The organism is Nocardioides lacusdianchii, from assembly GCF_020102855.1.
In the GTDB taxonomy this organism is placed as follows: Bacteria; Actinomycetota; Actinomycetes; order Propionibacteriales; family Nocardioidaceae; genus Nocardioides; species Nocardioides lacusdianchii.
On sequence record NZ_JADHZD010000019.1, the window covers coordinates 1 to 56282 of the forward strand.

The following is a 56282-nucleotide window of genomic DNA, read 5'->3' on the forward strand; positions in this document are numbered from 1 at the left end:
TTGCATCTACGAGATGCCCTTCGTGCTTGGTGAAATCGGTCCCTAGAGAAGACAGATTTTCCCACCACGTAAGGGCATTCTCACTTCACGACGCGCTCACCCCACCAAGCCCATCGGTGGATCGAGGCTTAGGGGGCAGGTCGAAAAGGACGCGGCACTCGTTCAAGCCGGCTACGCCATCGAGTGGAACTTCTACGCAGGGCCGACAGGGTTCGACATCGATCCAAGGCTCGTGGACGCGTTAGCGGATGCGCAGATCCCGTACGTCGTGCACCTGCCCGCCTGACTCGCGATCCGCCCACCCACCTGTGGAGCGCGTCGCCTGACCGGCGCGGAGGGGTCGGGGCCCCGACCTACGCTGGACCCATGACGGCCACCACCGATCCCGCGACGGCCGACGAGGTCTACACCGCCGACGTCGAGCCCCGCCGGCGCGACCGTCTCGGACGTGTCGCCGCGGGAGCGCTCGACCTGTGGTGCGCGATGTCCGGGGGACGCTTCGACCTCACCAACGAAGGTGTCGTCGTCGTCCGGCGGCGCCGCGACGGCGGGCTCGAGCTCCGCGTTCCGGCCGGTGGACCCGAGGCCGCCGCCGTCCTCCTCGAAGTGATGAGGGGCCAGCTGGAGACGCTGACGCCCGAGGAGTTCCGCGACGGCTGGGGTATCGCCTGAGGCCTCAGCTCGTCGCGAGGTTGTGGTTGCCGATCTCCGGGTAGTGGCGGCGGATGTTCACCTTGCGCTCGAGCTCGCCGATGATCGCGGGCGCGAAGTTGACGTCGTAGAGCGCCTGCGCGCTGCCGAGGCCGCCGGGGCTGAAGACGTTGATCTCCATGAGCTTGTCGCCGACGATGTCGAGGCCGACGAGGAACATGCCGTCGCTGACGAGCTTGGGGCGCACGACCTCGACCATCTCGAGCATCGCGTCGGTGACGGTGACCTTCTCCGCCTTGCCGCCGGCCGACATGTTGGACCGGATGTCCTTGGTCTTGTTGGTGCGGCGGAAGGCGGCGTACTCCCCCTGGTGCATCAGCGGCTGGCCGTTCATCACGAACATGCGCACGTCCCCGTTGACCGCCTCGGGGAGGTACTCCTGCGCCACGACGTAACCGTCGCGCGAGATGGCCTCGATGATCTGGGTGAGGTTCGGTGCCTCCTTGCGGTCGACGAGGAAGACGCCGGCGCCGCCGGAGCCCTGGAGCGGCTTGAGGACCGCCTTGCCGCCGAGGTCGGAGATGAACTCCTCGATCATGTCCTCGTCGCGCGAGATCAGCGTGCGGGGGCGCACGACCTCGGGGAAGTGCTGGAAGTAGGCCTTGGACAGCGCGTTGGCGAGGCTGGTCGGGTCGTTGACCACGAGCACGCCGCTGGAGGCGATGAGCTGGCCGAAGGCGACGCCGGCGTTGTTGCGCCACGGGTCCGACTCGGCGTCGTCGGCCGGGTCGTTGCGCAGCATCACCACGTCGAACTCCTCGAGGCCGAGCAGCTGCTCGACCTCGGGCTTCTGGATGTCGGAGAGGTGGCGCTCGAGGGAGCGGTAGGACTTCGCGTCACCGGCGCGGGCCTTGGTGCTCAGGGAGCCGTCGGGCAGGTAGGCGAAGTCGCCGATGCCCATGTACCACGCCTCGTGGCCCATCTCCTTGGCCGCCATGGCGAGCCGGTTGGTGGTGTACTCCGCCTTCTCGGTCTCGATGTCGTTGACGACGAATCCGATCTTCATGAGTGTCCTTCCAGGAGCGTGCTGAGGTCCTCGGTCCCGGCCGCGCGGGCCAGGTTGGCGTTGGTCGCCGGGTCGTGCAGGTAGCGCGGCAGCACCCGGGGCGGGCGCAGCAGGCCGCGGTCCTCCAGGTCGCCGATGAGCGGCAGGTCGCGCAGCGAGAACTTGCCCAGCCAGAGCTGGTCGAGCGAGCCGTCGGAGCCGAGGTGCTCGAGCAGCTCGACGAGGCCGCGCAGGTAGATCGCGTCCTTGGTCATCCCGCCGGAGCGGTAGACCCGCATCACGGTGGTCCACGCGCTGCTCTCGGGGAAGCCGTCGGCGACCAGGGCCTCGTGGGCCTCGGCGAAGCTCGCGCCGCCGATCATCCGGTGGACGGTCACGACACGGCTGGCGAGCTGGCGCAGCCGGAAGGCGGTCAGGCCGCCGCAGGCGATCTCGGCGAGGACCGCGAGGCCCTCCTGCGTCTCGTCGTAGCCGGCCAGCCCGACGCCGAGCACCTTGATCGGCTGGTGGCTGCCGTTGGCCTGGGTCACGAGGTGGGTGCCGACCTCGTGGTGGAGCAGCGCCTGGGCCCGGGCGCGCTGCACCTTGGTCTCGGGCCCGATGAGCAGGGTGTCGCCGGAGACCATGACGCCGTTGACGTCGGTGCGGATCTCGGCATGCATGTCGAGGTCGGGGTCCTCGGCGCGGTAGTGGGCGATCTCGTCCTCGGCCAGGGCGAGGAACTCCTCGGCGTCGAGGGCCTCGTCGCCCGCCTCGGTGCGGGTGATGCTCGCCAGCAGCGTCTCGGCCTGCGTGCGCAGCGCCGGCGACACCCCGCCGTAGAGCTCCACGCTCAGCGGCAGGAAGTCGGCGGTGTCGCGCGCCTCGAGCATGTCGAGCTGGAGCTCCATCTCGCGGTGCTTGGCCCGCAGCAGCTGGCCCAGCACCGGGTCCTCGACCTCGCCGACGTCGATCGCGTCGAGCTCGGCGCGTACGACGTCGGGGTCGGTGTCGAGCTCGCGGTAGGTGAAGCCCGGGTCGGGCTCACGGCCCTCGAGGAAGTCGTCACGCAGGTCGTCGGCGTCGACAGGGGTGACCTCGAGGAGGAAGCGGAAGCTCTGCGACAGCAGGGCGAGGCGGTGATCGACCGCGAGGTCGGCGGCGCTCAGCTCGCTGTCGCCGCCGCTCACCGCAGCCTCCCCAGCTCCTCGTGGAGCCCGGGCAGGGCGGCGGCGAGGCCCTCCTGCGCGTTGCGCAGCCGCTCCTCGTCGAGCTCGCCGGACCACTCGTCCATGAAGGTCTTCTTGAACTCCAGGGCCAGGACGCACCCGACCCGCGGATAGCGGTCGTGCACCCACCACGCCAGGTTGCGGCCCTCGAAGGCGACGTTCTCGCGGGCGTCGAGCGGACCGCAGCCGAGCGAGGCGTCGCGCAGGTCGCCCATGAAGCGCTCCACCAGCGGACCGAAGAGGTCGTGGTCGAGACTGCCGGTGCCGACGTTGACCTCGGGGTTGTCCGACGCCGGCGCGGGCGGGGCGTCGGCCCCGTCGCGGCGGTGGTTGTAGGAGTGCACGTCGAGGAGCACGAACGGCCCCCGCTCGGCCAGCGCGTCGAGCCGCGGCGCGAGGGCGTCGTAGAAGGCGTCGTACGTCTCCAGGCTGCCCTCGAACAGCTCGTCGGACAGCACCCCGTCGCGCCACACCTCCAGGCCCCAGCAGTCCTCGGGCCGGCGGTAGACCGCCTCGCGCCGCGGGCGGTTGAGGTCGGCCTCGAAGCGCGAGCGGGTGGTCACCACCCGGTCCGGCACGACCGCCGCGATGCGGTCGGTGTGGGGGTCCTCCTCGCGGAACCGCTCCGTCTCGTCGAGCACCATCGCCGCGGCGATGTCCGGGCGCAGCTCGTGCCCGGCGTGCACCGAGGTCGCCACCACGGGCCCGCTCCAGTCACCGACGAACGCGACCGCGTCCGACGTCCCTCCCAAGGTCGTCATGGCCGCTTGTCTACCGGAGTCCCGGACCGCCGTGCACACCTCGCGCATCCCTAGGGGTGGGGGCTGGTAGTAATGGACGCATGCGCGTCGTGGTCCTCACCGGTGCCGGCATCTCCGCCGAGAGCGGGCTGTCGACCTTCCGCGACTCGGGCGGGCTGTGGGAGGGCCACGACCCGATGCAGGTGGCCACCCCCGAGGCGTACGCCGACGACCCGGGGCTCGTGCAGCGCTTCTACGACGAGCGGCGCGCGGCGCTCCCGCGGGTCCGTCCCAACGCGGCCCACGAGGCGCTGGTGCGGCTCGAGGACGCGCTCGGCGACGACCTGCTCGTCGTCACCCAGAACGTCGACGACCTCCACGAGCGGGCCGGCTCGCGGCGGGTGCACCACATCCACGGCCGGCTGCGCTCGGCGTGGTGCACCACCTGCGACGGGCGCCACGAGTGGGACGGGCCGCTGCGCCACGAGCCGCCGTGCCCGACCTGCGAGGAACCGACGCTGCGACCCGACATCGTCTGGTTCGGCGAGATCCCCTACGGCATGGACGTGGTGGAGCAGGCGCTGTGGGACTGCGACCTCTTCGTCTCCATCGGCACCTCCGGCGTCGTCTACCCCGCCGCGGCCTTCGTCCACTGGGCGCGCGGCGCGACGCTCGAGCTCAACCTCGAGCCGAGCGCGGGCGCCACGGACTTCGGGGAGTCGCGCCACGGTCCCGCCACCCGCCTGGTCCCCGCGTGGGTCGAGGAGCTGCTCGGCTGACGTGCCCCCCGGACTTGAGCAGTTCGCCTGCGCACGACGCCACCGCGTGATGTGATCGTCCGGCTCGTCATCAGGGGGAAGTCATGCGCAGGATCAAGCACGCCGTCGTCGCGCTGTCCGTGGCGTGCGCCGCGACCGGGTGCAGCGTCTACGACGACCTCACGACCTCCGACTTCGCCAAGCAGGACGGCGACGCGATCGTCGCCGCCGCGAGCGAGGCGATGCTGGACGTGCAGAGCATGCGCATCACCGGTCAGGCGCGCACGAACGGCAACCAGTTCTTCCTCGACCTCCGGCTGGACCGCGACGACAACTGCATCGGGACGGTCCGGTTCGGCGGCAGCAGCAACATCGACATCCGCCGGGTCGGCGACCGGGTCTGGCTCAAGGGCGAGTCCGGTGCCTACAACCGGCTGAGCAGCACCCCGCTTCCCCGCTACCTCCTCGACAGGCTGAGCACGACCTGGGTGCTCTTCGAGGACGACAAGGACCTGCGCAAGGCCTGCGACCTCGAGTCCTTCCTCGAGTCCTTCGAGGTCGTCGACCTCGTCGCCGGCGATGCCGACACGGGCAAGGGCACGAGCTCCGGCAAGGGCAGGGGCAAGGACCGCACCGACGACCTCTCCGGCGAGGTGCCGACCGTCGTCGGCGACGAGAGCAGCGAGGACGGGCAGAAGGTCGTCCAGCTCAGCGGCAGCCCCGGAGGCCAGCACGACGAGCTGGCCTGGGTGCGCAGCGAGGCCCCCCACCACGTCGTACGCATCGAGTCGACGTCGATGCAGGACGGCGGGACGATCGCGTTCTCGGAGTTCGACGAGGAATTCGAGGTCGAGGTCCCGAAGGGCAAGGACGTCATGCGCCGCTAGTCGCCGGTGCGCCAGCTCGACGCGCCACGCGGCGTCGGCGTACGGGGCGTGGCCTCGGGCGGCAGCGGCCGGAAGTTGAGGCGTACGGACGTGCCGCGCCCGAGCGTCGAGTCCACCTCCACGCTCCCGCCGTGGCGCTGCATGATCTCGCGCACGATGCCCAGGCCCAGCCCGGTCCCGGGGCGCAGCAGCGCCTCCTCGTTGGTGGAGCGGAAGAGCGGCGTGAAGAGCTTCTCCTGGTCGTCCTCGGAGATGCCGATGCCCTCGTCCTTGCACGCGAACGTCAGGCCGCCGTCGTGTCGGCGCTCGATGCCCAGCCAGATCTCGTCGTCCTGGTCGGAGTACTTCACGGCGTTGTCGACGAGGTTCGTGACCGCGCTGGCGATCTCGCGCGGGTCGGCGAGCACGATCGCCTCGCGCGTGTCGCCGACGAGGTGGAGCGTGATGCCGCGGCGCTCGGCCACGGCCGTCATCGACGCCAGCGTCTCCTCCACGATCGGCAGCAGGTCGATGCGCCGCATCGTGGGCGGGTGCTGGGGATCGCTGACCCGCGACAGCATGGCGAGGCCCTGCAGCAGGTCGCCGAGGCGCTCGCTGCCGCGCAGGATCGCCTGCGCCCGGCGGCGGTCGCGCTCGTCGACGAAGTCGCTGGTGGCGAGGAACTCGGCGTTGGCGGCGATGACCGTCATCGGGTTGTTGATCTCGTGGGTGAGCTCGCGCAGGAAGCGGTGGCGCGACTCCTCAAGCTCGCGCAGCTCGGTCAGCAGCCGGCGCTCGCGCTGGGTGGCGTGGGCGTTGGCGATGGCGCGGCCCAGGTCGTGGCCGAGCTCGAGCGCGGCGACGCCCTCGCCGTCGGTCCAGCGCCGCGACCCGGTGCGCCGTGCGCACATCAGCATGCCCAGCACCTCGTCGTCGACGCCGACGGGCGCAACGACGACGGCCTCGAAGCCGGCGGTGCGCAGGGCCTCGGTGAACCAGTCGGCGTGCGAGGTGTCGAGCTCGGGGTCGCCCCAGATGCGGCCGGGCTCGATGATGAGCACCCGCTGCTCGGCCCACGCGCGCGCGGCAGCCTCGTCGAGCGCGCGGCGTACGTCGGGGGCGATCTGCAGGCCCAGGCTGTCGGGCGTCTCGGCGTCGGGCTCGATGAAGACGTGGATCTCCAGCTCGTCGACCGACAGCGCACCGAGCAGCGTCGAGCGCGCCTCGCGCAGCAGGTGGCCGACGTCGTGGCGGGCGGGGTTGGAGCGGGCGAGGCGGCGGGTGGCGCGGATGACGCGCATGTGGTCGGCGTACTCCTCACGCTCCACCACGGTGACGATGGAGCGCAGCGTCATCGCCAGCTCGTCGGAGATCTCGAGCAGGCGGGCCTTGTCGGGGCGCCTGAGGTCGCTGGGGACGTCGAGGTAGAGCAGCGCGCGCAGGTCTCCGCGCTCGTCGGCGATCTGCGCGACGAGCATGTCCATCGGGTGCCAGTCGTCCGGCTCGCCCGTGGTGGGGATGTCGGGGACGACGACCACGCCGTCGATGCGGTCGCGGGTGGCGTCGGTGAGGTTCTCGTCCGGGATCCAGAGGAAGTTGCCGAAGGCCTCCCCGTCGGTGAAGACGGCCTGCATGTCCGAGAGCCGGGACGCGGTGCCGAGGCGATCCTCGGCGTTGGTCATGTCGCCGTAGATGGCGACGAACTCCAGCAGTCCCTTGGGCCGGACGACCTCGATGGCGCACACGCGGAAGCCGGCGCGGCTGGCGGCGTCGCGGGCGAGGGCGTGCATCAGCGCACGCGCACGCGCGTCGCCCCAGCTCAGGTCGCGCGTCCTGCGCTCACCCGCCCCACCCTTTTCCATGCCGCACTCGTCCTCCCACCTGCCATGGGGATGGTAGGCGCGCGATGGTTGCTCCGGGAGTCTTTCCGCAGGTCTTGACCTTCGGTGGCCGACATCTGCGATGACGGGGGCGACTCACCGGTCGCGCCGACCGGCCTCCGACGGGAGCCACACCGTGAAGGTCGTGCCCTCGCCCAGCACCGACTCGACCTCGATGCTGCCGTGGTGGCCGGTGACCACACGCTCGGTGATCGCCAGGCCCAGCCCGGTGCCGGGTCGCCCGCGCGCCTCGGGCCGCGCCGAGCGGAAGAACGGCGTGAAGACGTCGCCGAGCTCGGCCGCGGCGATGCCGATGCCGGTGTCGGCACACGTGAGGCGTACGCCGTCGCGCCCGTCCACGACCTCCGGCGCCAGGCACACGTCGACCCGGCCGCCGTCGGGGGTGTACTTCAGCGCGTTGGACAGCAGGTTGGTCACCAGGCGCTGCAGGCCCGCGAGCTCTCCCTCGACGACGAGGCCCGAGGTGATGTCGGTGCGCATCTCCAGGCCGCCGAGGGCCGCGGTCGGCGCGAGGAACTGGCAGCTCTCGCCCACCAGCGCGGAGAGGTCCACGGGCGCCGGGGAGGTGGACCGCTCGGGGTCACTGACGGTGGCGAGCGCCATCAGGTCCTCGATCATGTCCTCGATCCGCCGGGCGGCGCGGTCCATCGCCTGCACCGACTCGTCGCGCTCATCCTCGTCGGGCTCGAGGGACAGCAGCTCCAGGTTGGTCCACAGCACGCTCACGGGGTTGCGCAGCTCGTGGGCCAGCGTCATGACCATGTCGCGGCGGTAGTCGTTGGTGGCGCGGAGCTCGGCGTTGAGGGCGCGCTCGCGCTCCACCAGTCGTGCCTCGAGCAGCAGCCGGGCGATGTCGGAGGCCACGACGCTGGCGGCCATGATCTCGGAGGCGATCCACCGCGGCGCGTCGGGCGCGCGTCCCATCGCCAGCGTGCCGAGGTAGTCGTCGCCGGCGCCGAAGGGCACCAGCAGGCCCGACCCGAGCCCGTGGGTGTCCAGGAGCCGGGTGAGCGAGGGCGGGGTCTCGATGGAGTCCTCCTGCATGCTCCACGTCCGCTGCCGCTCGACCACCACGTGCCCGCGCCGGCGCCACTGACGGCGCATCAGGTCGGTCACCTCGCCGCGGTCCGCCTCGAGCTCGGCGATCACGGTCGCCTCCGAGAGCACGTCGACGGTCGCGACGTCCATCGCGTCCACCATCGCCTCCGACAGCGCGGCGAGCAGCTCCTCCTCCCCCAGCCCGGGTCGTACGCTCTCGATGGCGCGCCGCGCCTGGGTGACCATCCGCACCTGCTCGCCGTAGAGCTCGCGCTCCACGATGCTGATCACGGCCTCGAAGAGCACGCCGGCCTCGGCGTTGATGCAGTCGATGTCGTCGGGCGTCGGGCGCAGGCCGGACAGCGGCTCGTCGAGGTAGAGAATGCCGCGCAGGTCGCCGTCCTCGTTGAGGAGCATCCGCACCAGCTGGTCGTCGGGGTCCCACCCGTTGGGCAGGCCGGAGGCCGGGACATCGGGCCGGTGGCCGAACTCGTCCAGGAAGGCCCGCGTCTCGTCGTCGAGGCGCTCGCCGGGGATGTGGCGCCACCCGCCCATCTCGTGGCCCAGCGTCTGGATGTGCTCGAGGGCCAGCGGTGAGGCCTCCCCCAGCATCTTCTCGCGGGCGGCGGCGTCCCCGGCGATGGCGACGAACTCGAGGTAGCCGTCGGAGCGTAGTGCCTCGATCGCCACGACCTTGTGGGCCGTGCGCGTGGCGATGTCCTCCGCGATGGCGTGCAGGACCGCGCGCTGGGCGTCGTTGCCCCAGGCGCGTCCTCGAGGGTGTACGTACGCCCCGCCGTCTTCCCTCACGTCCTGCTCCCACCCCGTACGAGCCAGTCGGGGGCGACGTTACGCGCGTGGCGGCTGCCCGGCAGCAACTTGGGATGTTCGGCGTCGTAGGTGACCCGCGGGTAACATAGGGCCCATGAAGCGTGAGATCTACGACGAGGACCACGAGGCCTTCCGCGCCTCGGTCAAGCAGTTCCTGGACCGCGAGGTCACCCCGCACCTGGAGGCGTACGCCGACAACCACGGCCTCGACCGCGCCTTCTGGACCGCCGCGGGCAAGCAGGGCTTCCTGGGCCTGGAGATCCCCGACGAGTTCGGCGGCTCCGAGGCCGGCGACTACCGCTTCAACGCGGTGCTCACCGAGGAGCTCGCCAAGGTCAACATGACTCTTCCGAGCTGCGTGGGCATCCACGCCGACATCACCGTCCCCTACCTGGTGCACCTCACCAACGACGAGCAGAAGGCGCGCTGGCTGCCGGGCTGCGCGTCGGGCGACATCGTCACCGCGATCGGCATGACCGAGCCCGGTGGCGGATCCGACCTGGCCAACCTCAAGACCACGGCCGTCCGCGACGGCGACGACTGGATCCTCAACGGGTCGAAGACCTTCATCACCAACGGCGGCTCCGCCGACATCGTGCTCGTCGCGGCGCGCACCAGCCCGGAGAAGAAGGCGAAGGGCATCTCGCTCTTCGCCGTCGACACCACCCTCGACGGCTTCAGCGTCGGCCGCGTGCTCGACAAGGTCGGTCAGGACGAGTCCGACACCGCCGAGCTCGCCTTCGACAACGTGCGGGTCAGCAACGACGACCTGGTCGGCCCGCTCGACACCGGCTTCATCTCGATGATGCAGTTCCTGCCGCAGGAGCGCCTCGGCTCGGCGATCACCAACCTCGCCCACGCCAAGCAGATCCTCGAGGAGACGGTCCAGTACGCCAAGGACCGCCAGGCCTTCGGCCAGCCGATCGGTTCGTTCCAGAACACCCAGTTCCTGCTGGCCGACCTCGTCACGCGCGTCGACGTCACCCAGGCCTTCGTGGACCAGTGCGTCATCGCGCACACCAAGGCCGAGCTCACCCCCGTCGACGCCGCCAAGGCGAAGTGGTGGACCTCTCAGGTGCAGAACGACGTCCTCGACCACTGCGTGCAGGTCCACGGCGGCTACGGCTACATGAACGAGTACCGCGTGGCCCGCGCCTGGCGCGACGCCCGCGTGACGAAGATCTGGGCCGGCTCCAACGAGATCATGAAGATGCTGATCGGGCGCGACCTGGGCCTCTGAGCACAGCCTCACCTTCGTTGCGCGGCACCGGTCGCAGGGCGAGGATCGGAGACGTGAGCCTGGAGATCGGAACCGACGAAGAGCCGCAGCACTTCCACGACGACATGGGCGACGACGTGGGGGCGCGGCTCAACTGGCTGCGCGCGGCGGTGCTGGGCGCCAACGACGGCATCGTGTCGACCGCCGGCGTGGTGATGGGCGTCGCCGGCGCCACCGACGACAGCGGCGCGATCGTGATCGCCGGCATCGCCGCCCTGACGGCGGGCGCGCTGAGCATGGGCACCGGCGAGTACGTCTCGGTGAGCACCCAGCGCGACTCGGAGAAGTCGCTCCTCGCCCTCGAGGCACGCGAGCTCGAGCGGATGCCGGAGACCGAGCAGTCCGAGCTGGCCCGGATGTACGAGGACAAGGGCCTCTCCCGCGCGACCGCCGAGCGCGTCGCCGCGGAGCTGACCGAGAAGGACGCGCTGCGCGCGCACGCGGACATCGAGTTCGGCATCGACCCCGACAACCTGACCAACCCGTGGCACGCGGCCTGGGCCTCGATGATCGCGTTCACGATCGGTGCGCTGCTGCCTCTCCTGATCGTGGCCTTCGTGCCCGACGGCGTACGCATCCTCGTCACGGTGCTCAGCGTCGTCGCCGCGCTCGCGCTGACCGGCTTCGTCAGCGCACGCATCGGCTACAGCCCGCGCCTGCCCGCCGTGGTCCGCAACGTGTCGGGCGGCCTGCTCGCGATGGGCGTGACCTACGCGATCGGCATGCTCGCCGGCACGCAGCTGGGCTGACGCCCCGGACCGTACGCGTCAGGCCGGCACCGGCCCGGTGGAGCTGCGCATGATGAGCTCGGGCGCGAAGAGGTACTCCCGCGACGCCACGGGGTCGCCGCCGATGGCGTCCGCGAGCGCTGCCACGGCAGTGCCGCCCATCGACGCGACCGGCTGGCGAACGGTGGTGAGCGGGGGGTCGAGGAAGGCCACCAGGGGCGAGTCGTCGAAGCCGACCACCGAGACGTCACCGGGCACGGTGAGGCCCTCGGCACGGGCGGCGCGGATCGCGCCGATGGCCATCATGTCCGAGCCGCAGACGACGGCCGTCGCCCCCTGCTCGAGCAGCTGGGTGGTCGCCGCGGCACCGCCCTCGACGGAGAAGATCGTCTCCGCGATCCAGCTGCGCGCCTCGGCCTCGGGGAGCCCGAGGTGGCGTCGCAGCGCTGCGACGAAGCCCTCGTGCTTGCGGGCCGATGGCATGAAGCGTGCCGGCCCGATGGCCAGGCCGATCCTGCGGTGGCCGAGGTGGCAGAGGTGGGAGACGGCGATGTCCATGGCGACCCGGTCGTCGGCGGAGACGAAGGGCGCGTCGATGCCGTCGACGTAGCCGTTGATGAAGACGACGGGCAGGCCCCGCTCGAGCAGGACGCGGTAGCGGTCGTGGTCGGCGCGGGTGTCGGCGTGCTTTCCGGAGACGAAGATGATCCCGGCGACGCCGTGGTCGAGCAACGACTCGACGTACTCGTCCTCCGACAGGCTCCCTGGCGACTGGGTGCACAGCACGGGCGTGAAGCGCCGCCGCGCCAGGGCGTCCTCGATGACCTGCGCGAAGGCCGGGAAGATGGGGTTCTCGAGCTCGGGCACCACCAGGCCGACGAGGCCGGCGCTGCGCTGGCGCAGGTGGGTGGGGCGCTCGTAGCCGAGCACGTCGAGGGCCGTGATCACCGCCTGCCGGGTGCTCTCGCTGACGCCGGGCTTGGAGTTGAGCACACGGCTGACGGTGGCCTCGCTGACGCGAGCCTCCGCAGCGATCTGGGCCAGCGTTGCCATGGCGACATGAAAGCACCCTGCGCAACCCTTGCACATGCATTGCAAGGTCTTTCAGAATCTGCATGCTCTTGCTAATCTTCGGTGACCGTCATCACAGCGCCCCGCCCGGGCGCGCATTCACCAGGAGAAATCGATGCGTCGATCCACCGCCGGCACCACCGGCATCGCCGTCGCCGCCCTCGCCCTCACGCTCGCAGCGTGCGGCAGCGACGGCGGCGACTCCGACACCAGCAGCAGCGACGCAGGCGGCGCCTCGGGCGACCTCAGCGCTGAGCTGACCTGGTGGGACACCTCGGACGCCACCAATGAGGCGCCCGCCTACGACGAGCTGATCAAGAAGTTCAACGAGGAGTACCCCGACGTCACGATCAACCACGAGACCGTGCCGTTCGACCAGACGCAGAACAAGTTCAAGACGGCGGCCGAGTCCGGCTCCGGGGCGCCGGACATCCTGCGGGCGGAGGTCGCCTGGACCCCGGAGTTCGCCTCGCTCGGCTACCTCTACGCCCTCGACGGCACCGCCGCGCTGGAGAACAACTTCCTGGAGACGCCGCTCTCGAGCAACGTCTACGAGGACAAGACCTACGGCGTCCCGCAGGTCACCGACACCCTCGGCCTGATGTACAACAAGGCCCTCTTCGAGAAGGCCGGCCTCGACCCCGAAGCCCCGCCGACCACGTGGGACGAGGTCCGCGAGGCGGCCAAGACCCTCAAGAGCGAGGCGGGGGTCGACGGCATCTACCTCAACTCCGGCGGCTACTTCCTCCTGCCGTTCCTCTACGGCGAGGGCGCCGACCTCGTCGACAGCGAGGCGCAGGAGATCACCGTCAACAGCCCCGAGGCCGCAGCCGGCATCGACGTCGCTGCCAGCATGGTCGAGGACGGCACGGCCGTGAAGCCCACGGCCAACGACCCCTACGGCACGATGATGACCCTGTTCAAGGAGCAGAAGGTCGCGATGATCATCAACGGCCCGTGGGAGGTCGCCGGCATCAGCGACGACCCGAACTTCGGTGGCATCGAGAACCTCGGTGTCGCGCCCGTCCCCGCCGGCAGCGCCGGCCAGGGCGCCCCGGTGGGCGGCCACAACTACGTCGTCTACTCCGGCATGGACGACGAGAAGGCCGAGGCCGCCGCGGCCTTCATCGCCTTCATGAGCTCCGCCGAGTCCGAGGCCTTCATCGCCGACGAGCTCGGCCTGCTGCCCGGCAACGCCGACTCCTACGACATGGTGACCAACGAGCGGGTGGCCCTGTGGGCCGACGCGATGGAGGTCGCGCAGCCGCGTCCGTGGATCCCCGAGGGCGGCCAGTTCTTCGCCGCGCTCGACACGATGGCGACCGAGGTGCTCATCCAGGGCAAGCCCGCCCAGGGCGCGCTGGACAAGGCCGCCGACACCTACAAGAGCGACGTCGTCCCGGACTACTCGCTCCAGTGACACCCCGCTGAGCCCGAGCGGCCGGCCCCGGCACCCCCGGGGCCGGCCGTTCGTCCCAGCCCCCCCGGTCCCGACCCGCACCACCTCTCGACGACGGAGACAGTCAGTTGCGCAAGAGCTTCGACAAGCACTGGTACGCGTGGGCCATGGTGCTGCCCACCGTGGTGGTGCTCGGCGTCCTGGTCTTCTACCCCCTCGTGCAGGGGGTGTGGCAGTCGTTCACCGACCTGAACGAGTCCAACCAGCGCGAGGAGATCTGCACCAGGATCCTCGGCGGCGCGGAGACGTGCGAGCCGAACCCCGACGCCGCGAGGTTCGTCGGCCTCGACAACTACGTCGACATCCTCACCGGCGCGCAGGGCAGCTTCTGGCTCCAGCTCACCAACACCCTCGTGTGGACACTGGCCTGCGTCACGCTGCACTACGGGATCGGCCTGGGCCTGGCCGTCATCCTCAACCGCAACTTCCGCTTCCGCGGCTTCTACCGCGTCGCGCTGATCCTGCCGTGGGCGGTGCCGTCCTTCGTCGCGGCCTTCGCCTGGCGCTTCATCTTCGACGAGCGCTTCGGCATCATCAACGGCGTGCTGCGCGCCGTCGGCATCGATCCGGTGTCGTGGTTCGAGCAGCGCTGGACCTCGCTGTTCACCGCCATCGTGGCCAACGTCTGGCTCGGCGTGCCGTTCATGATGGTCGCCCTGCTCGGCGGCCTCCAGTCGATCAACGGCGACCTCTACGAGGCGGCCGAGATCGACGGGGCCACCCCGTGGCAGCGCTTCGTCAACATCACCCTCCCGGGCCTGCGCCCGGTGTCGTCCACCGTGATCCTGCTCGGCACCATCTGGACCTTCAACATGTTCCCGATCATCTACTTCGTCACCCGCGGGCAGCCGGCCGGCTCGACCGAGATCCTGGTGACCGGCGCCTACCGGGCGGCCTTCGAGGGCATCCGCGACTACTCGCTCGCGGCCACCTACGGCGTACTGATCCTGTCGATCCTCGTCGTCTACGCCAGCGCCTACAAGCGCATGCTGGCCAAGCAGGGAGAGGTGTTCTGATGACCACGATGCCCCCGGCCGCCGTGGCCGCCGACCCCGTCGAGACCGTCGCCGGCACGCGTACGCCGCTCCCGCGCCGCCGACGCGAGCGCTCGGTCGCAGCCAGCATCGCGCTGCACGGCACGCTCGTCGTCGCGACCTTCATCGCGCTCTTCCCGATCCTGTGGGTCGTGCTGAGCTCGATCAAGCCCGCCAGCGAGATCCGCCGCACCGAGGTCGAGCTCTTCTCCAGCCCGACCCTCGACAACTACCGCCGGCTCCTGACCGAGACCGACTTCCCGACCTGGTTCGCCAACTCGGTGGTCGTGGCGGCCTTCACGATGGTCATCGGCATCGCGATGTCGGCGACCGCGGGCTACGCGCTGAGCCGCTTCAACTTCCCCGGCAAGCGCGGCCTGATGTGGGTCTTCCTGCTGACCCAGATGTTCCCGGTGGCGATCCTGATCGTGCCGATCTACACGATCATGGCCAACCTCGGGCTGATCGACACCAAGCTGTCGCTGATCATCGCCTACTGCACGGTGGCCGTGCCGTTCTGCGCGTGGATGCTGCGGGGCTACTTCGACACCATCCCCCGCGAGCTCGACGAGGCCGCCGCGCTGGACGGGCTCGGCCCCTTCAGCACCTTCTGGCGGATCATCCTGCCGCTGGCCCGCCCGGGCCTCGCGGTGACGGCGTTCTACACGTTCCTCACCGCGTGGGGTGAGGTGGCGTACGCCATCGCCTTCATGCAGGGCAGCGACCACTACACGCTCGGCGCCGGCCTCCAGCAGTTCGTCCCGCAGTTCAGCCCCCGGTGGGAGCTGCTGACCGCGGGCGCGGTGCTCATCACGGTGCCGGCCGCGATCGTGTTCTTCTTCGCCCAGCGCCACCTGGTCGCGGGGCTGACCGCGGGCGGCACGAAGGGCTGAGGCGCCTCAGCCGAGCGCTGCGACGATCTCGTTGACCTTGTCCTTGGCGTCGCCGAAGAGCATCTGCGCGTTGTCCTTGAAGAAGAGCGGGTTCTGCACCCCGGCATAGCCGGTGGCCATCGACCGCTTGAAGACGATGACGTCGCGGGCGTTCCAGACCTCGAGGACCGGCATCCCGGCGATCGGCGAGCCGGGCTCCTCCATCGCGGCGGGGTTGACGGTGTCGTTGGCGCCGATCACGAGCACGACGTCGACGTCGGGCAGGTCGTCGTTGATCTCGTCCATCTCGAGCACGATGTCGTACGGCACCTTCGCCTCGGCGAGCAGCACGTTCATGTGGCCCGGCAGGCGGCCGGCGACCGGGTGGATGCCGAAGCGGACGTCGACGCCCTTCTCGCGCAGCCGCTTGGTCATCTCCGCGACGGGGTACTGTGCCTGCGCGACCGCCATGCCGTAGCCGGGCGTGATGACGACCGACGAGGCGCCGGCCAGCATCTCCGCCACGTCGGCGGCCTGGATCTCGCGGTGCTCGCCGTAGTCGCGGGCCTCCCCGCTGACGGTGCCGTCGGAGCCGAAGCCGCCGGCGATGACGCTCACGAAGGAGCGGTTCATCGCCTTGCACATGATGTAGCTGAGGATCGCGCCCGAGGAGCCGACCAGCGCGCCGGTGATGATGAGCAGGTCGTTGCCGAGCATGAAGCCCGCGGCCGCGGCGGCCCAGCCGCTGTAGCTGTTGAGCATCGACACCACGACGGGCATGTCACCGCCGCCGATCGCGGCGACGAGGTGGAACCCGAGGGCGAGGGCCAGCACGGTCATCACGACCAGCGGCGCCATCCCGCCCCATCCGTCGGCCAGCATGAACCAGACCAGCAGCACGGCCGACGAGACGAGCACCGCGAGGTTGAGCTGGTGGCGTCGCGGCAGCACCAGTGGCGAGGACTTCATCTTCGCGCTGAGCTTGAGGTTGGCGACCACGGAGCCGGTGAAGGTGACGGCGCCGATGAAGACGCCGATGAAGACCTCGGCGTTGTGCACCGCGTCCGAGGCCACGCCGAGCGCGGCGTCCTCGATGTAGGTGTTGTAGCCCACCAGCACGGCGGCGAGCCCGACGAAGCTGTGCATCATCGCGATCAGCTCGGGCATGCCGGTCATCTCGACGCGGCGCGCGAGGCGGATGCCGATGACCGCCCCCACCGTGCCCGCGACGAGGATGATGACCAGCCCGACCACGACCGGCCCTTGGTCGATGTAGTCGGTGCCGAGGAAGTCGAGCACCAGCAGCAGCGTCGCGACGAGCGCAAGAGCCATGCCGGCCATGCCGAACTGGTTGCCGCGCCGGGCGGTCTCGTGCTTGCTGAGGCCCGCGAGCGCGAGGATGAAGAGGAGCGCGGCGAGGATGTAGGCGCCCTGGACGAACGAAGCCACGGGTCAGCCCTTCTGGAACATGTTGAGCATCCGCCGGGTGACCATGAAGCCACCGAAGACGTTGATGCTGGCGAGCAGGATGGCGACCCCGGCGATCACCTGGACCGCGAGGTTGTCGACCGGTGCCTGGAGGACCGCGCCGACCACGATGATCCCGCTGATCGCGTTGGTGACGCTCATGAGCGGCGTGTGGAGCGCGTGGTGGACGTTGCCGATGACGTAGAAGCCGATCACGACCGCGAGCACGAAGACGGTGAGGCTCGGCAGGAAGCTCGGCGGCGCCAGGGTGGCCAGCGCGAGGAAGACCACCGCGGCCAGCCCGGCGGCGTACATCCGGCGACGAGGGTCGGGCGGGGGCGGCGGCGCCTTCTCGACCGGCATCACCTTGGTCGCCTCGGCCGGGGCGGCGGAGACCTGGACCGGCGGCGGGGGCCACATGATCTCTGCAGTGGTGCCACTCCCTCCCACACTGCGGGTGACGGTGATCCCGCGCTGGACGACGTCGTCCATGTCGAGGGTGAGCACGCCGTCCTTGGCGGGGGTGAGGAGCTTGAGGAGGTTGACGACGTTGGTGCCGTAGAGCTGGCTGGTCTGGGCCGCGAGGCGGCCGGCGAGATCGGTGTAGCCCAGGACGGTCACGCCGTTGGCGGTGACCACGCGCTCGTCCTTCACCGTGGCGGCGACGTTGCCGCCGTTGGCCGCGGCCATGTCGACGACCACAGAGCCCGGCTTCATCGCCGCGACCGTCTCCGCGCTGACGAGCTGCGGGGCGGGACGGCCGGGGATCAGCGCAGTCGTGATGACGATGTCGGCGGCCCGCGCCTCCTCGTCGTACATCGCAGCGGTGGCGGCCTCCTGCTCGGCGGTCATCTCCTTGGCGTAGCCGTCGGAGGAGACCTCCTGTCCCTGCCCCATGTCGACGGTGACGAACTCCGCGCCCATCGACTCGACCTGCTCGGCGACCTCGGGGCGTACGTCGAACGCGCGCACGATCGCGCCCAGCGAGCCGGCTGCACCGATGGCGGCGAGCCCTGCGACGCCGGCGCCGACCACGAAGACACGCGCCGGCGGCACCTTGCCGGCCGCCGTGACCTGGCCGGTGAAGAGCCGGCCGAACTCGTGGGCCGCCTCGATGACGGCGCGGTAGCCCGCGACGTTGGCCATCGACGACAGCACGTCCATCGACTGCGCCCGCGAGATGCGCGGCACCGCGTCCATCGCAAGCGCCGTCACGCCCGCCGCGGAGAGCCGCTCGACGAGCTCGGGGCTGCGGGCAGGCGCCATGAGCGCGATCACCGTCGCGCCGGGACGCAGCCGGGCGATCTCCTCGTCGGTGGGGGCGTTGACCTTCACCACGACGTCGCTCGACCAGACCTCCTCGCCCGTGCCGACGCGGATGTCGGCGTCGGCGAAGGCCGTGTCCGGCTGGTCGGCCGCAGCGCCTGCGCCCTGCTCCACCACGACGTCGTAGCCCAGCGACACCAGCTGCGACGCCGTCTTCGCCGTCGCGGCGACGAGGGTCTCGCCGGGTCGTGACTCACGTGGGATGCCGATGCGCACTGCTGCCTCCTGGGTGGGGGCTCCGGACCTGGTCGGCACCAGAGCGGCGTGCGGGCCGGGGCACAACGTACCGAAACAGAAGCCGTTGTCACCGGTGTCTCAGGTGGCGCGCGTCACGTGCTCGCTCACCCTTCGGGGTCAGGCGGGCGCGACCGCGGGGGACGAGCACGGTTGAATGGGCCGCTGACCGACATCGACGAGCAGGAGCTCAACGTGAACAAGACTGAACTGCGTGACGCCATCGCCTCGCACGCCGAGCTGACCAACGCCCAGGCCGACAAGGCGCTCGAGGCCGTCATCTCCTCCATCACCACCGCTGTCGCCGGTGGCGACAAGGTCACCGTGCCGGGCTTCGGGACGTTCGAGTCCCGTGAGCGCTCGGCGCGCACGGGCCGCAACCCGCAGACCGGCGAGACCATGGAGATCGCCGCGAGCAAGGCGCCGGCCTTCAAGCCGGCCGCTGCGTTCAAGAACGCCGTCAACGGCTGACCTGACGCTCGACGACTCGGCCCCGCGAGGACTCCTCGCGGGGCCGAGCTGCGTGCGGGGCGGCTCGATCCGCCCCATACTGATGCATGGCCATCGTCGATGCGGCGCCGATCCGCGCCGTCCAGTACCAGCCGAACGACCGGCGCGCGTGGCTCGCACTCGGCCTGGCGGTCCTCAGCGCCACGGCGTGCGTCGTGGCGCTCGTGCTGCCCTACTTCGCAGCCGGGCTCCCCGCCCGCGAGTCGCTCTACCTCTACGACATCGACCAGCTGTGGCCCTACACCTCCGCAGCAGGCCCGCTGGTGGGCCTGCTCTCCTTCTGGGCCCTGGCGATGGCCCCGTTCATCTCCTTCGCCGTCGTGTGCTGGGGTGCGCACCGCCTGTGGACCCTGCGCGCCGCACCCGGACGTGATGTCGTGGTGGCGCTGGCGCTGCTCGTGTCCGTCTGCACCCTCGGGTGGTCATGACACCGATGGCGAGCGACCTGCTGGCGTGGATGATCGACTGACCTCTGGATCCAGCCGCTGGGGGGACGGGATCAGCGGGTCGTGACAACCTTTCGGGCCGGGCACCGGTCACAAGGGTCCGGACACGATCAAGGGGAACCATGAGGAACATCCGTCTGACCGCGGTCGCGCTCCTGGGCGCGGCCGTGCTCACACCGACGGGCGCTGCCACCGCTGCGGCCGAGACGTGTCAGGGGCAGGCGGCGACCATCGTCGGGACGCCCGGTGGCGAGATCGTGGGCACGGAGGGTGCTGACGTCATCGTCACGAACGGCGCGACGCGCGTCGACGCACGCGGCGGCGACGACCTCGTGTGCGGCACCGGCACCGCCCCGGTGTTCGCCACCATCCTCGGCGCGGGGGCCGACACGTTCATCGCCGACTCCAGCGGTGGACGGCACTTCGTCCATGCGGGCGCCATCGTCGGTCGCGAGGACGTGGTCTCCCCCGACACGACCGACACCGAGGCCGACGCCATCCGCGCCGCCAGCGCCGTCGTCGTCTCCGGCATGGCAGGCCAGTCGAACGCCGACATCATCGACCTCGACTTCGGCGAGATCAGCTGGAGCGGGATCCAGACCGCCCCCAGCGCGGTGTCCGTGGGCACCGGCGGCATCTTGGGCGTTCGATCCGTTACCGGCGACGTCGCCATGTACGCCAAGGGCACCGTGACCGGGGACGACACCGCCCTCACCTGGACGGGCCAGTTCGACAGGCTCGCCTTCACCACGTCGGCCGAGCGTGGCATGTTCACGTTCCGCGGCACCAGCGGCACCGAGCACGTCAAGGTCAACGCACCGACGACGTACGACCGCAACATCGCACTCCGCAGCGGCAAGGACTCCTACGAGTCCGACACCCTGGGCGGGAAGGCGACGCGGATCAAGGGCGACGGCGGGCGCAACCAGCTGCTGCTCGAGCTCACCAGCCACGGTCGCGTCCGCGCCGACCTGAGCCGTTCGCGGGTGACGGCCACCAAGGCCGGCAAGGAGGACTCGATCCGCGTACGCGGCTTCGACGACATCATCGTGAGCGCGAAGCGCGCCGACGTCATCGGCACCAACCGCGCGAACAGGATCGGCGTCATCGCGTGCCGGGTGACCATCAGTGGCAGGAAGGGCCGGGACGATCTCTACGTCGGCACCAGGTACAGGGGCCTCGGCACGTGGGTCCCGCCGCGGTGCGACAAGCCCAGGGCCACGATCTACGGCGGCCCCGGCAACGACAGCCTCGCTGGGAGCTATCCCAGCAACGACCGCCTCATCGGCGGCCCGGGCAAGGACCGCGTGGCAGGCGGGTTCGGCGGGCGCGACGTGTGCCAGGGCGAGAAGGTCCGGGAGTGCGAGAAGCGCATCTGAGGTGGGAGCCGGGCCGTCCCCGCTGGAGGCGGCCCGGCGTCCCGTTCGGGTCGGACCGCGCGGAGCAAGCGGCGACCTTGGCAGGACGATGGATTTCCAAGCACCGCTCATGCCGATGAGCGGGCAAGGCAACTCACGCTCTTGGAGGCGTTGCTATTGCGGTCCATCGTCGACAACGGCCGTGCTTCGCGTGCGGCACACTGGGCACGTGGACATGAGCCATCCGGTACTCGACTTTCCTGTCCACGGACTCTCGGGAGGTCCGGATGGTCCACGGTGGCTCGACGGCGTGGTGGGGCGGTTGGGCCACCCGGCAACTGGAGTCTGGCTGGGGCACGGCAGCACGCGGCGGGATCCCAAGCGGCCGTGGACACAGGTGGGCACGTTCCGTTGTGACCGGTTCCCGGGCTCCGCAGTCGACGCGGACCAGCGGATGGTGTCCGACGCCGTGTTCGCACTAGTGGACGCGACGATGCCCCACCCTGCTGCCCGTCCCGACGAATTCGGCCACCGGCTGGTGGACGCCGCCACGGCAAGAGCCGCGAACCGATCCAAATGGCAGCCCTTCTCGTGGACGGTCCGCGACCAGGCAGTGGCTGCGTCGGTGCTGCGCTGGGCTGGAGCTTGGGCGGCCTTCACCACCGCGCTGCCCGAGGTCGACATCGTCATGGTCGGCTACGGCGTCGAGCCCACCGCACTGACCATGACAGAGGTAGAAGACGCGTCTGAATACCACTTCGACCGGAGAAGCCCCATCATCTTCCCTGAAACCGTTGAGCGCTCGCGTGCGGCCGCAGGGATCCAGTACGAGTCAGTGGACGAGCGGTGGTGGCCAAGTCACGCCGACCACGCCACCACGGTATGAACCGACTGGCCATTTGCGGGCAGCAAATCATCCGCATCTGCCACCGTGCGTGCGCGGATTAGGGTTCCTGCATGGCTGATCGTTCGGAGGCTGACCCATACGTGGGCGACGACTTCTACTGTGACGTCGCGATCCCGAACCCCGAGGAACTGGACCTCGTCTTCGACGACGAGCACGTCCTCGCCTTCCATCACACGCGTCCGTTCTGGCAGACGCACGTCGTCGTAGTCCCCAAGAGGCACATCGCCTCTTTGACCACGGTGACCGAGGAAGATGCGCACCTCATGAGGCGTCTATTCGCCGTGGTGCAGAGAATCGCCCACGACGTCGAGGAGAGCAGAGGAGCGGCCGCCGTCCTCACTAACCTCGGTCGCTACCAAGACTCAAAGCACTTGCACGTGCACATCCACAGCGGCGGCCTCCGGAACACCTGACCGGGTTCTCGCTCAAACGCACTCATCTGCCGCGACCCGTGCGAGCAGCACGAGGGGAGGGTTCTTCGCTCTGCAGACGCGCCCGTGGCCGCGTCAGCTCGCGGCTGGCGGGATGTGGGGCGGGGTCAACTTCGAGGTGACGGGATCCGGGGCGGACCGGGGTCTGATGGGTCGAGCGCGGTGGTCCCGTCACGGTCGCGTCGGTAGTGATGGCCGTGCGGGCTGGTCCACTCGAAAACCCCAGGCTCGGTCATGTCATATCGCCAGGCGGAGTGGGTCTTGACCCGGTGGTGGAACCGGCACAACGCGGCCAGGTTGTCGGTGTGCGTCGGCCCGGACTGGGGTCGGCCTTCTGATTGGGCGTCATGGTCGTACTCGATGACGTGGTCGACGTCGCAGCCCCGCGCCGGTCGACCGCACCCCGGAAAAACGCAGGTCCGGTCGCGAAGGCCACGTGCTCGCGGATGCGGTCCGGGACCCCATAGCCCGGCGCCGCCCTCTCCTGGTCGAGGTCGATGACCGGCTTGACCGTGACCATCGTCCGCGAGTCGCGGCACCACGACTTCAGCTGCTCCAGCAGGACCAGCCGCTGCCCCTCCTCCAGCCGCCCCGTCGGTCCGAAGACGATGGTGTCGCTGGAGAGGCTGGCGTCGAAGTGGGCGTGCAGCACGACTGAGCGGGCGGCGGGGAGGCCTGGTCTCGATACGCCGGCTCGTTCCTCACCGGCTACTCGACCACCAACAGATTCGTCGGCTACTCGACCACCAGCCGAGTCACTTGCTGGTCGACCACCAGCAGAGCCGTGGAGGTCGAGAGCGGTCTGCGTCCGGGCCAGGTCACCCAGCGCTTTCGCCCTGCGTGCGTCGAGGGATTCCTGCGACCCGAGGGCCTTCTGAATGGCGGCGCCGTGGGCAAGCGCCTGCTGGAGGTCGAGCCCGTCGGCGAGATCGACCTCGGCCTCGAGCCGCACGGTCCCGGCGAAGTGCACGTCCTGGTCGTGGATCGTCACGTGGCGCGGGTCGACGTGGAGGTACCCGTCCTCCGGATCGGCAGCAGGATCCGGCTCGGCGAGGTCGAACCGCTTGATCGTCTCCGCCACGAGCCGGTCCAGCTGCGCAGGACCCACCTTCCCCGCGACCGCGGCGACCTGCGTGTCGACGAACCGCGCCGCCTCGACCGTCAGCTCAGGTGTCGAGTGAATCGTGACCTCGGCAACCGCACGCGCACGCCACGCCGGAACCGAACCGGTGTGGACCTGCGACCACAGTCGGGGGAGGCGGTGGCGCAGCTCGAGCGCGTGGCCGATGAGCTTCTTCGCCGAGACCGAGGTGACGCCGAGGACGGTGCCGAGCTCGGCGACGCAGAACTCCGCGACCAGCGGCGTACCCGGTCCGGCGATGGGCTCCTCGTGCGCGCACCCGGGAACGGTGAACGAGGCGGCGGAGTGGATCGACTCCGGAGGGTGCAGGTCGGCCCAGCGCGGCGAGGTCGAGCTGGCGGGCTGCTTCGGTGTTCTCGATGGAGCGGGAGGCCTTGGTCGAGGCGAGCAGTGCTGCGGGGCCGAGGGCTTCTGCCCCGGCCTCTGCTCCTGCGTCCAACGTCTCGATCATGCGTTCGAGCCTAGGGAAGGGGTCCGACAGTGGGCCGGGTCTCGATACGCCCGCTCGTTCCTCGCGGGCTACTCGACCACCGATGGAAGAGGGGCCGCGCTCGGCTGCTCGACCAGCGAGCGGGCGAGGGTCAGTGCGCGACGCCGTACAGCCGGTCGCCGGCGTCGCCGAGGCCCGGGACGATGTAGCCCTTCTCGTTGAGCTTCTCGTCCTGCGCGGCCGTGACGACGGTGACGGGGACGTCGAGGCCCTCGAGGCCCTTCTCGAGGTTGGCCACGCCCTCGGGGGCGACGAGCAGGCAGATCGCGGTGATGTCGTCGGCGCCACGGTCGGTGAGGAAGCGGATCGCCGCGGCGAGGGTGCCGCCGGTGGCGAGCATCGGGTCGAGGACGTAGCACTGGCGCCCGGAGAGGTCCTCGGGCAGGCGCTCGGCGTACGTCGACGCCTCGAGGGTCTCCTCGTTGCGGACCATGCCGAGGAAGCCGACCTCGGCCGTCGGCAGGAGCCGCATCATGCCGTCGAGCATGCCGAGCCCGGCGCGCAGGATCGGGACGACCATCGGCTTGGGCTGGGCGAGGTAGACGCCTGTGGTCGGGCCGACCGGCGTGGTGATGTCCATCGGGTCGACGCGCACCTCGCGGGTCGCCTCGTAGGCCAGGAGGGTCACGAGCTCGTCGGTCAGCCGACGGAAGGTCGGCGAGTCGGTGTTCTCGTCGCGGAGGACGGTGAGCTTGTGGGAGACGAGGGGGTGGTTCACCACGTGCAGGCGCATGGCCCTCACCCTAGTGGGTCCGGGCGTCGGCGGATCGACTGCGCAAGAGGGTTGGCGGACCCTGCGGTTTCTGCGACATTGGATGTCCGATTGACGGTGGGGAGGCCGGTCATGTCCGAGCAGAGCGGCGAGATCGACTTCGCGCTGGCCGCGTTCGTCGAGGACGGCGCCTGGGAGGTGCAGGACATCGCCCCACCGGCCTTCGAGACGATCGAGTCGTTGAGCCACGCGCTGCGCCACGTCTCGGGTGAGTCCGGGGCGGTCGGCATGGTCGCGGTCGACGAGGACTTCTTCGTGCTCGTGCGGGTCGACCGCACCACGACCCGCGTGCTGCTCTCCGACGTCACCGCGGCCGACGAGTGGGAGCTGGCCCAGTCGGCGATGGACTTCCTCGGCCTCCCGCCGCCGGAGGACGACGACATCCAGGTGCTGGCCGGCGACCTCGACCTCCTCGCCGACCTCGGTCTGCACGCCATCGACATGGGCGCGCTGCTCGACGACGTCGAGGCCTACCCTGACGAGGTGCTGTCCGACATCGCCCGCCGCCTCGGCTTCGGCGAGCTCTTCGACGACGCCGTGGGCCTCACCTCGGCATGACGCGCGTGGACACCTGGGACGGCGCCATGCGCCTGGCCCTCACCGAGGCGCGCACCGCGCTCGCCGGCGACGACGTACCTGTCGGTGCGGTCGTCCTCGACGCCGACGGCACCGTCATCGGCACGGGGCGCAACACCCGCGAGTCCGACGCCGACCCGACCGGTCATGCGGAGGTCGTCGCGCTGCGGACGGCCGCGGCCACCCGCGGCGAGTGGCGGCTCACCGGCTGCACACTCGTCGTCACCCTCGAGCCCTGCACGATGTGCGCCGGGGCCCTCGTCCTGGCCCGGGTGGACCGTGTCGTGTTCGGGGCGTACGACGACAAGCTGGGCGCCGTCGGGTCGCTGTGGGACGTCGTGCGCGACCGCCGGCTCAACCACCGGCCCGAGGTGGTCTCCGGGGTGCTGGCGACGGAATCCACGGCGCTGCTGGACGACTTCTTCGCCCGCCACCGCTCGCAGGAGGTCCGATGACCACCGTCCGCCGCGCCACCGCCGACGACGCCGAGGTGCTCGGCCGGCTGCTGTGGGACTTCAACACCGAGTTCGAGTCCGAGACCGACGACGCCGACGTGCTGGCCGTCCGCTTCGCCCGGCTGCTGGGGCTCGACGAGATCGTGGCCGTGCTTGCCGAGGACGACGTACGCGGTGCAGTGGGGTTCGCGCTGCTCAGCCTGCGCCCCGCCATCTGGTTCGACGGCCCCGTGTCGCAGCTCGAGGAGCTCTACGTCGTGCCCGACCTGCGCGACCGCGGCATCGGGACGCAGGTGCTCGACCTCTGCAGGACGCTCGTCCGGGACCTGGGCTCGCCGGAGATGCACATCAACGTCGACGAGGTCGACGCCGACACCCGGCGCTTCTACGAGCGGCACGGCTTCCGCAACATCGAGGAGGGCACCGACTACCGGATGCTCTGCTACATCGGGCCGACGTCCGAGGCGCCGGTCACGAGCTGATCGCGGCAGGCGCGCAGCCGGTCCAGGTCGAAGGCGGACGTGCCCTCCCGCTCGGCGGCGGCCAGGAGCTCCTCGACCTGGGTCCGCACGCGCGCGACGGTCTCGGGCCCGGCGACCCGCGCCAGCCGACCGGCCAGGCGCAGCGCGGCCTTCACCACCTCGGGGTCCCCGGCGGCGTACAGCCGGAGGTCGTCGAACACGAGGTCGACGAGCTCGGCTCCCGTGGGCAGGCGCCAGACGAGGCGTACGACGCCGTCGTCGTCGACCCACCCGTCCCCCGGTGCGGGGTGGCGCATGGCCGGGACCAGCCCGCACGCGAGCTCCTCCACCACGTTGCGCGCGGTGTAGGGGTCGTTCGTCGACGGCGACACCGCGCGCACGGCCATCTCGACCAGCTGCTGCACGGCGAACTCGACGTCCTGCGCCGGCGTCCGGGTGTCGCCGACGCGCACGTGCGCGCACACGAGCCGGCTCATCTCCTCGGCGTCGCCGCTCACCCGCGCCAGCAGCTCGCCCGCCATCACGTGCGTCCCCGGCGTGGCGACGAGCTCGGCCACCCCCACGCCGGTCGCGGCGCGGACCAGTGCGGGCGCGTCGACGAAGGTCACGAAGCCCGCCCGGGGCGCCAGGACCTCGGCGTCCGGGACAGACAGGGCGAAGGCGGTGACCCGCTCGCCGCGCGCCTCGCCGTAGAGGTCGTCGACCGCGGACTCGAGCTCGGCGCGGACCCGCCGCACCAGCGTCGGGACCTGGATGACGTCGGAGATGTGGTGCAGGAAGTAGACCAGCGCAGCGACGCTGGCGAGCGCGAGGAGCAGCGCCCCGTAGACCGCGACGTGCGGCACGAAGGTGATGCCGTCGGAGGAGTCCTGGACCCGGCGCAGCACCATCAGGCAGTAGACGAACGTGCCGACGAAGAGCCCCAGCACCCGCTGGTTGCTGCGGTCGGACATGAAGTTGCGCACCAGCCGCGGGCCGTAGGTCGACGACGCGGTCGCGATCACCGACATCGTGATCGAGAAGGTCGTGGCGGCCACGGCGAGGACCGAGCCCCCGATGGCGACGAGGATGCCGCGGCTGCCCTCGACGCCGAGCAGGAACGAGTCCGGGAGGACGTCCAGCGTGCGCGCGTCGAGCCACAGGTCCAGGACGATGACGCCCTGGGCGAGCACGATGGCGGCCACCACCATGACGCCGGGGACGAACCACATCGACTCGCGGAGCTGCGCGCCCCGCCACCAGGTCTTCACCTCGCCACCCTAGGTGGGGGTCTGGGCTACCCGCCCACCGAGACGAGCTCCTCGACGCCCTCGGCCAGGCACTCCTCCAGCCCGCGGAGGTCGGCGACGGCACTGGCGTCGACGTTGACGCCGATGCAGGCGGTGTCCCCGACGGTCACCAGGCACACGGTCAGCGCGGCGCCGGGCAGCGGCCCGAGGACGTACATCCCCTGCACCTCGGCGCCGGCCATGAAGCGCTTGCGCGGCGGACCGGGCAGCGTCAGGACGAAGGCGTCCGGCGGGACGGCGGTGCGCAGCGCGGAGGCGCCGACGAAGGCGGGCATCCGGTTGACGACCGGCGCCGCGGCGTCCAGCACCTCCAGCGCGCGCTCGGTGTGCAGGGACAGCACCTCGCCGCGCACGGCCGCGACCCGGTCGACGGGGTCTTCGATGGACAGCGGCCCGGAGATCAGCGCCTGCGCGAAGCGGTTGCCGAGGTCGTCGGCACGGTCGAGGGAGACGCGTACGCCGACCGGCAGCTCGCGCACGTCGCTGCCCCGTCGTGCGTGGTAGCGGCGCAGCCCGCCGAGCACCAGCGCGACCGCGGCGTCGTCGAGGGTGCCGCCGCCCTGCCGGGCGACCGTGCGCAGCGGCTCCATCGGCGCCTCGAAGGTGAAAAAGGTCCACTTCTTGCCGGTGCGCGGCGACAGCTCGGGCGAGGGTCGCTCGGTCTGGGTGAGGAGCCGGCGCACCGACGCGCCGTAGCGCAGCGCCGACGCCACCACCGCCTGCGGCCGGACGGCAGCGTGGCCGAGGGTGCGCACGCTCGTGCGGGCGAGGTCCGGCAGCGTCGACACGTCGGCGCGCAGGCCAGCCATCGCGAGCTCGACACCGTCGACACCCACCGGAGCGGCGACCTCGTCGCCGACGGGCTTGCGCGCGGTGTGGGCGCGGCGTCCCGACTGGAGCATCGACAGCAGCTGCACGATGCCGAGGGGGTCGGCGAGCGCGTGGTGGATCTTGAGGACGTACGCCGCACCCTCGCCGCGCTCGACGGGCACGCCCTCGTAGAGCACGCCCTCCCACAGCGGACGGGAGCGGTCGAAGGGACGCAGCGCGACCTGGGCGGCCTGCGCGAGCATCTCCTCGCGGCTCGAGACGCGCTCGCGGCGGAGGTGGTAGCCGAGGTCGAAGGTCGGGTCGTCGGCCCACGTCGGCGGCGCGGTCGGCACGACCGGGTCCACGACGCGCTGGCGCAGGCGGCGTACGAGCCCGGTGCCCCACTCGGTGGCGGCGACGAAGCGCTTCCAGTCCGGCGCGCGGTCGAGGTCGATCACCACGGTCGTGGTGGACGACTGCACGGGGTGGCGCTCGGCGCGCCAGAGCAGGGTCTGCATCGGCGTCAGCTCGGCACCTGATGACCACGCGGCCGCCCCGCCCCAGCGCTCGAAGTCCTCCGCGGCACTCATGCCGGCCACCTCGCCAGCGTCTCCTCGAACTTCGCGTGCAGGGCAGCGATGCGCTCGCTCATGTCGTCGACGCTCCAGTCGGTCTCGGGCTCCAGCACGCACACGTCCACGACACCGGGGTTGAGCACCAGGGAGCTGCGGCGCATCAGCTCGCCGGTGTTGCGCAGCACGATCGGCACCACCGGCACCCCGGCCTGCGCTGCGAGGTGGAAGGCGCCCTTGCGGAAGGGACCGAGCACCGGCGTCGCCGAGCGCGTGCCCTCGGGGAAGATCATCAGCGAGGTGCCACTGCGGATCCGCTCCACGACCCCGTCGAGCGTGGCGCGGGCGGAGGCGGAGTCGGACCGGTCGATCCAGGCCGGGTCGATGACGAGCGAGCCGACGAAGGTGCGCGGGTCCCAGCGCGCCTCCTTCTTGGCCACGATGGTGAAGTCGCGCTCGAGGAGGTTGCCCAGGACCGGGATGTCGAGCGCGCTCTGGTGGTTGGCGACGAAGATGGCGGGGCGGTGGGTCCAGAGGCGCTCGCGGTTCTGCACCTCGACGTCCACGCCCGCGAGCGCCATCGGCAGCGACGTGGCCAGCTTGACCGCGAGGTTGCGGCCCTCGTGGGCGTCGCGACGGGCCAGGCCGTAGGCCAGCCCGGCGATGACACCGGTGTTCATGCCGGCCAGCGCGGCCGCCGTACGCCCCGCAGCGACGAGCGAGCCGCCGACCGGGTCGGAGAGGTCGAGCACCGGCCAGTCGAGGCGGGCGGCCGCGGCGCGGAGGTCGCGGTGCGGGTTGAGCGCGGTGGGGCGCCCGACGGAGGAGAGGAAGGCGACGTCCTCGTAGCCGTTGCCGTAGGCGTAGGACTCGCCGAGGTCGACGCCGTGCTCGCGGGCGAAGGCGCGTACGCCGCTGGCCTTGTGGCGGCCCCACAGCATCGGGCCGTCGGTGGCGCCGGTGAACTGGCCGTCCTCGACGACGAGCTGGGTGCAGACGAGGTGCTCGACGCCGAGGTCGCGGGCGACCGGCGCGATCTGGTACTTCGTCGCCGCCGACGCCACCGCGACCGTGTGGCCGGCGCGCTGGTGGGCCATGACGAGCGCGCGGGACTCGCGACGGATGGTGCCGGCGATCTTGGAGCGGAAGAGCCGCTCGCCGAGGTCGGCGAAGGCCTCCTCGGACTCCCCGCGCATGGCGGAGAAGGCGACGTGGGCGATGCGGGTGGGGTCGCCGCCGAGCTCGCCGTCGACCGCGGTCACGACGGTGCGGAGGAACTCGGCCGGCGACACGTCGCGGCCCTTGAGCCGGTCGCCGTAGAAGGTGGCGGCGGTGTAGCCCGCGACGAGGGTGCCGTCGAGGTCGAAGAAGGCGCCGACCGTGGGGCCCTGTGGACCGGCCTCGATCGCCTCGATTGCCTCCTGCGCGGCGGCCGAGAGCCCGCTCACCTGCTGTCCTGCGACTCGGTCGCCGACCGCACCTCGGGCACGACCACCTGGACCGGCTCCCCGGCGATCTCGCCGATCTCGTTGACCCGGCGCACCGCCTCGCGCAGCTCGGCGGCAAACGCCTCGCGTGCCGAGCCGGTGCCCGCGCCGCCCTCGAGCAGGCCCTTGTGGCGCGCCAGCGCCATCGCGGTGCGGAAGAGCTCCAGGGAGATCGACTCCGCGCTCGCGACCCGGCGCTGCAGGGCCCACTGGCGTCCGACGGCCAGCGCGTCGGCGAGCAGGTCGTCCTCGTCGACGGGGCTGTCCCCGCGGTCGGCGAGCCGGTCGGCGAGCACGAGGTAGGCGTCGAGGAAGGGCCGCAGCACGAGGTGCGCGAGGTGCGGGCGCGCGCCGACGAGGAGCTCGCGGGCGCGCTCGGGGGTCATGTCGGTGACTCCCTCGCCCACCAGCAGCTGGAGCTCGGTGCGCAGGTCGTCCTCGAAGCCAGCGCGACCGGGGAAGAAGAACTCGAACTTCAGCAGGTCGCGCATCCGCTTCGCCTCCTCCCAGCCCACCTGGAGCGTGCCGCCCTGCGGCAGCTCGGCGTCCGGCTCGAGCTCGGAGACGGTGAGCAGCGCGAGCTCGCCGATCGCGCGCTCGACGAGGATGTGGATCACGGTGTTGCGGTAGAACGCGGCCACCAGGTGCTGGTCGTCGCCGATCTTCCAGACCGGCTCGGTGCCCTGGTCGTACGCCGTCAGCACCCCGCTGCGGGCCAGCTCGGCGAGCGCGCGGCGGATCGTCGCGCGGTCCCGCAGGTCGGCGGCACCGGCGACGGGCCAGCTGCGCGCGTCGATGTAGGCCGCCAGGGGCTCGACGGTCTCGAGCACCTCGTCGACGGTCAGCGCCCGGTCGGCACCCAGCAGCGCCAGTGACACGATGGCGGTCACCGTCACCGGGGTGGCGCGGTTGAGCCGGTGGGAGATGTCGAGCGCGATCCGCTCGACCGCCTGGTGCCCGGTGACGCCCTCGTCGGCGAGCGCCTGCATCCGCTCGCGGAGCGAGAAGGGCTCGCCGACGGTCAGGTAGGCACGGCCGAGGCGGTTGCGCTGGAGCCGGGCGAAGCGCACCAGCCAGCGCCAGTCCTCGGGTGTCTTGCTGCCGCCACGCGCCTCCTCGGTCATCAGCGAGACCTCGTGCAGCTGGTCGTAGACCACCGCCATCGGGACGACCTGCACGTCGGGGGCATCGTCACCGTCGACGCTGTCGGTGAGGTACTTGAGGATGCCGTGCACCGGGGGCCGCAGCTTGCCGGTGCGGGTGCGGCCGCCCTCGATCGACCACGCCATGTTGCGCTTGTTGGTCACCATCTGGCGGATGTAGGAGCGCAGCGCGAGGCGGTAGACCGGGATCTCCTGCGTCGAGCGGCGGATGAAGATCAGGCCGGTCCGACTGGCCACGGTTCCGATGATCGGCAGGTTGAGGTTGGCGCCGCCGAAGGTGTAGGTCGGCGAGAACCGCCGCGACGACAGGGCGTTCGGGATCACCATGCCGTCGAGGTAGGAGCGGTGGCTGAAGGCGAGCGCGAGGCTGTGCGAGCGGTCGAGCCGCTTGAGCTCCTGCATGTCGTCCTCGTCGACCAGGACGTCGTACGCCCGGAGGAACCACTCGCCCATCCGCGCCCAGCCCTGGGAGGTGCGGTCGTCGTGGGCCGCGGACATCTCGTGGAGGTAGCCCTTGACCTCCGACCAGACCTCCTCCTCGGGACGGCCCTGCTCCTCGGCCGCCTCCGCGACGGCGCGCTGGAAGCGCTTGTCGTGGAGGAGCTCGGTCACCTCCCGCGGCGGCGCGGCCGGCAGCCTCTCCCCCACCGACCTGGGCAGGGCGGACCTCGCAACATCTCGGACACGGCGTACGGCGGTCATGGTCAGCCACGCTCCTTCCCTCTCGCGAAGGCGCGAGCACAAGCGTGCGGCGAAAGTTACCGCCGTACGCCGTCCCTGACCATGGCACCGCACCGATCGTGGACGGATCGTGGGGTCGACGCCGGTTTCAGGCTGGCGGCAGGGCTCCGGTAATGTTCCGCGCGGTGGCGTGTCCGAGCGGCCGAAGGTGCAACACTCGAAATGTTGTGTGGGGTCAAACCCACCGTGGGTTCAAATCCCACCGCCACCGCCAAGAGGTCCTGACGAAATTCAGGACCGTCTAGTGACGAAATCCCGCCCAGGGTTCACTTGGGCGGGATTTCGTGCGTCTGTGGGGGCCTCGCGGGCTGCCCCGAGGGCGACCTATCCGACCCGATACTTCGCCGAAGTGTCGGAAGTGGACCCCTCTGCGAGTCCGCCCGATCCGACCACCGCTGGAAGCACGTCGAGCCTGACAGCGGGGTGCTGTCAGGCTCGAACGGTGGCGCTAGGTACAGACGGGGTCAGGCTGTCGGCCCCCCAGGTGGACCGGTCGCGGCGAGGGGATGCCCGTCGTCGTCCAGCTCGACGAAGCCACGGCTGGCGACGTCCATCGTGGTGAGCGGGTCCCGGGTGTCGCGGGTTCGACGCGCCCAGCTCAGGAGGATGCGCAGGTTGGAGGCGGCGACGGCGATGGCGAGCAGGAGGGTGGTCTTCACCAGGCCGTGCTGGCGGGTCCAGCCGCGCTGGATGCCGCCACCGTCGGCGGTCTTGAGAAGTCCGAAGGAGCGTTCGACGTCGCTGCGGCGGTTGTAGGACAGCTGCCATTCAGGGCTGCCCCAGTACTCGCGCTGGCGGAGCTTGGGTTCGACGGTGGGCTTGAGCGTGATGGTGGTCTGGGCGCAAGCCTTGGGCAGCTCGCCGGCCTCGTTGACCGGCGGGGCGACCTCGGGCACGTCGTCGTAGTCGGCGGAGAGCGGGCAGCCGCCGCACTTGAGCTTGCCGGCGCGGGAGGGGCAGGTGAAGCGCTCGTTGCCGCCCGCGGTGCGTCCGGCTCGCTCGAACCGGTAGACGCGACGCTCGGCGATGAGCCTGTTGAACTCGTCGACCTCGGCGCGGCGCCCAGCGGCATCCAGGCGCTCTTCGCGGGTCGCGTCCTTCTTGTCCTGACCCACGGACAGTCGGTTGGGCTTCGCGATGCGGATGAGGTGGTCGGGGATGGAGGGACAGTGGGCCCACCCGTCCACCATGACGTAGCCGTCCTTGTGGGCTCGTGCGCCGTTGTCGTTCGGGTGGAGGTCGAGGACCTGGTCGATGCCCATCGCTCGGAGCTTGTCTGCCCAGCGTTCGGGGAGCTTGTAGCTGAAGCCTCGGTCGGCCAGGACCTCGACCACCGAAACGCCCTCGTCGCGCATCCGGGCGAGCCCGGAGATGGTCGCGTCGATGCCGTCGCAGTTCGCTGCGACGACGCTGATTCGTTCCATCAAGAGAGGCCGTGGGGCGCCACCGACGGGGGCGACGCCGGTGAACCCGACCATCTGGTAGCCGAAGACCTGGTTGGTCCGGTTGTGGTAGGTCTTCGTGCGGTAGCCCCACCTGGCATCGACGTCGGCGGAGCGTCCGTAGCGGTCCTCGGGTTCGTCCGCGTCCTGGTCCTCCGACCCTGGGGTGTTGGAGTCGCGTCGGGGACGACCTTTTCCGCGTGCGGGCGAGTCGATGGCCGACTCGTCCACGGCGTAGCGCCCGGCGGCGCCGATGTGGAGCGTCGCCGAGGCAAGGAGCTGGTCGATGAGGTGCTGGAGCTTCCCGGAGCGTTCGACCCGCTCACCCAGTGGGAGGTCGGGGCGGCGGGCTTCGGTGTGCTCGTACAGGTCGGTGATGCAGTTCCACAGGTAGCGGACCTGCCGAACCGTCAGCGGTCCGCGAGCGCCGCGAATGCCGAGGCGCCGCTGGTAGTCGGTGGCTAGCTCGCCAACAAGCGTCCTGTGCACGGCGACGAGCGTGAGGTTCTTGTCGCGGGTCGCGGTGGCGACCATGGCGGCGAGGAGGACGTCGCAGGTCAGGGCGCGCTTGCGGCCTTGCGGGGCACCGGCGAGGGCGGCTTCGAGGACGGCATGGACGTCGCTGCGGCGCACGAAGGCCAGGTAGCGCTCGAACTCCCGGTAGCCAATCACGCGGCACCGTCCGCTCCAGCAAGGGCCGAGACGATGCGTTCCACGGCGGCCTCGTCTGCCGGGGGGCAGTAGCTGATGAGCTCGGTGACGGTTCGCGCCGAGGCAAGACCCGCGACCGGGAGGAGGTCGGCGAGGGAGATGGGTGCGCAGAGCTGGGCGACGAGCCAGGTGTTGCGCAGGCGGCTCATCCGCAGCTCGAGCGACGCCGAGCCTGCCGTCTTGGCGCGACTGGTGACGGGGCCTACGACGTTGTTGCGGTCGCGGACCTTGCCGATGACCAGCGCAGAGGGCTTCTTAGTCTTGGCGTGCAGGTCGAGGCCGCGTTGGACCAGGGGCGCGTAGTGGGTGCGGATGGGGACGGTGCGGGCCTTGACGCCGTCTCCGGGCACCCGGACGGTAAGGATGGTCTGCTCGCCGTAGGCGACGACGGTGGTGAAGCACTCGGGCGTGAGGGCGCGCAGGTCGGTGGCGTCGAGGCCGGCGCCGAGCCCGAGGCCGACGATGAGGCACATGTCTCGGGTGAGCGCGACTGTGGGCTGGTGCCAGGCGGCGCGGACGTACCAGTCGCATTCCTCGCGGGTGTACGGGGCAGCGACCTTGTGGTGCTCGAGCCGCGCGGGAGCTGTGGAGGGGTCGATGGCCCGCAGTGCGCGGCGCAGCAGCGACCGGGCAGAGGCCTTGGACCGGTCGGACCAGTGGCACTGGTCGAGCCACTCGTCGAGCAGTCCGGGCGCGTACAGGTCGTCGAGCGTCAACGGCTCGGCTGCGTCACGACCGTGGCGAGCGGCGACGTAGGTGAGCAACAGGGCGACGTAGGAGCAGGCGCTCTGGGCGACGCGCGGGTTGTACGGCGCCGTCGCGAAGACCAGCCCGGCGCCGAGCTCAGCGTTGCGGTTCCAGGCCTGCCGGGTGGCCTTCTGGGGCGTGAACGAAGCGACCCGGGCACGCACCTCGTCGGGGAGGTCAGTACCGGTGGGGAGCACGCGGACAATGCCAGTTCTTGGCGCCCCGGCTTGCTCGGCGCGGACCTTTTGGGCGGCCTTTGCGGCTGCGATGCGGGCGCGCCGCGAGGTGGGCTTGGCCGGTGTGGCTGCCTGCTTGCCCGTCTGCACGGGGGACCCGGGGGTCTGGGTGGAGGACACGTTCGGCTCTCGGTTGGGTGCCTCGGTCAGCGTCCGGATGACATCTGACGGCATCACCGTGCGGGTGTTCTCGATGTGACCATTGGGAACCTGCCGTGTCAGGGCGGGAAGAAGAGGGCGCAGCCACTCCTTGATGGGCGCGGGTGCCTGGGTGCGGCGTGCCTGGAGGAGGTGAGCGGCCGGTATCGGCTGGCTGGCGCCGGCCAGGAAGAAGGCGTCCGGGGCGCCGCGGCGGACTGGGCGCGGGGCAACCGGGTCGAGGTTTCCGGCGGTGCGAGCGAGCTTGTACAGCGTGTCGCGGTGGGTGGCTTTGGTTCGCGGGCTGGAGAAGGTGGTCCGGGTCAGATGGGCGTTGATGGTCTCGACCCGAAGGAGCTCTCGGAGCGTCGGCGCCTGGGCGGCGTCCCAGACGTCGGGGTCGGCGAGGTACCCCGCGAGGTGGGAGAGCAGGAGGCGGGCGTGGGCGATGCTGACTGGCTGCGCGCGACGGACGAGGGACTTGCTGGCAGGGCCGGCGAGTGACCAAGCTGCTTGGTCGAGCCGGGTGGGGGTGAAGTTGCGGATGTAGCCCGCGATAGCGGTCGGGGTGCCGCGGCGTGGGCGGTCGGCGGTCATGGGTGGTCCTCGTGGATGGCAGCTTGCCCGCGCGACACCCGGCCGGAGCGGGGTATCGCGGGTCTGGCGCTGTCCGGCGGAGAGCGCGGCCGCCGTGAGGGCGGGCTGTGGGTGGGAGTTGTGACGGGCGTCAGTTCCAGATGTCGTCGTCCGGGAGGCGCGTGGCTGGTGTCCTGGGCGGAAGGGTCGGTCGTCTCAGCAGCCGTAGAAGGCGGCTGACAGCTGGCCGGCACTGTGTGCCTCGGGGTGGGCTGGCGCCTCGTTGAAGCCCGAGTCGGGGAGGTCGTAGAGGTCGTGCCAGGCTCCGTGCCAGCCGCACTGGCAGTTGTGGCTGACCTCGATGAGGCCGCTCATGCCGGTTGCCGTGGGGCCGACGCGGAGGGTGAGCGACACGTTGTCGTTGATGCTGTGAGCGGTGGGCGCCTGCGTGACGATGCCGGCGATGACGGTGCGGAGGGTGAGGCCGCATTCGGGGCAGGTGGGTCGGATGGCGCTGTTCGGGGTCATGGGTGTCTCCGGTTTCGGTCGGTGGCCCGTCCTTCGTTGGGCCGTGCGCCGTCCTTGGTGCTCGCCGCCGTGAGCGGGTTGATCGGTTTTCCGAACACTGGGCGCCGGCTCGTGGCACCGTGTCCTTGTGGTGAAGAGCTACCCCGATGACGTCGTTGGCTGGCCGGCACCGCGAGGCGGCAAGGACGAGTCCGGGTCCTGGCTCTATGCCCTACCGGACAGGCCTGCCGAGGACTGCGAGGGAAGCGTCGAGGTGTCGGCAGTGGCGAACTACCAGGCGCTCGCCAGCGAGCTCGAGCGGCTGCGGGCAACCAGGGGTTGGTCGTTGCGGGATCTCGCGCGCGAGGCAGGGGTGTCACTCAGCGTTGCCGCCGGCGCCCTGTCCGGGTCGGGCTGGCCCCGCTGGACGACGCTGGAAGCCTGCGCCTCAGCGCTTGGGTACGTACTCTCCGTTGCCGGCAGCAAGGGTGGTGTTGTATCGGCGCTGCTGGAGCTGCTGTACGGCGAGCCCAAGCTCGCTGTTTCACCGATCGCCGCCGAGGTCGTTGTTCGGCCGAACACTCTCTACGACCTACGAAAACTCGGCAGGACTCCGTCATCCTCGACTGTGTTTGCCTTGGTGGCGTCGCTGGCGAGCGAGGTCCAGCTGGTTCCTCAGACGTGACGAGTCCCGCGCCACCTTCGTGGAAGGTCATCGTTGATCAAGGACAACGGCGTGGCCCCGGATTCGTCTGTGTCAGTGACAGCATCCGAACGAAACACTGGAGCAGCGATGGACCTCATGGACCGCTTTGAGCAGGCCACGTCCGGCGGGCCGGCGCATCGACCCCTCGAGGACCGGCTCGTTGCCGGCCGCCGTGCGCAGGCACGACGGCGGATCACCCGCACCGTCAGCGCGGTGGCTGCAACGACTGCTGTCGTAGGCGTCGCATGGGCGCTCCAACCCGGCGCCGATCCGTCCTCCGGCGACGGCATCGTTGCTTCCGACGCGAGCGCGACCCCAGACCCAGTCGTGAATAGCGACCTGAGCGACGGTGTCGTGCCACCCCCGCCCACCGTGCTGTTCGGGTACGACCTGAACACCGCAAGGCTGGAAATCGCCCCCGGCGTCACCGTCGTGCGCCAGGTCGACGACCCGGTTCCGAACGACGCCGTGACCTCGGCCGCTGCGGTGGTGACCTACGAGGGCGAGCGGAAGTGGGTGATGGCCGCCGTCGTGCGAGGCCAGTCCGGATGGGCCTCCGACCTGGTCGCCACATCAGGGCGCTCGTTCGAACAGTGGGTGCGCGAGCTCACCGTGCTCAACACGAGAGGAATGTTCAGCAACGGCCCGTATGAACCCGGCTGGGTGACTCTCGACGCCGCAGGCATGCTCACCGCCAACGACGGCGTGACCATTGTCGAACAATCGAGCCCGGCCCGCATCGACCAGGCACCCGCCAACGCTCCCAGTGCGGCCGGCACCATCGAAGTCGACGGAGCCCGGCTGTGCGTCGTGGCACGCAAGCTCCCCGGCGAGGACGCCGACATCACCTACCTTGCGGAGACCGAGCACCGCGGCTGTGGAGACGCCGTCCCCGGCATCGACTACCCGGGCGCCCCGGACGCCTCATGAAGCGTGCTGAACACGAGGCCTCCTACTCTGCGTTCGTCGTCTCACGACAAGACCACCTCCGGCGCATCGCGTACGCGCTGTGCGGCAGTTGGCACGACGCCGACGACCTCCTGCAGGTCGCATTGACGAAGCTGTACACCGCCTGGCCCCGTGTCGCCGACGGGAATCCCGAGGCGTACGTTCGTAGCATCCTGATGCGCGCCAACATCGACGCCTACCGTCTGCGCGGCCGCCGAGTCCGCACCGCTCGCCTCGACGCAGCCGGCGATCCAGCTGCCGCCACGGGGCTGCCGGTCGATGAACGCGACGCACTCGTCCAAGGCGTTCAGCGACTTCCCGAGATGCAACGCAAGGTCGTCGTCCTCCGCCACTGGCTCGGCCTCGACGTCCACGAGACCGCGCGTGAGCTCGGCATCTCCGAAGGTACCGTGAAGAGCCACTCATCCCGAGGCCTAGCAGCGCTCCGCCGCCTGCTCGAACCTGACTGTGACGAGGGCCGGCCAGCTGGCCCTGCACGCGCCGATCGTGAACGCGCTGGAGTGACTCACCCCTCCTCATGAGGACCGCAGGGTCCACAGGTCCGACCCGGGCCCATCACAAGCACGTCGTTCTGCCGGTAGCCCATTGGCCTTGCAGAAGTGTTGGTCACGGCGGCGAAATCGTGCTGGGCGGGGTCCAACGAGCACGCCTCGGGATCACTTTGACCTGCCGTTTCCTCTTTTCGTCACCACCTCGCCAACTGATCGGGCCGGTCCTTCCTGGGACCGGCCCGATCTGCACGTGTCGGGCGCGTCGAGGGGCTAACGTCCGGGGCTCCACCCCGGAGTGAGGACGCCCCATGACACCGCCCGACGACATCCCTCCGGCCGTGCCGCACGGCCACCCCGAGCTGGACCACAGGGCAGCGCCGGGGCGGGGAATCAGCGTGAGAGGCCTGGTCATCGGAGCGGTGGTGGGCCTCGTCCTGCTGATCGTCCTCCCGATCGGGGTGTACGCCGCGCTGACGGCGGGCAACGAGGACACCGCGACCGACCCGGCCGCGAGCGCGTCGCCGACGGTCGAGCCCCCGGTCGTGGAGGGGCCGGCGGACGGACCGCCCGCGGGAGCGAGCGCGGACTTCGGCCTCGTCCTGGGGGATCCCTCGGCACCGCGGACCGTCGTGATCTACGAGGACTTCCTCTGCCCCTTCTGCGGACAGCTCCAGCAGGAGGTCGGCGACCGGCTCGACGCCGCGATCGACGCAGGAGACGTGACGGTCGAGTACCGGCCGCTCGGCTTCCTCGAGCGCATCAGCGACTACTCGCCGGAGTCGGCCAACGCGCTCGCGGTGGTGCTGGACGCGGAGGGCCCCGAGGTCGCCGCCGAGCTCCGCGCCCTCCTCTTCGAGGACCAGCCCTCGGAGACCGGTCCCTTCCCCGACAGCGACGACCTCGTCGCCCTGGCGGTGGAGGCCGGCGCCGACGAGGCACGTGTGCGACCCGGGATCGAGTCGATGGCCTTCGAGGCGTGGGTGAGCGAGGCGACCGAGACCGCCCTGCAGGACGGCATCACCTCGATCCCCGCCGTCCTCGTCGACGGCGAGACGGTCGAGGGTCAGACCCTCGACGACATCGTCGCGGCCGTGCTGGGCACGTCCGGCTGAGCCCCCAGGGTCAGTCGCTCAGCGGTCCCACACCCAGCGCACCGGCGCTTCGGGGCCCAGCAGGCTGGTCCGTGCAGCACCGCGGACGTACTCCGTCTCACCGGTGCACCCGCCCGCGCCGGCGCCGAGCTTCACCAGGCCGGTCAGGTCGCCCCGGTTGAAGCGGTCGCGGAAGCGGTTCGTGCCGCCGCCGACCGAGGGGTACATGACGAGCCGCCGGTCGCCGACGTGGCTGAGCCCCACCACGTGACCGACCTCGTGGAGCATGACCTCGCGCCACATCCGTCGCAGCTCGGCGGGCGGGCGGCGGAAGGACTCCGTGTCGAGGAGGACCGCCCCCAGCATCCGCTGGCCGTTGCTCATCGCGGAGCCACCGATCCCGACGGTGCTGCCCGCGAGCATGGGCACCTGCTTCGCGGAGGCCCACGCCACGATGATGTCGATCCCGTCGGGGTAGTCGGGATAGCCACCGGGGCGCGGCAGGTGCGACGTGGTGCCGGCGGAGGCGAACCTCAGGCCGGTGGCCGCCGACACCTCACGCAGCGCGTGGCGCAGGTCGGCCTTCCCGCCCTTGCGCATCCGCGCTGGGTTGACGGCGTACCGGATCGGCGTGCAGGCGTTCCACCGCGAGCTGCCGCCGAGCAGGGCGTGCTGGGTCGAGCCCGTCGGACGGTAGCCCCGACGCACCTTCAGCGAGCCCGGACCGCTCGAGGCCTCGGTCAGCAGGGTGGTGGCGGGCGCGTGGACGCGGAAGGTGTGGCTGCCGACCCAGTAGGTCGGCACCGGGACGGAGAAGGCGCCGGAGGCCGACGAGCGACCGGTCGCGACGTCGACCCACTCACCGTCGCGGGCGCGGACCTGGACCACGACCACGCGCTCACCGCCGGAGATGGTGCCGGTGACCCGCTGCGACGCAGCACCCGCGGTGACCGTACGCGGCGCAGGCAGGTCGGCATCCAGGGCAGAGGCGAAGCGACCGACGGCGACCCGGTAGGACCCGTCGCCGAGGAAACGTCCGGACGGGTCGAGCGCCTCGGCCGAGAAGTGGTCGGTCCCCGGCTCACCCACCGGCATGGCCACCTGTGCGGAGAGCGCACCGGGGGCGAGGGTGACGGTGGCGAAGGCGATCGAGTCGCCCCAGGGGTCGTCGCGCGTGACCGGTCGCGCGAAGGTCACCGTGACCGGGCGGAAGAGGTCGTCCCCCGTCGCGGTCGCCACGAGGGTCGCGCCCGGGGTGGTCGAGGTCTCGGTCGGCCAGGTGAAGCGGACGCGGGGCTCGAGCCAGCCGTCGCCGTCGGTGTCGAAGGCGGCGCACGCGGGGTTCGACGGGTCGAGATAGGGGTCGCACTCCTCGCTCGCGGCAGCGGCCGTCACGGCCACGAGGGGCAGCAGGCTCGCCGTGAGCAGTGTGAGAGTCCAACGCTTGAGCACACGTCCCCCTAGTGATGAGCGGGCCGAGGATGGCCCCCGGAAGTGTCCTCGACGCAGAACGGCGTCCGCAGCAGAACGGCAGGAAGTGCCCCCCGGTTCGGTACGCCACCGGCTGACCGGCCCCTCCGTCGGGCCCTTCGGCACTGGGCGACGACATGCCCCCGGGCGCAGTCTGGAAGCACCTGTTGGAGGTGCGTCATGGGACGGATGTGGAGCGGCGTCGTCGCCGCCGTCGCGGTGCTTGCCCTGGTGGTCGCGGCGGTGGCGCTCCTCCGCGACGACGACGGCTCGATGCCGCACCGCGACGCTCGCGCCTGGTCGATGGGCGGCGGGATGGGCCACGACACGTGGAGCACCGACGACGAGGCCGGCTTCCTCCGCGAGATGGTCGCCCACCACCGCGAGGCGATCGAGACGGCCGGTGAGCTGGCCCGGTCCGAACGCCCGGCGATGCGCGCACTCGGGGCGCGCATCGTCTCCTCCCAGACCGCGCAGGTCGAGCAGATGGGGGCCTGGCTCGACGAGTGGTACGCCGACGACCCGGTGGACACGGCGTACGAGCCAATGATGCGCGACCTCTCGGGGCTCAGCGATGACCGGCTCGACCGGACCTTCCTCGAGGACATGGTTGGGCACCACATGGCCGCGGTGATGATGTCGCAGCGCCTGCTGGTCCACGGGGCCGCCGAGAACGACGAGGTGGCCGACCTCGCGCGCACCATCCGCACCGAGCAGGTGCGCGAGATCCGTTGGATGAGCGAGCGCCTGTCGACGTGGTTCGGTGTCAGCGCCGCCCACGGCCGCATGATGGGCTGCCCCGGTCTGGCCTGACGCTCCCGGCTGGAGCGGCGCCCGTAGCATCGGAGTCGATGAGCCGCCCGACCCCCGCCCCGCACCGCGCCGCCCTCGCGGCGCTGGTCGCGGCGCTCGTGGTCGGCATCCTCGGGATGCACGCGCTCACGCTCCACGGCCCGTCGTCGGAGGCGTACGCCGCCGCCCCGGCCGCGGCGCAGGGGGACCACGCCGCCGGTCACGGCGACACCCGCGGGTCCCCGACGGGCGCGGCCGCCACCTCGGCGCCCCAGGAGGGGTTGGGCCACCACGCCGACCACCTGCTCATGCTGTGTGCCGCCATGCTGGCCGTCGCCGCCCTGCTGCTCCTTGCGGGCCTGCTGGTCCGCATCGTGCGCCCGGTCAGGCTCGTCGGGGCCTTCGCGCCCCTCGCACCCACCGCGACCGTCCTTTCCTGGGTGCGTGCCACCGGCCCACCGCCGGCGTGGCAGTTCTCCGTCATCAGGTGCTGATCGGCGTACGCCGCGGCTGCCCTGCGACCCGTCCGGGCGCACGTGCGGCTGCTGCTTGCCCGCCCTTCCCACGAGACCTGGAGAACGCCTGACATGAGCACGACCACCCGCACCATGCCCCGCACCCTGGGCACCCTGTCCCTCGGCCTGGCCCTCGCCCTCGGCGCCACCGCCTGCGGCGACGACACCGAGGCCGCCCGCACCGTCGAGACCAGCCCCACCGAGCACAACGACGCCGACGTCGCCTTCGCGACCGACATGATCCAGCACCACGCGCAGGCCCTCTCGATGGTCGACCTGACGCTCGACCGCCCGCTCGACCCCGAGGTCCAGGCGCTGGCCGAGGAGATCCGGGCCGCGCAGGCGCCGGAGATCGAGACCATGGCCGACTGGCTGACCGACTGGGACGAGCCGGTCCCCGAGACCATGCGCGACCACGCCAACGCCGGTCACGACATGGGCGACATGTCCGACACCATGGACGACATGGAGGACCACGGGTCCGACATGCCGGGGATGATGAGCGCCGAGGACATGGACGCCCTGGAGGGCTCCGCCGACGCCGACTTCCAGCAGATGTGGCTCGAGATGATGATCGAGCACCACGAGGGCGCGGTCGAGATGGCGCGCGCCGAGCAGGAGGGCGGCCGCTTCGAGCCGGCCGTCGACCTGGCCGGACAGATCATCGACTCCCAGACCGAGGAGATCACCACGATGCGCGAGCTGCTGGAGGGCTGACCGGGCCGGGCCGCCCGGCGACCGGGCGGGCCCGTGTCCCACTTTTTGCACTGAGTGCAACACTTCCTCCGTGAGCCCGGTCGACCAGCACGTGCCCCTGCGCGAGCAGCGGCACCGCGCCCTCGTCGACGCAGCCCGTGCGCTGGCGACCGACCACGGCGCCGACGGGTTCACCGTCGACCGGGTCGCCATGCTCGCGGGGGTGTCGCGGCGTACGGTCTTCAACCACTTCGCCGGCCTGGACCAGCTGCTCGTCGCGGTGTGCGAGCAGATCCTCGCCGAGGTCACCACCGACCTCCTCGAGGGCGTCGACCGCGGCACCGCCGACCTGCCCCCGGGAGCTGCCGGCGGCGCCGCCGCGCTCGATGCGGTCTGCGAGGCCACCCGCGACGTCGACCTGCCGACGGCGATCGTCACGATCCAGCACGTGCTCGGCGGTCCCGACGTGGCCGACGAGCGCGCCGACGCGATCTCACGCACCGCCCTCGAGCACGTCGCGGGCCGCCTGCGCGAGCGCCTGCTGGAGCGCGCGCCGGGGCTCGACCCGCTCGACCTCGAGCTCACCCTGACCCTGCTCACGAGCGGCCTCGCCACCATCGCGCGCCACTGGCTCGAGGAGCAGCCCGCACCTCCCACCCGGGTGTCCCCCGAGGACCGTGCCGACTGGGACCGGCTGCTCGACCGCCTGCTCCACCGGCTCCGCGCCGGCCACGCCGGCTGATCCACCCCGACTCCGAACACCCACCCCGAAAGGCCGTCACCCGACATGGCTGAGCTCCTCTTCCGCATCGGCCGCTTCGCCGCGCGGCGCCACTGGACCGTGATCGGCGCCTGGCTGGGCGTCCTGGCGGTCACCGTGGTGACGTACGTGTCCTTCGCCGGCGCGCTCTCGTCGTCGATCACGCTGCCGGACACCCCCACCACGCAGGTCTCCGGCCAGCTCGAGCGCGACTTCGAGGGCACCGGCGGCGGCAACGGCTCGATCGTCGCGGAGACCACGGACGGCTCGGCCTTCACCGACGCGCAGCAGGGCGAGCTGGTGGCGTTGTTCGACCGTCTGGCCGAGGTCGACTCGGTCGCCGACGTGTCCGACCCCTTCGCCACGCAGGAGCAGCTGGACTCCTCGGCCGAGCAGGTGGCCGACGGCCGCAAGCAGCTCGCCGACGGCTTGGCCCAGCTCCGCGAGGCCCAGGCACAGATCACCGGTGGTCGCGCGGCCCTGGAGCAGCAGCGCCAGCAGGCGCGCGAGGACGGCACCCTCGCCTCCGTCCGCGCCCAGCTCGACGCCGCCCAGCAGCAGCTCGACGAGGGGCAGGCCGAGCTCGACCGGCAGCAGGAGCAGGTCGACGAGCAGGCGCCCCAGCTCGAGCAGGGTGCGACCCTGACCTCGCTGTCGTCCGGCTTCCGCACGGTGTCGGAGGACGGCAGCGCAGCCGTCGCAAACGTCACCTTCGACGTGTCGACCAACGAGGTCACCCCCGAGGTGAAGACCGAGATCGAGGACCTCGTCGCCGACGCCGACATCGACGGCGTCGAGGTCCACCCCTCGCAGGACATCGCACAGACCGTCCCGTCCATCCTCGGCCCGGGTGAGATCGCGGGCGTGGTCATCGCCGCGATCGTTCTCTTCGTGATGCTCGGGACGGTGCTCGGCGCGGCGCTTCCCCTGGTCACCGCGCTGCTGGGCGTCGGCGTCGCGTCACTGGCCTCGCTGTCCTTCTCGGGGATCGTCGACTTCGTCTCGGTCACCCCGGTGCTCGGCGTGATGCTGGGCCTCGCCGTCGGCATCGACTACTCGCTCTTCATCATCAACCGTCACCGCCGTCAGCTGAAGCAGGGCGCCGACCTCCACGAGTCGATCGGCCTGGCCAACGGCACCTCCGGCAACGCAGTCGTCTTCGCCGGGGTGACCGTGATCGTCGCGCTGCTCGCGCTCAACGTGACCGGCGTCGGGTTCCTCGGCCTGATGGGCACCGTCGGTGCCGTCGCGGTGCTGGTCGCGATCCTGATGGCGGTCACCCTCACCCCCGCGGTGCTGGGCCTGGTCGGCACGCGGATCCTCCGCAAGCGCGAGCGGGCGAGCCTGGCGGGCGGGACGACGACCGACGACGACGCCATCACGGAGCGGGACACGCCCATGAGCACCCGCCGCGCCTGGACCGTCCTCGGGCTGGGCGTGGTCGGACTGCTCGTGGTGGCCGCACCGGGCACGCAGATGCGGCTCGGGCTCCCCGACGGGTCGACGCAGCCGCCGGAGTCGGCCGGCTTCAAGGCCTACGACATTCAGGCGGAGAAGTTCGGCGAGGGGTCCAACGGCCCGCTGCTGGTCGTCGCCGACCTCCCCGGTCCGATCACCGAGGACGGCGTCGTCGCCGAGCAGGCCGCGGTCGGCGAGCAGCTCGGGCGGGTCTGGAACGTCGAGGCCGTCGTGCCGATCGGTGCGTCGCAGGACCGGTCGGCCCTGGCCTTCCAGGTCGTCCCGGCCGGGTCGCCGTCGAGCGAGTCGACCGCCGAGCTCGTGCAGAACCTCCGTACGTCCACCCCGACGACCACCGACGGCGGCGAGGCCACCCTCGGCGTCGCGGGCAACGCCAGCGCCGGCATCGACATCTCCGACAAGCTCGCCGAGGTGCTGCCCCTCTACCTCGTGCTGGTGGTCGGCCTCTCGCTGCTGATCCTGGTCCTGGTGTTCCGCTCGATCCTGGTGCCCCTGACCGCGACGCTCGGCTTCGTGCTGTCTCTCCTCGCAGCCTTCGGCGGCATCACCGCGATCTTCCAGCTCGGCTTCCTCAGCGACCTCTTCGGCGTCCACGCGCCCGGACCGGTGCTGAGCTTCCTGCCGATCATCGCCACCGGCATCCTCTTCGGCCTCGCCATGGACTACCAGCTCTTCCTGGTCTCCGGGATGCGGGAGGCGTACGCCCACGGTGCCCCGGCGCGGGTCGCGGTGCAGCACGGGCTCAACGCCGGGCGGGCGGTCGTCACGGCCGCGGCGATCATCATGATCTCGGTCTTCGCGGGCTTCATCTTCTCCCACGACGCGACCATCAAGCCGATCGGCTTCGGGCTGGCCTTCGGGGTGCTGCTCGACGCGTTCGTGGTTCGGATGGTGCTGATCCCGGCCGCGATGCACCTGCTGGGCGAGCACGCGTGGTGGCTGCCGCGCTGGCTGGACCGGATCCTTCCCGACGTCGACGTGGAGGGTGCGAAGCTCGAGCGCAGCCACCCGGTGCACACGGCGCCGACTCACGACACAATGCATCCGTGACCGACTCCCGACCCGTCCGCACCTGGCTGACCGACATGGACGGGGTCCTCGTGCGCGAGGAGGACCCGATCCCGGGGGCGAAGGAGTTCATCGCCGCCCTGCGCGAGCAGGAGATCCCCTTCCTGGTCCTGACCAACAACTCGATCTTCACCCCGCGCGACCTGCGGGTACGGCTGCTGCGAAGCAGCGGCATCGACGTGCCGGAGCAGTCGATCTGGACATCCGCGCTCGCGACCGCGCAGTTCCTCGACGACCAGCGTCCGGGCGGTTCGGCGTACGTCGTGGGCGAGACGGGGCTGACCGCGGCGGTCCACGACATCGGCTACGTGATGACCGACCAGGACCCGGACTACGTCGTGCTCGGCGAGACGCGGACCTACTCCTTCGAGGCCATCACCCGCGCGATCCGGCTGATCAACGGAGGGGCGCGCTTCATCGCCACCAACCCCGACCCGAGCGGCCCGAGCGCGCAGGGGATGCTGCCCGCGACCGGATCGGTCGCGGCGCTGATCAGCACCGCGACGGGCCGCCAGCCCTACTTCATCGGCAAGCCCAACCCGCTGATGATGCGCAGCGCGCTCAACCGACTCGAGGCGCACTCGGAGACCACGGTGATGATCGGCGACCGGATGGACACCGACATCATCAGCGGCCTCGAGGCCGGCCTGCGCACGATCCTCGTCGCGACCGGGGCGACCGAGCGCCACCAGGTGCAGGACTTCCCCTACCGACCCACGATGGTCGTCGACTCGATCGCCGACGTGGTGCCGATGGTCGGGCAGATGCTGCTGCCCGAAGAAGCCGGCGAGGGGATCTAGGGCGCTGATCACGACCTTCCTCGTCGAGCACCCGTGGCTCACGAGCGTCGCACTCCTGCTCACCGTCACGGTCGGGCCGCCGCTGGGCTACTGGCTGGTCGAGCGTCCCCGGCTCGCCCTGTGGCTGGGGCTGCTCAGCGTGCTGCCCGTCGTGGCGCTCACGCTGGTGCCGACCAGCCGTGACCTCGTGGTCGGGTGCGCGGCCGAGTGGTACTTCCCGAAGCTGGGGGCGGTGGAGCTGATGGCCAACCTCGTGCTCTTCGTGCCGCCGGCCCTCCTGTTCGGCGTCGCCCTCCGCCGACCGCTGCTCGTGCTCGTCGGGGCGAGTGCGGCGTCCGCGCTGATCGAGGTCCTCCAGGCGTTCGCCACGACGCTGGGGCGGTCGTGCTCGACGAACGACTGGTTGTACAACACGCTGGGAGCCGTGCTGGGTGCGGCGGTCGCTGTGGCAGCGCTCCGCGCATCGAGAGCAATCGGAGTACAGCGGGCGAGCGGCGGCCACTGACCGCTGTGCGGTGTCCGTGGTTCGTCAGCCGCACCACGATCACCGCACTCTGACGTCTCTCAGGCAGCGCGGCCGGGAAGCAGGCGGCGTACGGCTCCGCGCAGCGCGCTCTCCGGGCGACCACCGCGCTGGATGGGGAGCAGGTGGGTGAGGTTCTCGCGCTCGGCCATCAGCTGGATCGCGTCGTCCTCGTAGCCCTGGGCCAGGGACTCGGCGGCGGCGAGGTCGTCGCGGGCGACCGCGGCCTCGACCAGGCGGGCGTAGTGGTCGTGCAGCTCGTCGAGCTCGTCGATCAGTCGCATCTCGTTCTCCTCGGGGTGGGGACTTATGTCTCCAGTGTGCCGAAGTCCTTGGAACGATCCAATCGCGGAGGGTGTGACCTTGCCCGCGTACGACGGATCAGCGCGCGTAGGGCGTGAGCAGCTGGTCGACGGGGGCGTAGTCGTCGCGCAGCACCGGGGCGTCGCCGACCCACGCGTCGAGGTCCTCGCCCTCGAGCGCGCCCCACGCGAGGTCGCGCTCGGCCATCCGGTCCTCGACAGCAGCGATGTCGAGCGGTGAGGCTGACGCGACCACGACGAGGTTGCCCCCCTCCTCCCCGGCGAGCGACGACGGCTCGGCGAGCAGCGCGACGTGGTCGAAGACCTCGGCCGTCGTCGCGACGGCCGCGCGGGCGAAGTCGAGCGGACCGAAGTCGATGAGGTTGGCTACGTAGACCCCGTCCGCGGCCAGCGCCTCCTCGAGGCCGCCGACGGCCTCGACGCTCGCGAGGTGCCACGGCACGCTGACGCCGCCGAAGGCGTCGCCCACGACCAGGTCGAGGGCTGCGGGCTCGAGGTCGTCGATCGCGAGGCGGCCGTCCTCGACGTCGACCTCGACGCCCTCGGGCAGCGAGCCGCCGAGGAGGCGTACGTCGGCCTCGACCACGCCCGCGTCGATCTCCGACACTCGGCTGCTGGTGCCGGTGCGGGTGGTGGCGAGGTAGCGCGGGATCGTCAGGCCGCCGGCGCCGAGGTGGTAGGCGTCGAGCGCCTCGCCCTCGGGGAAGGCAGTGTCGGTGACCGAGGCCATCGCCTCGATGTAGGCGAACTCGAGGTGGGTCGGGTCCTCGACGTCGACGTAGGAGTGGCGCAGCCCGTCGAGCACGAGGGTCCTGCCGGTGGGTCGCTCGGGGTCGGTGGTGATCGCGAGGCAGTGGTAGGTCGTCTCGGTGTCGCAGCCGCTCGGCGCGGCCGCCGCGCCGAGCCCGGCCAGCGCCACCACGAGCGCGAGCACGACGTCGCTGCGCCCGCGACGCCCGGCGACCTGCACGGCCACCGCCGCCACGAGCAGGGCGACCCCGAGGCCGACGAGGATCCCGCTGACCGGCACCCGCGAGATCAGCACGAAGCCCGTCACCACGGTGCCGAAGATCGCACCCACCGTGCCGACGCCGGAGAGGTGGCCGACCACGCTGCCGGTCTGCTGGAGGCTGGTGAGACGCAGCTTGATCACCACCGGCGTCACCGCCGACAGCAGCGCGCCCGGCACGAGGATCGACAGGGTGGCCATGAGCAGCAGCAGTCCGGGACTGTTGGTGGCCGCGGAGCCCCGCACCAGCGTCGGCGTCAGCGCGACCGCGGCGCCGGAGATGCCCAGCAGCGGACCGAGGAGGTGCCGTGGCGCAACGCGGTCGGCGCTCCACCCGCCGGCCCACGTGCCCGCGGCGATCGCGGTCAGCGCGAGCCCGATCACCATCGTGTTCGTCTCGAGGGTCAGGCCGAAGTAGGGCGCCAGCAGCCGCAGCGCGACCAGCTCGACGACCAGCACCGCCGCCGACGAGCCGAAGACCAGGGCGGCGGCCACCCACGGACCGAGCCCCGGTCCGCTGGTCGACTCAGGTGCCGGTGCCTCGTCGCTCGTCATGCGCAGATCCTCGCCGACGGCCGCAACCGGTGCGGCGTACGCCCCTCAGGCGGCGAGTGCCAGGCCGAGCACGACGCCGGCCAGCGCGCAGGCGCCGAGCGTGCGGAGCACCGACCACCCGCGCCAGAAGACCAGCGCGCAACCCAGCACCGTGATCGCCAGCGACGGCCACTCGAGGGAGGCGAGCAGGGGGTACTCCACGTCGAGCGGGCCCGCGGTGAGGCGGGCGGTGTCGGCGAAGAGGGTGTGGAGGGCGAAGAAGACCGCCAAGCTGGCGATCACGCCGACGACCGCGGCGGTGATGCCGGCGAGGGCGGCGGCGAGGTCCCGGTTGCCGCGCAGGCGCTCGACGTAGGGCGCGCCGAGCAGGATGAAGAGGAAGCACGGCACGAAGGTCACCCACGTGGTGAGCAGCGCGGCGAGCACCGCCGCCACCCACGGGTCCAGCCCGCCTGGCGCGCGGTAGGCACCGACGAAGGCGACGAACTGCACCACCATCACCAGCGGCCCCGGGGTGGTCTCGGCGAGCGCGAGGCCGCGCACCATCTCGCCGGGCGCCAGCCAGCCGTAGACGCTGACCGCCTGCTGCGCGACGTAGGCCAGGACGGCGTACGCCCCGCCGAAGGTGACCACCGCTGCCCCGGAGAAGAAGAGGCCCTGGTCGACGAAGATGCTCGAGCGGCCGAACAGCACCGCGGCGATGGCGACGGGGGCGAACCACGCGGTGAGGCCGATGGCCAGGACCAGTGCCGACCGGCGGGTGGTCGGGCGCTCGGAGTGCAGCGCGTCGTCGCTGATCAGCGGCGCCGGGCCGTCGTCGACCGCGGCGCGCGGCGGGTGCGTGAGGGTCGGGATCCGGCGCCCCAGCACCCAGCCGAGGAGCGCGGCGACGGCGACCACCGCCGGGAAGGGGACCGCGAAGAAGGTCAGCGCGACGAACGACAGCACCGCCAGCGCGACCAGGGCCGGGTGGCCGAGACCCTTGCGGCCGACGCGGACGACGGCCTGCACCACGATCGCGATGACGGCGGGCGCGAGGCCGAGGAAGAGCGACTCGACGAGCGTGCTGTCGCCGTAGGCGACGTAGATCCCCGAGAGCACCAGCAGCGCCACGACGCCGGGGAGGATGAAGAGGACGCCCGCGACCAGCGCACCGCGCACGCCGTTGAGGAGCCACCCGACGTAGGTCGCCAGCTGCTGGGCCTCGGGCCCGGGGAGCAGCGTGCAGTAGGACAGCGCGAAGAGGAACCGCTGCTGGCCGATCCAGCGCTTCTCGTCGACGAGCGTGCGCTGCATGACCGCGATCTGCCCGGCGGGTCCGCCGAAGGTCTGGAGCGAGATGGCGAACCAGGTCCTCGCGGCCTCACGAAGCGGGATGACGTCGCGGGTCGTGCTGGAGCCGGTGCCCATGGCTGCATGGGACCGCGCCCGTGGGAGCAAAGTCAAGCCGACTGGTCGACTTAGCCCGGACGTGACCGACGCCCCGGCCGTGGGCCGGGGCGTCGGTGGGTGCTGCGGTGGCTCAGGCGGTCTTGTTCTTGCCGGCCACGGACTCGGCCACGCCGATCAGCAGGACCGCGAACACGACGGCGAGCACGAAGCCCAGCACGTTGAGCTCGAAGATGCTGCCCTTGTTGAAGAAGTTGGCGATGACGCCACCGATCACCGAGCCGACGAGGCCCAGGCCGAGGGTGGCGAGGATGCCCAGGTTCTGCTTGCCGGGCTTGATGAGCCGGGCCAGCGCTCCGATGATGAGGCCGGCGACGAGGAATCCGATCATGTGCTGCTCCTTGGCTCTTGACGGGCGTCGTGGTGACGCCCTGCGTCGAGCGTAGGGGTTCGCGCGCTCATCGCTGCTTCCCCGACACCTCGCCGATCGCCGCGTCGAGGATGGCCAGGCCCTCGCGCGCCTCGTCGGGCGTGATGGTGAGCGGCGGCACGACGTGGATGCGGTTGAAGTTGGCGAAGGGCAGCATCCCCCTGCGCCGGCACGCGGCGAGGATCGCATTCATCTCCGGGCTGCTCGCACCGTACGGCGCCAGCGGCTCGCGGGTCGCGCGGTCGGCCACCATCTCGACAGCCCAGAAGGCGCCGGTGCCGCGCACCTCGCCGATCCACTCGTGGCGCGCGGCCAGCTCCGCGAGCCCGGGCCCGAGGACCTCGTCACCGAGCCGTGCGGCCAGCTCCACGACAGCGTCGGCCTCCATCGTCTCGATGGTGGCGACCGCCGCGGCACAGGCCAGCGGGTGGCCGGAGTAGGTCAGGCCGCCGGGGTAGACCCGGTCGTCGAAGGTGCGCTGGATCGCCCCGCTGATCGCGACGCCGCCGAGCGGGACGTAGCCGGAGTTCACGCCCTTGGCGAAGGTGAGCAGGTCGGGCACGACCTCGCCGTCGGTGGCGCCGTGCTCGATCGCGAACCACTTCCCCGCGCGGCCGAAGCCCGACATCACCTCGTCGGCGATGAGCATGATCCCGGACCGGTCGCACAGCTCGCGCACGCCGGCGAGGTAGCCCGGCGGCGGCACCATGATGCCGGCGGTGCCGGGGATCGACTCCAGCATGACCGCCGCGATCGTGGCCGGGCCCTCGAGCGCGATCACCTGCTCGAGGTGGGCGAGCGCGCGCTGGCACTCCTCGTCCTCGGTCCTGGCGGCGAAGGCGCTGCGGTAGAGGAAGGGCCCGAAGAAGTGGACCGTGCCCGTCGAGCCGTGGTCGCTGGCCCACCGGCGCGGGTCGCCGGTGACGTTGACCGCGAGGTGGGTGCCGCCGTGGTAGCTGCGGTAGGTCGAGAGCACCTTGTGGCGGCCGGTGTGCAGCCGGGCCATCCGGATGGCGTGCTCGTTGGCGTCGGCTCCGCCGTTGGTGAAGAAGACCCGGTCCAGGTCGCCCGGCGTGTGCGAGGCGATGAGCCGCGCCGCCTCCGAGCGGGCGCCGTTGGCGTGGCCCGGGGCGACCGTGCAGAGGGTGGCGGCCTGCTCCTGGATCGCCGCGACGATGCGCGGGTGCTGGTGGCCGAGGTTGGTGAACACCAGCTGCGAGGTGAAGTCGAGCAGCCGGTTGCCCTCGCCGTCCCAGACGTGGGAGCCCTCGGCCTTCGTCACGACCATCGGGTCGAGCGCGGCCTGGGCCGACCAGGAGTGGAAGACGTGGCGACGGTCGAGCTCGTAGGCCCGCGCCGGGTCGTCGAAGGTGCGTACGCCGCTCCGGGCGGCCGTGGTGTCAGACATTGCGGGGGAATCCCAGCTCGAGGCCGCCCTCGGGACGGGCGGCGGGGTTGATCCAGCGGGTGGTGACGACCTTGGCGCGGGTGAAGAAGTGCACGCCCTCGGTGCCGTGGGCGTGGGTGTCGCCGAAGAGCGAGCGCTTCCAGCCGCCGAAGGAGTAGTAGGCCACCGGCACCGGGATCGGCACGTTGACGCCGATCATGCCGACCTCGACGTCGTTCTCGAAGCGTCGTGCCGCACCGCCGTCGTTGGTGAAGATCGCCGTGCCGTTGCCGTAGTCGTTGCTGTTGACCAGCGCGACCGCCTCGTCGTACGACGCCACCCGCACGACCGAGAGGACCGGGCCGAAGATCTCCTCGCGGTAGATCTCCATGTCGGGGGTGACGTGGTCGAAGAGCGTGGGTCCGAGCCAGAAGCCGTCCTCGGCACCGCGAGCCTGCACGTCGCGACCGTCGACGACGACCTTGGCCCCGGCCGCCTCGCCGGAGTCGATGAGGCCGGCCACCCGGTCGCGGTGGGCACGGGTCACCAGGGGACCCATGTCGGCCTCCCTGGCCGCCTCGCCGTCCTTGCCGGCGGCCTCGGTGGCGCTCGTGCCACCGTCGCCGATCAGCAGCGTGCGGGTGCGCTCGGCGATGCGGGCGACGAGGTCGTCGGCCACCGGCTCGACCGCGACGAGCACGCTGATCGCCATGCAGCGCTCGCCGGCCGAGCCGTAGCCGGCGTTGACCGCGGCGTCGGCGGCGAGGTCGAGGTCGGCGTCGGGCAGGACGACCATGTGGTTCTTCGCGCCGCCCAGGGCCTGCACGCGCTTGCCGTGGCGGCTGGCCTGCTCGTAGACGTACTGCGCGATCGGGGTGGACCCGACGAAGCTGATCGCGGCCACCTCAGGCGACTGCAGCAGCGCGTCGACGGCGACCTTGTCGCCCTGGAGGACGTTGAAGACGCCGTCGGGCAGGCCGGCCTCCTTCCACAGCTCGGCCAGCCAGAGCGCCGCGGACGGGTCCTTCTCGCTCGGCTTGAGGACCACCGCGTTGCCGGCCGCGATGGCGACCGGGAAGAACCACATCGGCACCATCGCCGGGAAGTTGAAGGGGCTGATGATGCCCACCACGCCGAGCGGCGAGCGCTTGGAGTGCACGTCGACGCCCGACGACGCGCTGTCGCTGTGCCCGCCCTTGAGCAGGTGGGAGATGCCGCAGGCGAACTCCACGACCTCCTGGCCGCGGGCGATCTCGCCGAGCGCGTCGGAGTGCACCTTGCCGTGCTCGGCGGTGATCAGGTGGGCGAGCTCGCCCTTGCGGCTGTTGAGCAGCTCGCGGAAGGCGAAGAGCACCTGCGTGCGAGCAGCCAGCGAGGCCTCCCCCCACGCCTTGGCGGCGCGCGACGCGGAGGCGATGACGGCGGCGGCGTCCGCCTCGTCGGCCAGCGCGACCCGGCCGGAGACCTGGCCCGTGGCGGGGTTGGTGACGTCGGCCCACCGGTCGGAGGCGCCGTCGAGGCGACGGCCGTCCGCCCAGTGCGTGATCGAGGTGGTCATGCGGGTGCTCCCTGGCTGGTGTGGGGCGGACGGCTCCATCCTCGCCGCCCCGACCGCGCACGGCGCCCGACGATCCGTCGGATCGCCGCCTCGAGGTCGACGCCTTGTCGCTGCTCCCCGCTGCGCGGCCGTCAGGAGTCGAAGCCGAGCCCGACCGCGTCGAGGGCGCGCAGCCACGGGTCGCGGTGGCCCTGCCGGTGGTCGGCGCGGTCGAGCGAGCGGCGCGTGAGGTTGATGCCGATCGCGGCGGCGGGCTCGGGCGGGAAGGGCAGCGGACGACGCCGCACCATCTCGAGCTCGGTGCGCTCGGTCCGCTCGTGCGCCAGCAGGTCGAGCAGCACCTCGGCCGCGAAGCGGGTGGCGCCGACCCCGAGCCCGGTGAACCCGGCGGCGTACGCCACCCGGTCGCGGTGCGCGAGTCCGTAGAACGCGGCGAAGCGGGTGCACGTGTCGATGGCGCCTGCCCAGCGGTGGGTGAAGGAGAGGCCCTCGAGCTGCGGGAAGGTGGCGAGGAAGTGCGAGGCGAGCCGCGTGAAGCTCTCGGGCCGGTCCTCGTAGTGGGCCTTCAACCGTCCGCCGAGGTGGTAGACGGCGTCGTAGCCGCCGTAGAGGATCCGGTCGTCCGCGGTCAGCCGCGAGTAGTGGAACTGGTTGGCCAGGTCGCCGAGCCCCTCGCGCCCGGACCACCCGATCGAGGCCCGCTGCTCGGGGGTCAGCGGCTCGCTCATCAGGACGTAGTCGTAGACCGGGACGGTCATCGCGCGGGCGCGGCGCAGCAGCGAGGGGAAGACGTTGGTCGCGAGCACCACGCGGTCGGCCAGCACCGTGGCCCGCGCGGTCTCGACGCGCACCGCACCGGAGGCGTCACGCGACAGCCCCTCCACCGCGGAGCCCTCGTGGACCTCCACCCCCAGCTCGCGGGCGACCCGCGCCAGCTCGTGCGCGAGCCGCGCCGGGTGGACCATCGCGGCCTCGTCGGCGACCTTGCGGCCACCGAGGAAGAGCGGGCTGTCGACGAGCGCCCGGACCCCCGCGGCGTCCAGCCGGTCGGGCCCGAGCCAGTCGAGCTCGTGCTCCTCGACGGCGGCGTGGACGACCCCGGTGCGCTCCCACTCACAATCCAGGTCCCAGGACGCCACGTCGGCCTCGAAGGCGTCGAGGTTCTGTCGGCCGAGCCGGTCCAGGACGTCGTACTCGTCGGGCCAGCGCGCCCGCCCGTTGGCCTCGCCGTGCGTGATCGAGGCCTCGCAGAAGCCACCGTTGCGACCCGACGCCGCCCACCCGATGCGCTGCGCCTCGAGCAGCACGACGTGCCGGCCCGGGTCGCGCCGCTTGGCCAGCACGGCCGTCCAGAGGCCGAGGTAGCCGCCACCCACGACGACCAGGTCGGCCCGGGTCGAGGCGGCCAGCGGCGTCGCCGCGGGCACGTCGTGGGAGTCCTCGAGCCAGAAGACGGCCTGCCGTGAGGGCGCCAGCGCCTGCTCGACCAGCCGCGGGTCGGGGGCGTGCCGCTCGTACGCGGTGGGCGCGGGTCGTGCGGGCACGGGCTCGTCTCCGGGGTGGGGCAGCGGCTGCGGTGCTCCGAGTGTGGCGCTCCCGCGTGCGCACCACGGGCGCCAGAACGTCGGGGACCGCGCCCAGAGTGCGACACATCGTCGGAGGAGGTCTGGAACACTCGTGCCATGTCGCAGCTGACCGTCGCCGAAGTGCTGCAGCTCCCCGCCTTCCAGCGGGCCGAGCCGGTGGTGGTCGCCG

53 protein-coding genes and 1 tRNA gene (1 of these 54 running past the window's edge) are annotated in these 56282 nt (G+C 71.3%); 29 read left to right on the forward strand and 25 right to left on the reverse strand.

The window, feature by feature from the left end:
• Positions 1–366: 366 nt before the first annotated feature.
• Positions 367–672 (forward strand): hypothetical protein, encoded by a 306-nt coding sequence (locus IRX98_RS19400; protein ID WP_224279578.1) that lies wholly within the window; start codon positions 367–369, stop codon positions 670–672.
• A 4-nt stretch (positions 673–676) separates the two neighbouring features.
• On the opposite strand, the gene IRX98_RS19405 is transcribed toward IRX98_RS19400, so the two are convergent.
• Genes IRX98_RS19405 through IRX98_RS19415 form a run of 3 tightly spaced genes read right to left on the reverse strand, consistent with a single transcriptional unit; the run spans position 677 to position 3686 of the window.
• Positions 677–1717: a glutathione synthetase gene (locus IRX98_RS19405; protein WP_224279580.1), complete on the reverse strand. Its 1041-nt coding sequence runs from the start codon at positions 1715–1717 to the stop codon at positions 677–679.
• On the reverse strand, positions 1714–2886 hold the full coding sequence (locus IRX98_RS19410) for a peptidase MATCAP family protein (RefSeq protein WP_224279582.1): 1173 nt from the start codon (positions 2884–2886) through the stop codon (positions 1714–1716). Before IRX98_RS19410 ends, IRX98_RS19405 begins: the two co-directional genes overlap by 4 nt.
• On the reverse strand, positions 2883–3686 hold the full coding sequence (locus IRX98_RS19415; protein ID WP_224279584.1) for an N-formylglutamate amidohydrolase: 804 nt from the start codon (positions 3684–3686) through the stop codon (positions 2883–2885). Before IRX98_RS19415 ends, IRX98_RS19410 begins: the two co-directional genes overlap by 4 nt.
• A gap of 80 nt (positions 3687–3766) precedes the next feature.
• On the opposite strand from IRX98_RS19415, the gene IRX98_RS19420 reads away from it, so the two are divergent.
• Both IRX98_RS19420 and IRX98_RS19425 read left to right on the forward strand, forming a co-directional pair.
• Entirely contained in the window at positions 3767–4444 is a 678-nt protein-coding gene (locus tag IRX98_RS19420; protein WP_224279586.1) for an NAD-dependent deacylase, read from the forward strand.
• Positions 4445–4527: 83 nt separating this feature from the next.
• Positions 4528–5310: a hypothetical protein gene (locus IRX98_RS19425; protein ID WP_224279589.1), complete on the forward strand. Its 783-nt coding sequence runs from the start codon at positions 4528–4530 to the stop codon at positions 5308–5310.
• On the opposite strand, the gene IRX98_RS19430 is transcribed toward IRX98_RS19425, so the two are convergent.
• Positions 5307–7151 carry a sensor histidine kinase gene (locus IRX98_RS19430; RefSeq protein WP_224279591.1) on the reverse strand — a complete coding sequence of 615 codons (1845 nt, stop codon included), beginning with the start codon at positions 7149–7151 and terminating at the stop codon, positions 5307–5309. The genes IRX98_RS19425 and IRX98_RS19430 overlap by 4 nt on opposite strands.
• 114 nt (positions 7152–7265) lie before the next feature.
• Positions 7266–9038, reverse strand: a complete 1773-nt coding sequence (locus IRX98_RS23645) for a sensor histidine kinase (protein ID WP_224279594.1) — start codon at positions 9036–9038, stop codon at positions 7266–7268.
• Between the two features lie 115 nt (positions 9039–9153).
• On the opposite strand from IRX98_RS23645, the gene IRX98_RS19440 reads away from it, so the two are divergent.
• Positions 9154–10299, forward strand: a complete 1146-nt coding sequence (locus tag IRX98_RS19440) for an acyl-CoA dehydrogenase family protein (protein ID WP_224279595.1) — start codon at positions 9154–9156, stop codon at positions 10297–10299.
• 104 nt (positions 10300–10403) lie between these two features.
• Complete coding sequence (locus tag IRX98_RS19445) at positions 10404–11087, forward strand: VIT1/CCC1 transporter family protein (RefSeq protein WP_235746007.1); 684 nt, start codon at positions 10404–10406, stop codon at positions 11085–11087.
• An 18-nt stretch (positions 11088–11105) separates the two neighbouring features.
• Here IRX98_RS19445 and IRX98_RS19450 read toward each other — a convergent pair whose 3' ends face one another.
• Positions 11106–12119 carry a LacI family DNA-binding transcriptional regulator gene (locus tag IRX98_RS19450; protein ID WP_224279599.1) on the reverse strand — a complete coding sequence of 338 codons (1014 nt, stop codon included), beginning with the start codon at positions 12117–12119 and terminating at the stop codon, positions 11106–11108.
• A gap of 133 nt (positions 12120–12252) precedes the next feature.
• On the opposite strand from IRX98_RS19450, the gene IRX98_RS19455 reads away from it, so the two are divergent.
• From IRX98_RS19455 to IRX98_RS19465, 3 genes are all read left to right on the forward strand, one after another.
• On the forward strand, positions 12253–13557 hold the full coding sequence (locus tag IRX98_RS19455) for an extracellular solute-binding protein (protein WP_224279601.1): 1305 nt from the start codon (positions 12253–12255) through the stop codon (positions 13555–13557).
• Positions 13558–13664: 107 nt separating this feature from the next.
• On the forward strand, positions 13665–14612 hold the full coding sequence (locus tag IRX98_RS19460; RefSeq protein ID WP_224279603.1) for a carbohydrate ABC transporter permease: 948 nt from the start codon (positions 13665–13667) through the stop codon (positions 14610–14612).
• Positions 14612–15523, forward strand: a complete 912-nt coding sequence (locus IRX98_RS19465; protein ID WP_224279605.1) for a sugar ABC transporter permease — start codon at positions 14612–14614, stop codon at positions 15521–15523. The genes IRX98_RS19460 and IRX98_RS19465 overlap by 1 nt, the downstream gene beginning before the upstream one ends.
• Before the next feature lie 6 nt (positions 15524–15529).
• Here IRX98_RS19465 and pntB read toward each other — a convergent pair whose 3' ends face one another.
• Together pntB and IRX98_RS19475 are read right to left on the reverse strand one after the other, a co-directional pair.
• Complete coding sequence (gene pntB, locus IRX98_RS19470) at positions 15530–16951, reverse strand: Re/Si-specific NAD(P)(+) transhydrogenase subunit beta (RefSeq protein ID WP_224279607.1); 1422 nt, start codon at positions 16949–16951, stop codon at positions 15530–15532.
• A 3-nt stretch (positions 16952–16954) separates the two neighbouring features.
• Positions 16955–18511 carry a Re/Si-specific NAD(P)(+) transhydrogenase subunit alpha gene (locus tag IRX98_RS19475; RefSeq protein ID WP_224279680.1) on the reverse strand — a complete coding sequence of 519 codons (1557 nt, stop codon included), beginning with the start codon at positions 18509–18511 and terminating at the stop codon, positions 16955–16957.
• A 213-nt stretch (positions 18512–18724) separates the two neighbouring features.
• On the opposite strand from IRX98_RS19475, the gene IRX98_RS19480 reads away from it, so the two are divergent.
• The 5 genes from IRX98_RS19480 (at position 18725) to IRX98_RS19500 (ending at position 22163) form a co-directional block, all read left to right on the forward strand.
• Complete coding sequence (locus IRX98_RS19480; protein WP_224279608.1) at positions 18725–19000, forward strand: HU family DNA-binding protein; 276 nt, start codon at positions 18725–18727, stop codon at positions 18998–19000.
• 86 nt (positions 19001–19086) lie between these two features.
• Entirely contained in the window at positions 19087–19467 is a 381-nt protein-coding gene (locus IRX98_RS19485; protein WP_224279610.1) for a hypothetical protein, read from the forward strand.
• A gap of 140 nt (positions 19468–19607) precedes the next feature.
• Positions 19608–20864, forward strand: coding sequence for a hypothetical protein (locus IRX98_RS19490; protein ID WP_224279612.1), 1257 nt, complete (start codon positions 19608–19610; stop codon positions 20862–20864).
• A 208-nt stretch (positions 20865–21072) separates the two neighbouring features.
• Entirely contained in the window at positions 21073–21729 is a 657-nt protein-coding gene (locus IRX98_RS19495) for a hypothetical protein (RefSeq protein ID WP_224279614.1), read from the forward strand.
• A 71-nt stretch (positions 21730–21800) separates the two neighbouring features.
• On the forward strand, positions 21801–22163 hold the full coding sequence (locus IRX98_RS19500) for an HIT domain-containing protein (RefSeq protein ID WP_224279616.1): 363 nt from the start codon (positions 21801–21803) through the stop codon (positions 22161–22163).
• A gap of 250 nt (positions 22164–22413) precedes the next feature.
• On the opposite strand, the gene IRX98_RS19505 is transcribed toward IRX98_RS19500, so the two are convergent.
• Together IRX98_RS19505 and upp are read right to left on the reverse strand one after the other, a co-directional pair.
• Positions 22414–23631, reverse strand: a complete 1218-nt coding sequence (locus IRX98_RS19505; RefSeq protein ID WP_308045557.1) for a DUF222 domain-containing protein — start codon at positions 23629–23631, stop codon at positions 22414–22416.
• Between the two features lie 272 nt (positions 23632–23903).
• Entirely contained in the window at positions 23904–24545 is a 642-nt protein-coding gene (gene upp, locus IRX98_RS19510) for a uracil phosphoribosyltransferase (RefSeq protein WP_224279618.1), read from the reverse strand.
• 111 nt (positions 24546–24656) lie between these two features.
• On the opposite strand from upp, the gene IRX98_RS19515 reads away from it, so the two are divergent.
• The 3 genes from IRX98_RS19515 to IRX98_RS19525 are packed head-to-tail and all read left to right on the forward strand — an operon-like array spanning position 24657 to position 26097.
• Entirely contained in the window at positions 24657–25142 is a 486-nt protein-coding gene (locus IRX98_RS19515) for a tRNA adenosine deaminase-associated protein (RefSeq protein ID WP_224279620.1), read from the forward strand.
• A gap of 26 nt (positions 25143–25168) precedes the next feature.
• Positions 25169–25615: a tRNA adenosine(34) deaminase TadA gene (gene tadA, locus IRX98_RS19520; protein WP_224279684.1), complete on the forward strand. Its 447-nt coding sequence runs from the start codon at positions 25169–25171 to the stop codon at positions 25613–25615.
• Positions 25612–26097 carry a GNAT family N-acetyltransferase gene (locus tag IRX98_RS19525; protein ID WP_224279622.1) on the forward strand — a complete coding sequence of 162 codons (486 nt, stop codon included), beginning with the start codon at positions 25612–25614 and terminating at the stop codon, positions 26095–26097. The genes tadA and IRX98_RS19525 overlap by 4 nt, the downstream gene beginning before the upstream one ends.
• Here the strand turns inward: IRX98_RS19525 and IRX98_RS19530 are convergent.
• From IRX98_RS19530 to IRX98_RS19545, 4 genes are read right to left on the reverse strand one after another with little or no spacing between them, the layout of a single operon-like run.
• Positions 26058–27347 (reverse strand): DUF2254 domain-containing protein, encoded by a 1290-nt coding sequence (locus IRX98_RS19530; RefSeq protein ID WP_224279624.1) that lies wholly within the window; start codon positions 27345–27347, stop codon positions 26058–26060. The genes IRX98_RS19525 and IRX98_RS19530 overlap by 40 nt on opposite strands.
• Positions 27348–27373: 26 nt before the next feature.
• On the reverse strand, positions 27374–28786 hold the full coding sequence (locus tag IRX98_RS19535) for a wax ester/triacylglycerol synthase domain-containing protein (protein ID WP_224279626.1): 1413 nt from the start codon (positions 28784–28786) through the stop codon (positions 27374–27376).
• A complete protein-coding gene (locus tag IRX98_RS23650; RefSeq protein ID WP_224279628.1) occupies positions 28783–30216 on the reverse strand; it encodes an HAD-IB family hydrolase in 1434 nt (477 codons plus the stop codon). The genes IRX98_RS19535 and IRX98_RS23650 overlap by 4 nt, the downstream gene beginning before the upstream one ends.
• Complete coding sequence (locus tag IRX98_RS19545) at positions 30213–32120, reverse strand: lysophospholipid acyltransferase (protein ID WP_224279630.1); 1908 nt, start codon at positions 32118–32120, stop codon at positions 30213–30215. Before IRX98_RS19545 ends, IRX98_RS23650 begins: the two co-directional genes overlap by 4 nt.
• A gap of 163 nt (positions 32121–32283) precedes the next feature.
• Between IRX98_RS19545 and IRX98_RS19550 the strand changes: the two genes are divergently transcribed.
• Positions 32284–32373, forward strand: a tRNA-Ser gene (locus IRX98_RS19550).
• A 250-nt stretch (positions 32374–32623) separates the two neighbouring features.
• Here IRX98_RS19550 and IRX98_RS19555 read toward each other — a convergent pair.
• The 3 genes from IRX98_RS19555 to IRX98_RS19565 form a co-directional block, all read right to left on the reverse strand.
• Entirely contained in the window at positions 32624–34273 is a 1650-nt protein-coding gene (locus IRX98_RS19555; protein WP_224279632.1) for a transposase, read from the reverse strand.
• Positions 34270–36030: a hypothetical protein gene (locus IRX98_RS19560; RefSeq protein ID WP_224279634.1), complete on the reverse strand. Its 1761-nt coding sequence runs from the start codon at positions 36028–36030 to the stop codon at positions 34270–34272. The genes IRX98_RS19555 and IRX98_RS19560 overlap by 4 nt, the downstream gene beginning before the upstream one ends.
• Before the next feature lie 195 nt (positions 36031–36225).
• The gene (locus IRX98_RS19565; protein WP_224279636.1) at positions 36226–36537 is read right to left on the reverse strand and encodes a hypothetical protein; all 312 of its coding nucleotides are present in this window, start codon (positions 36535–36537) and stop codon (positions 36226–36228) included.
• A 127-nt stretch (positions 36538–36664) separates the two neighbouring features.
• Between IRX98_RS19565 and IRX98_RS23215 the strand changes: the two genes are divergently transcribed.
• From IRX98_RS23215 to IRX98_RS19585, 4 genes are all read left to right on the forward strand, one after another.
• Complete coding sequence (locus IRX98_RS23215; protein WP_224279638.1) at positions 36665–37201, forward strand: helix-turn-helix domain-containing protein; 537 nt, start codon at positions 36665–36667, stop codon at positions 37199–37201.
• A 33-nt stretch (positions 37202–37234) separates the two neighbouring features.
• Positions 37235–38152, forward strand: a complete 918-nt coding sequence (locus IRX98_RS19575) for a hypothetical protein (RefSeq protein ID WP_224279640.1) — start codon at positions 37235–37237, stop codon at positions 38150–38152.
• A complete protein-coding gene (locus IRX98_RS19580; protein WP_224279642.1) occupies positions 38149–38712 on the forward strand; it encodes a SigE family RNA polymerase sigma factor in 564 nt (187 codons plus the stop codon). The genes IRX98_RS19575 and IRX98_RS19580 overlap by 4 nt, the downstream gene beginning before the upstream one ends.
• A 278-nt stretch (positions 38713–38990) precedes the next feature.
• Positions 38991–39794 (forward strand): DsbA family protein, encoded by an 804-nt coding sequence (locus IRX98_RS19585; RefSeq protein ID WP_224279644.1) that lies wholly within the window; start codon positions 38991–38993, stop codon positions 39792–39794.
• Between the two features lie 18 nt (positions 39795–39812).
• Here the strand turns inward: IRX98_RS19585 and IRX98_RS23655 are convergent, their stop codons facing one another.
• The gene (locus IRX98_RS23655; RefSeq protein ID WP_224279647.1) at positions 39813–41225 is read right to left on the reverse strand and encodes a matrixin family metalloprotease; all 1413 of its coding nucleotides are present in this window, start codon (positions 41223–41225) and stop codon (positions 39813–39815) included.
• A 198-nt stretch (positions 41226–41423) separates the two neighbouring features.
• On the opposite strand from IRX98_RS23655, the gene IRX98_RS19595 reads away from it, so the two are divergent.
• From IRX98_RS19595 to IRX98_RS19625, 7 genes are all read left to right on the forward strand, one after another.
• A complete protein-coding gene (locus IRX98_RS19595; RefSeq protein ID WP_224279649.1) occupies positions 41424–42056 on the forward strand; it encodes a DUF305 domain-containing protein in 633 nt (210 codons plus the stop codon).
• Positions 42057–42094: 38 nt separating this feature from the next.
• On the forward strand, positions 42095–42529 hold the full coding sequence (locus tag IRX98_RS19600; protein WP_224279651.1) for a DUF6153 family protein: 435 nt from the start codon (positions 42095–42097) through the stop codon (positions 42527–42529).
• 93 nt (positions 42530–42622) lie between these two features.
• A complete protein-coding gene (locus IRX98_RS19605) occupies positions 42623–43267 on the forward strand; it encodes a DUF305 domain-containing protein (protein ID WP_224279652.1) in 645 nt (214 codons plus the stop codon).
• Between the two features lie 70 nt (positions 43268–43337).
• Positions 43338–43988, forward strand: coding sequence for a TetR/AcrR family transcriptional regulator (locus tag IRX98_RS19610; protein ID WP_224279653.1), 651 nt, complete (start codon positions 43338–43340; stop codon positions 43986–43988).
• 45 nt (positions 43989–44033) lie between these two features.
• Positions 44034–46535: an MMPL family transporter gene (locus IRX98_RS19615; protein WP_224279654.1), complete on the forward strand. Its 2502-nt coding sequence runs from the start codon at positions 44034–44036 to the stop codon at positions 46533–46535.
• 35 nt (positions 46536–46570) lie between these two features.
• Positions 46571–47353 carry an HAD-IIA family hydrolase gene (locus IRX98_RS19620; protein ID WP_224279686.1) on the forward strand — a complete coding sequence of 261 codons (783 nt, stop codon included), beginning with the start codon at positions 46571–46573 and terminating at the stop codon, positions 47351–47353.
• A gap of 139 nt (positions 47354–47492) precedes the next feature.
• Entirely contained in the window at positions 47493–47858 is a 366-nt protein-coding gene (locus IRX98_RS19625; RefSeq protein WP_224279655.1) for a VanZ family protein, read from the forward strand.
• Between the two features lie 59 nt (positions 47859–47917).
• Here the strand turns inward: IRX98_RS19625 and IRX98_RS19630 are convergent, their stop codons facing one another.
• The 7 genes from IRX98_RS19630 to IRX98_RS19660 form a co-directional block, all read right to left on the reverse strand.
• Positions 47918–48160, reverse strand: a complete 243-nt coding sequence (locus IRX98_RS19630; protein ID WP_207083428.1) for a hypothetical protein — start codon at positions 48158–48160, stop codon at positions 47918–47920.
• A gap of 97 nt (positions 48161–48257) precedes the next feature.
• Positions 48258–49763: a fused MFS/spermidine synthase gene (locus tag IRX98_RS19635; protein WP_224279656.1), complete on the reverse strand. Its 1506-nt coding sequence runs from the start codon at positions 49761–49763 to the stop codon at positions 48258–48260.
• 45 nt (positions 49764–49808) lie between these two features.
• Positions 49809–51173, reverse strand: a complete 1365-nt coding sequence (chrA, locus tag IRX98_RS19640) for a chromate efflux transporter (RefSeq protein ID WP_224279657.1) — start codon at positions 51171–51173, stop codon at positions 49809–49811.
• A 112-nt stretch (positions 51174–51285) separates the two neighbouring features.
• Positions 51286–51543 carry a GlsB/YeaQ/YmgE family stress response membrane protein gene (locus IRX98_RS19645; RefSeq protein WP_207083425.1) on the reverse strand — a complete coding sequence of 86 codons (258 nt, stop codon included), beginning with the start codon at positions 51541–51543 and terminating at the stop codon, positions 51286–51288.
• 67 nt (positions 51544–51610) lie between these two features.
• Entirely contained in the window at positions 51611–52990 is a 1380-nt protein-coding gene (locus IRX98_RS19650) for an aspartate aminotransferase family protein (protein WP_224279658.1), read from the reverse strand.
• Positions 52983–54527, reverse strand: coding sequence for a CoA-acylating methylmalonate-semialdehyde dehydrogenase (locus tag IRX98_RS19655; protein WP_224279660.1), 1545 nt, complete (start codon positions 54525–54527; stop codon positions 52983–52985). Before IRX98_RS19655 ends, IRX98_RS19650 begins: the two co-directional genes overlap by 8 nt.
• Before the next feature lie 131 nt (positions 54528–54658).
• The gene (locus IRX98_RS19660; RefSeq protein WP_224279662.1) at positions 54659–56071 is read right to left on the reverse strand and encodes an NAD(P)/FAD-dependent oxidoreductase; all 1413 of its coding nucleotides are present in this window, start codon (positions 56069–56071) and stop codon (positions 54659–54661) included.
• 138 nt (positions 56072–56209) lie between these two features.
• On the opposite strand from IRX98_RS19660, the gene IRX98_RS19665 reads away from it, so the two are divergent.
• Positions 56210–56282: the beginning of a PucR family transcriptional regulator gene (locus tag IRX98_RS19665; protein ID WP_224279663.1), read on the forward strand. Its footprint extends 1523 nt past the window's final position; only the first 73 of its 1596 coding nucleotides appear in the window; the start codon lies at positions 56210–56212; its stop codon lies beyond the right edge, outside the window.

What these genes read in the sequence shown, in the direction of transcription:
- IRX98_RS19650 (WP_224279658.1), bottom strand. Translation starts at nt 52,990, where the DNA reads ATGTCTGACACCACGGCCGCCCGGAGCGGCGTACGCACCTTCGACGAC.
- IRX98_RS19595 (WP_224279649.1), top strand. Translation starts at nt 41,424, where the DNA reads ATGGGACGGATGTGGAGCGGCGTCGTCGCCGCCGTCGCGGTGCTTGCC.
- IRX98_RS19415 (WP_224279584.1), bottom strand. Translation starts at nt 3,686, where the DNA reads ATGACGACCTTGGGAGGGACGTCGGACGCGGTCGCGTTCGTCGGTGAC.
- chrA (WP_224279657.1), bottom strand. Translation starts at nt 51,173, where the DNA reads ATGGGCACCGGCTCCAGCACGACCCGCGACGTCATCCCGCTTCGTGAG.
- IRX98_RS19545 (WP_224279630.1), bottom strand. Translation starts at nt 32,120, where the DNA reads ATGACCGCCGTACGCCGTGTCCGAGATGTTGCGAGGTCCGCCCTGCCC.
- tadA (WP_224279684.1), top strand. Translation starts at nt 25,169, where the DNA reads ATGCGCCTGGCCCTCACCGAGGCGCGCACCGCGCTCGCCGGCGACGAC.
- upp (WP_224279618.1), bottom strand. Translation starts at nt 24,545, where the DNA reads ATGCGCCTGCACGTGGTGAACCACCCCCTCGTCTCCCACAAGCTCACC.
- IRX98_RS19405 (WP_224279580.1), bottom strand. Translation starts at nt 1,717, where the DNA reads ATGAAGATCGGATTCGTCGTCAACGACATCGAGACCGAGAAGGCGGAG.
- IRX98_RS19490 (WP_224279612.1), top strand. Translation starts at nt 19,608, where the DNA reads ATGAGGAACATCCGTCTGACCGCGGTCGCGCTCCTGGGCGCGGCCGTG.
- IRX98_RS19635 (WP_224279656.1), bottom strand. Translation starts at nt 49,763, where the DNA reads ATGACGAGCGACGAGGCACCGGCACCTGAGTCGACCAGCGGACCGGGG.
- IRX98_RS19455 (WP_224279601.1), top strand. Translation starts at nt 12,253, where the DNA reads ATGCGTCGATCCACCGCCGGCACCACCGGCATCGCCGTCGCCGCCCTC.
- IRX98_RS19400 (WP_224279578.1), top strand. Translation starts at nt 367, where the DNA reads ATGACGGCCACCACCGATCCCGCGACGGCCGACGAGGTCTACACCGCC.
- IRX98_RS19465 (WP_224279605.1), top strand. Translation starts at nt 14,612, where the DNA reads ATGACCACGATGCCCCCGGCCGCCGTGGCCGCCGACCCCGTCGAGACC.
- IRX98_RS19615 (WP_224279654.1), top strand. Translation starts at nt 44,034, where the DNA reads ATGGCTGAGCTCCTCTTCCGCATCGGCCGCTTCGCCGCGCGGCGCCAC.
- IRX98_RS19485 (WP_224279610.1), top strand. Translation starts at nt 19,087, where the DNA reads ATGGCCATCGTCGATGCGGCGCCGATCCGCGCCGTCCAGTACCAGCCG.
- IRX98_RS19500 (WP_224279616.1), top strand. Translation starts at nt 21,801, where the DNA reads ATGGCTGATCGTTCGGAGGCTGACCCATACGTGGGCGACGACTTCTAC.
- IRX98_RS19605 (WP_224279652.1), top strand. Translation starts at nt 42,623, where the DNA reads ATGAGCACGACCACCCGCACCATGCCCCGCACCCTGGGCACCCTGTCC.
- IRX98_RS19450 (WP_224279599.1), bottom strand. Translation starts at nt 12,119, where the DNA reads ATGGCAACGCTGGCCCAGATCGCTGCGGAGGCTCGCGTCAGCGAGGCC.
- IRX98_RS19565 (WP_224279636.1), bottom strand. Translation starts at nt 36,537, where the DNA reads ATGACCCCGAACAGCGCCATCCGACCCACCTGCCCCGAATGCGGCCTC.
- IRX98_RS19425 (WP_224279589.1), top strand. Translation starts at nt 4,528, where the DNA reads ATGCGCAGGATCAAGCACGCCGTCGTCGCGCTGTCCGTGGCGTGCGCC.
- IRX98_RS19525 (WP_224279622.1), top strand. Translation starts at nt 25,612, where the DNA reads ATGACCACCGTCCGCCGCGCCACCGCCGACGACGCCGAGGTGCTCGGC.
- IRX98_RS19535 (WP_224279626.1), bottom strand. Translation starts at nt 28,786, where the DNA reads ATGAGTGCCGCGGAGGACTTCGAGCGCTGGGGCGGGGCGGCCGCGTGG.
- IRX98_RS19600 (WP_224279651.1), top strand. Translation starts at nt 42,095, where the DNA reads ATGAGCCGCCCGACCCCCGCCCCGCACCGCGCCGCCCTCGCGGCGCTG.
- IRX98_RS19655 (WP_224279660.1), bottom strand. Translation starts at nt 54,527, where the DNA reads ATGACCACCTCGATCACGCACTGGGCGGACGGCCGTCGCCTCGACGGC.
- IRX98_RS19515 (WP_224279620.1), top strand. Translation starts at nt 24,657, where the DNA reads ATGTCCGAGCAGAGCGGCGAGATCGACTTCGCGCTGGCCGCGTTCGTC.
- IRX98_RS19440 (WP_224279595.1), top strand. Translation starts at nt 9,154, where the DNA reads ATGAAGCGTGAGATCTACGACGAGGACCACGAGGCCTTCCGCGCCTCG.
- IRX98_RS19630 (WP_207083428.1), bottom strand. Translation starts at nt 48,160, where the DNA reads ATGCGACTGATCGACGAGCTCGACGAGCTGCACGACCACTACGCCCGC.
- IRX98_RS19645 (WP_207083425.1), bottom strand. Translation starts at nt 51,543, where the DNA reads ATGATCGGATTCCTCGTCGCCGGCCTCATCATCGGAGCGCTGGCCCGG.
- IRX98_RS19620 (WP_224279686.1), top strand. Translation starts at nt 46,571, where the DNA reads ATGGACGGGGTCCTCGTGCGCGAGGAGGACCCGATCCCGGGGGCGAAG.
- IRX98_RS19430 (WP_224279591.1), bottom strand. Translation starts at nt 7,151, where the DNA reads ATGGAAAAGGGTGGGGCGGGTGAGCGCAGGACGCGCGACCTGAGCTGG.
- IRX98_RS19585 (WP_224279644.1), top strand. Translation starts at nt 38,991, where the DNA reads ATGACACCGCCCGACGACATCCCTCCGGCCGTGCCGCACGGCCACCCC.
- IRX98_RS19445 (WP_235746007.1), top strand. Translation starts at nt 10,404, where the DNA reads ATGGGCGACGACGTGGGGGCGCGGCTCAACTGGCTGCGCGCGGCGGTG.
- IRX98_RS19560 (WP_224279634.1), bottom strand. Translation starts at nt 36,030, where the DNA reads ATGACCGCCGACCGCCCACGCCGCGGCACCCCGACCGCTATCGCGGGC.
- IRX98_RS19580 (WP_224279642.1), top strand. Translation starts at nt 38,149, where the DNA reads ATGAAGCGTGCTGAACACGAGGCCTCCTACTCTGCGTTCGTCGTCTCA.
- IRX98_RS19420 (WP_224279586.1), top strand. Translation starts at nt 3,767, where the DNA reads ATGCGCGTCGTGGTCCTCACCGGTGCCGGCATCTCCGCCGAGAGCGGG.